General features: G+C 60.2%; 54 protein-coding genes and 2 tRNA genes (2 of these 56 running past the window's edge). 46 read left to right on the forward strand and 10 right to left on the reverse strand.

The window, feature by feature from the left end:
- The 3 genes from DXC79_RS03295 to DXC79_RS03305 form a co-directional block, all read left to right on the forward strand.
- Positions 1 to 215: the end of a dihydrofolate reductase gene (locus tag DXC79_RS03295; protein ID WP_117635132.1), read on the forward strand. 304 nt of this gene lie to the left of the window's left edge; only the last 215 of its 519 coding nucleotides appear in the window; its start codon lies beyond the left edge, outside the window; the stop codon is at positions 213 to 215.
- A gap of 109 nt (positions 216 to 324) precedes the next feature.
- Positions 325 to 1239: an RNA methyltransferase gene (locus DXC79_RS03300; RefSeq protein ID WP_117635133.1), complete on the forward strand. Its 915-nt coding sequence runs from the start codon at positions 325 to 327 to the stop codon at positions 1237 to 1239.
- Between the two features lie 125 nt (positions 1240 to 1364).
- Positions 1365 to 2714: an MATE family efflux transporter gene (locus tag DXC79_RS03305; RefSeq protein ID WP_117635134.1), complete on the forward strand. Its 1350-nt coding sequence runs from the start codon at positions 1365 to 1367 to the stop codon at positions 2712 to 2714.
- Positions 2715 to 2746: 32 nt separating this feature from the next.
- On the opposite strand, the gene DXC79_RS03310 is transcribed toward DXC79_RS03305, so the two are convergent.
- Positions 2747 to 3232, reverse strand: a complete 486-nt coding sequence (locus tag DXC79_RS03310) for a cob(I)yrinic acid a,c-diamide adenosyltransferase (RefSeq protein ID WP_117635135.1) — start codon at positions 3230 to 3232, stop codon at positions 2747 to 2749.
- Between the two features lie 92 nt (positions 3233 to 3324).
- Here DXC79_RS03310 and ftsH point away from each other — a divergent pair, with 92 nt between their 5' ends.
- The 3 genes from ftsH (at position 3325) to DXC79_RS03325 (ending at position 6189) form a co-directional block, all read left to right on the forward strand.
- Positions 3325 to 5217 (forward strand): ATP-dependent zinc metalloprotease FtsH, encoded by a 1893-nt coding sequence (ftsH, locus tag DXC79_RS03315; RefSeq protein ID WP_199408634.1) that lies wholly within the window; start codon positions 3325 to 3327, stop codon positions 5215 to 5217.
- Positions 5218 to 5292: 75 nt separating this feature from the next.
- Positions 5293 to 5784 (forward strand): DUF523 domain-containing protein, encoded by a 492-nt coding sequence (locus tag DXC79_RS03320; RefSeq protein ID WP_117629300.1) that lies wholly within the window; start codon positions 5293 to 5295, stop codon positions 5782 to 5784.
- 177 nt (positions 5785 to 5961) lie between these two features.
- Positions 5962 to 6189, forward strand: a complete 228-nt coding sequence (locus tag DXC79_RS03325; RefSeq protein WP_369831449.1) for an IS3 family transposase — start codon at positions 5962 to 5964, stop codon at positions 6187 to 6189.
- Positions 6190 to 6303: 114 nt separating this feature from the next.
- On the opposite strand, the gene DXC79_RS03330 is transcribed toward DXC79_RS03325, so the two are convergent.
- Together DXC79_RS03330 and DXC79_RS03335 are read right to left on the reverse strand one after the other, a co-directional pair.
- A complete protein-coding gene (locus tag DXC79_RS03330; RefSeq protein ID WP_117635137.1) occupies positions 6304 to 6906 on the reverse strand; it encodes a Type 1 glutamine amidotransferase-like domain-containing protein in 603 nt (200 codons plus the stop codon).
- 514 nt (positions 6907 to 7420) lie between these two features.
- A complete protein-coding gene (locus tag DXC79_RS03335; RefSeq protein ID WP_117635138.1) occupies positions 7421 to 8503 on the reverse strand; it encodes an iron-containing alcohol dehydrogenase family protein in 1083 nt (360 codons plus the stop codon).
- A gap of 509 nt (positions 8504 to 9012) precedes the next feature.
- On the opposite strand from DXC79_RS03335, the gene ileS reads away from it, so the two are divergent.
- From ileS to DXC79_RS03390, 11 genes are all read left to right on the forward strand, one after another.
- Positions 9013 to 11790 carry an isoleucine--tRNA ligase gene (ileS, locus tag DXC79_RS03340; protein ID WP_370445748.1) on the forward strand — a complete coding sequence of 926 codons (2778 nt, stop codon included), beginning with the start codon at positions 9013 to 9015 and terminating at the stop codon, positions 11788 to 11790.
- 238 nt (positions 11791 to 12028) lie between these two features.
- Positions 12029 to 12610, forward strand: a complete 582-nt coding sequence (gene lspA, locus DXC79_RS03345) for a signal peptidase II (RefSeq protein ID WP_117583506.1) — start codon at positions 12029 to 12031, stop codon at positions 12608 to 12610.
- Complete coding sequence (locus DXC79_RS03350) at positions 12610 to 13623, forward strand: RluA family pseudouridine synthase (RefSeq protein ID WP_117635140.1); 1014 nt, start codon at positions 12610 to 12612, stop codon at positions 13621 to 13623. The genes lspA and DXC79_RS03350 overlap by 1 nt, the downstream gene beginning before the upstream one ends.
- Before the next feature lie 82 nt (positions 13624 to 13705).
- Entirely contained in the window at positions 13706 to 15001 is a 1296-nt protein-coding gene (locus tag DXC79_RS03355; protein WP_117635141.1) for a glycosyltransferase family 2 protein, read from the forward strand.
- Positions 15002 to 15081: 80 nt separating this feature from the next.
- Positions 15082 to 15504: a prepilin peptidase gene (locus DXC79_RS03360; protein WP_117635142.1), complete on the forward strand. Its 423-nt coding sequence runs from the start codon at positions 15082 to 15084 to the stop codon at positions 15502 to 15504.
- 31 nt (positions 15505 to 15535) lie between these two features.
- Positions 15536 to 16783 carry a deoxyguanosinetriphosphate triphosphohydrolase family protein gene (locus DXC79_RS03365; protein ID WP_117635143.1) on the forward strand — a complete coding sequence of 416 codons (1248 nt, stop codon included), beginning with the start codon at positions 15536 to 15538 and terminating at the stop codon, positions 16781 to 16783.
- A 60-nt stretch (positions 16784 to 16843) separates the two neighbouring features.
- Positions 16844 to 18193, forward strand: coding sequence for a replication-associated recombination protein A (locus DXC79_RS03370; RefSeq protein ID WP_199408635.1), 1350 nt, complete (start codon positions 16844 to 16846; stop codon positions 18191 to 18193).
- A gap of 95 nt (positions 18194 to 18288) precedes the next feature.
- Complete coding sequence (locus DXC79_RS03375; protein WP_117635145.1) at positions 18289 to 18876, forward strand: hypothetical protein; 588 nt, start codon at positions 18289 to 18291, stop codon at positions 18874 to 18876.
- The gene (locus tag DXC79_RS03380) at positions 18869 to 19246 is read left to right on the forward strand and encodes an ATP-binding protein (protein ID WP_089571730.1); all 378 of its coding nucleotides are present in this window, start codon (positions 18869 to 18871) and stop codon (positions 19244 to 19246) included. The genes DXC79_RS03375 and DXC79_RS03380 overlap by 8 nt, the downstream gene beginning before the upstream one ends.
- 1 nt (position 19247) lies before the next feature.
- Positions 19248 to 20039 (forward strand): RNA polymerase sigma factor SigF, encoded by a 792-nt coding sequence (locus DXC79_RS03385; RefSeq protein ID WP_117635146.1) that lies wholly within the window; start codon positions 19248 to 19250, stop codon positions 20037 to 20039.
- The gene (locus tag DXC79_RS03390) at positions 20036 to 21448 is read left to right on the forward strand and encodes an AI-2E family transporter (protein ID WP_117635147.1); all 1413 of its coding nucleotides are present in this window, start codon (positions 20036 to 20038) and stop codon (positions 21446 to 21448) included. The genes DXC79_RS03385 and DXC79_RS03390 overlap by 4 nt, the downstream gene beginning before the upstream one ends.
- A 6-nt stretch (positions 21449 to 21454) precedes the next feature.
- Here DXC79_RS03390 and DXC79_RS03395 read toward each other — a convergent pair whose 3' ends face one another.
- Complete coding sequence (locus tag DXC79_RS03395; protein ID WP_117635148.1) at positions 21455 to 21694, reverse strand: hypothetical protein; 240 nt, start codon at positions 21692 to 21694, stop codon at positions 21455 to 21457.
- Between the two features lie 197 nt (positions 21695 to 21891).
- On the opposite strand from DXC79_RS03395, the gene alaS reads away from it, so the two are divergent.
- From alaS to DXC79_RS03465, 14 genes are all read left to right on the forward strand, one after another.
- Entirely contained in the window at positions 21892 to 24549 is a 2658-nt protein-coding gene (gene alaS / locus DXC79_RS03400) for an alanine--tRNA ligase (protein ID WP_117635149.1), read from the forward strand.
- 9 nt (positions 24550 to 24558) lie between these two features.
- Entirely contained in the window at positions 24559 to 24987 is a 429-nt protein-coding gene (ruvX, locus tag DXC79_RS03405) for a Holliday junction resolvase RuvX (protein ID WP_117583450.1), read from the forward strand.
- Complete coding sequence (gene mltG, locus DXC79_RS03410; protein ID WP_233502970.1) at positions 24980 to 26371, forward strand: endolytic transglycosylase MltG; 1392 nt, start codon at positions 24980 to 24982, stop codon at positions 26369 to 26371. The genes ruvX and mltG overlap by 8 nt, the downstream gene beginning before the upstream one ends.
- 2 nt (positions 26372 to 26373) lie before the next feature.
- Positions 26374 to 26871, forward strand: coding sequence for a YqeG family HAD IIIA-type phosphatase (locus tag DXC79_RS03415; RefSeq protein ID WP_117635151.1), 498 nt, complete (start codon positions 26374 to 26376; stop codon positions 26869 to 26871).
- A gap of 8 nt (positions 26872 to 26879) precedes the next feature.
- Positions 26880 to 27413 (forward strand): shikimate kinase, encoded by a 534-nt coding sequence (locus tag DXC79_RS03420; protein WP_117635152.1) that lies wholly within the window; start codon positions 26880 to 26882, stop codon positions 27411 to 27413.
- Entirely contained in the window at positions 27410 to 28519 is a 1110-nt protein-coding gene (locus tag DXC79_RS03425) for a hypothetical protein (protein WP_117635153.1), read from the forward strand. The genes DXC79_RS03420 and DXC79_RS03425 overlap by 4 nt, the downstream gene beginning before the upstream one ends.
- A 132-nt stretch (positions 28520 to 28651) precedes the next feature.
- A complete protein-coding gene (locus tag DXC79_RS03430; RefSeq protein ID WP_117635154.1) occupies positions 28652 to 29782 on the forward strand; it encodes a Xaa-Pro peptidase family protein in 1131 nt (376 codons plus the stop codon).
- Positions 29783 to 29941: 159 nt separating this feature from the next.
- Entirely contained in the window at positions 29942 to 30505 is a 564-nt protein-coding gene (efp, locus tag DXC79_RS03435) for an elongation factor P (RefSeq protein ID WP_117635155.1), read from the forward strand.
- Between the two features lie 24 nt (positions 30506 to 30529).
- On the forward strand, positions 30530 to 30892 hold the full coding sequence (locus DXC79_RS03440; protein WP_117629319.1) for an Asp23/Gls24 family envelope stress response protein: 363 nt from the start codon (positions 30530 to 30532) through the stop codon (positions 30890 to 30892).
- A gap of 3 nt (positions 30893 to 30895) precedes the next feature.
- Positions 30896 to 31483: a transcription antitermination factor NusB gene (gene nusB / locus DXC79_RS03445; RefSeq protein WP_117635156.1), complete on the forward strand. Its 588-nt coding sequence runs from the start codon at positions 30896 to 30898 to the stop codon at positions 31481 to 31483.
- A 2-nt stretch (positions 31484 to 31485) separates the two neighbouring features.
- Entirely contained in the window at positions 31486 to 31725 is a 240-nt protein-coding gene (locus DXC79_RS03450) for an exodeoxyribonuclease VII small subunit (protein ID WP_006233978.1), read from the forward strand.
- A gap of 34 nt (positions 31726 to 31759) precedes the next feature.
- Positions 31760 to 32563, forward strand: coding sequence for a TlyA family RNA methyltransferase (locus tag DXC79_RS03455; protein WP_117635215.1), 804 nt, complete (start codon positions 31760 to 31762; stop codon positions 32561 to 32563).
- Positions 32560 to 33420, forward strand: a complete 861-nt coding sequence (locus tag DXC79_RS03460; RefSeq protein WP_117635157.1) for an NAD(+)/NADH kinase — start codon at positions 32560 to 32562, stop codon at positions 33418 to 33420. The genes DXC79_RS03455 and DXC79_RS03460 overlap by 4 nt, the downstream gene beginning before the upstream one ends.
- Complete coding sequence (locus DXC79_RS03465; protein WP_117635158.1) at positions 33410 to 35038, forward strand: DNA repair protein RecN; 1629 nt, start codon at positions 33410 to 33412, stop codon at positions 35036 to 35038. The genes DXC79_RS03460 and DXC79_RS03465 overlap by 11 nt, the downstream gene beginning before the upstream one ends.
- Positions 35039 to 35259: 221 nt before the next feature.
- Here the strand turns inward: DXC79_RS03465 and DXC79_RS03470 are convergent, their stop codons facing one another.
- A complete protein-coding gene (locus tag DXC79_RS03470) occupies positions 35260 to 36117 on the reverse strand; it encodes a MurR/RpiR family transcriptional regulator (protein WP_233502971.1) in 858 nt (285 codons plus the stop codon).
- A gap of 272 nt (positions 36118 to 36389) precedes the next feature.
- Here DXC79_RS03470 and DXC79_RS03475 point away from each other — a divergent pair, with 272 nt between their 5' ends.
- From DXC79_RS03475 to DXC79_RS03520, 10 genes are all read left to right on the forward strand, one after another.
- Positions 36390 to 38393: a fructose-specific PTS transporter subunit EIIC gene (locus DXC79_RS03475; RefSeq protein WP_117635160.1), complete on the forward strand. Its 2004-nt coding sequence runs from the start codon at positions 36390 to 36392 to the stop codon at positions 38391 to 38393.
- Positions 38394 to 38941: 548 nt separating this feature from the next.
- Positions 38942 to 39205 carry an HPr family phosphocarrier protein gene (locus DXC79_RS03480; protein WP_022094575.1) on the forward strand — a complete coding sequence of 88 codons (264 nt, stop codon included), beginning with the start codon at positions 38942 to 38944 and terminating at the stop codon, positions 39203 to 39205.
- 133 nt (positions 39206 to 39338) lie between these two features.
- Complete coding sequence (gene ptsP, locus DXC79_RS03485) at positions 39339 to 41042, forward strand: phosphoenolpyruvate--protein phosphotransferase (protein ID WP_117635161.1); 1704 nt, start codon at positions 39339 to 39341, stop codon at positions 41040 to 41042.
- Positions 41043 to 41116: 74 nt separating this feature from the next.
- Complete coding sequence (locus tag DXC79_RS03490) at positions 41117 to 42049, forward strand: 1-phosphofructokinase family hexose kinase (protein ID WP_006233969.1); 933 nt, start codon at positions 41117 to 41119, stop codon at positions 42047 to 42049.
- A 188-nt stretch (positions 42050 to 42237) separates the two neighbouring features.
- Positions 42238 to 43170, forward strand: coding sequence for a 1-phosphofructokinase family hexose kinase (locus DXC79_RS03495; RefSeq protein ID WP_117635162.1), 933 nt, complete (start codon positions 42238 to 42240; stop codon positions 43168 to 43170).
- A gap of 164 nt (positions 43171 to 43334) precedes the next feature.
- Positions 43335 to 44729, forward strand: a complete 1395-nt coding sequence (locus DXC79_RS03500) for a CCA tRNA nucleotidyltransferase (protein ID WP_117635163.1) — start codon at positions 43335 to 43337, stop codon at positions 44727 to 44729.
- 128 nt (positions 44730 to 44857) lie between these two features.
- Positions 44858 to 44934: transfer RNA gene (locus DXC79_RS03505), tRNA-Glu, on the forward strand.
- Positions 44935 to 44956: 22 nt separating this feature from the next.
- Positions 44957 to 45033: transfer RNA gene (locus DXC79_RS03510), tRNA-Glu, on the forward strand.
- Positions 45034 to 45183: 150 nt separating this feature from the next.
- On the forward strand, positions 45184 to 46491 hold the full coding sequence (locus tag DXC79_RS03515) for a lysylphosphatidylglycerol synthase transmembrane domain-containing protein (RefSeq protein ID WP_117635164.1): 1308 nt from the start codon (positions 45184 to 45186) through the stop codon (positions 46489 to 46491).
- Positions 46492 to 46607: 116 nt separating this feature from the next.
- Positions 46608 to 47219, forward strand: a complete 612-nt coding sequence (locus tag DXC79_RS03520; RefSeq protein WP_158550957.1) for a TetR/AcrR family transcriptional regulator — start codon at positions 46608 to 46610, stop codon at positions 47217 to 47219.
- Between the two features lie 111 nt (positions 47220 to 47330).
- On the opposite strand, the gene DXC79_RS03525 is transcribed toward DXC79_RS03520, so the two are convergent.
- The 5 genes from DXC79_RS03525 to DXC79_RS03545 form a co-directional block, all read right to left on the reverse strand.
- Positions 47331 to 48647: an ABC transporter ATP-binding protein gene (locus tag DXC79_RS03525; protein ID WP_117635166.1), complete on the reverse strand. Its 1317-nt coding sequence runs from the start codon at positions 48645 to 48647 to the stop codon at positions 47331 to 47333.
- Entirely contained in the window at positions 48648 to 49670 is a 1023-nt protein-coding gene (locus DXC79_RS03530; protein ID WP_117635167.1) for an iron ABC transporter permease, read from the reverse strand.
- 22 nt (positions 49671 to 49692) lie between these two features.
- On the reverse strand, positions 49693 to 51264 hold the full coding sequence (locus tag DXC79_RS03535; RefSeq protein WP_147327476.1) for an ABC transporter substrate-binding protein: 1572 nt from the start codon (positions 51262 to 51264) through the stop codon (positions 49693 to 49695).
- A gap of 4 nt (positions 51265 to 51268) precedes the next feature.
- Positions 51269 to 51802 (reverse strand): hypothetical protein, encoded by a 534-nt coding sequence (locus DXC79_RS03540; protein WP_117635169.1) that lies wholly within the window; start codon positions 51800 to 51802, stop codon positions 51269 to 51271.
- A 146-nt stretch (positions 51803 to 51948) separates the two neighbouring features.
- A complete protein-coding gene (locus tag DXC79_RS03545) occupies positions 51949 to 52875 on the reverse strand; it encodes a sirohydrochlorin cobaltochelatase (RefSeq protein ID WP_117583469.1) in 927 nt (308 codons plus the stop codon).
- A 458-nt stretch (positions 52876 to 53333) separates the two neighbouring features.
- Between DXC79_RS03545 and cobM the strand changes: the two genes are divergently transcribed.
- The 5 genes in view from cobM to cobJ are tightly spaced (at most 1 nt apart) and all read left to right on the forward strand, a layout consistent with a single transcriptional unit that may run on beyond the window.
- Positions 53334 to 54125: a precorrin-4 C(11)-methyltransferase gene (gene cobM / locus DXC79_RS03550; protein WP_117635170.1), complete on the forward strand. Its 792-nt coding sequence runs from the start codon at positions 53334 to 53336 to the stop codon at positions 54123 to 54125.
- Between the two features lies 1 nt (position 54126).
- Entirely contained in the window at positions 54127 to 55311 is a 1185-nt protein-coding gene (cbiD, locus tag DXC79_RS03555) for a cobalt-precorrin-5B (C(1))-methyltransferase CbiD (protein ID WP_233502973.1), read from the forward strand.
- On the forward strand, positions 55304 to 55993 hold the full coding sequence (cobI, locus tag DXC79_RS03560) for a precorrin-2 C(20)-methyltransferase (RefSeq protein ID WP_117635171.1): 690 nt from the start codon (positions 55304 to 55306) through the stop codon (positions 55991 to 55993). The genes cbiD and cobI overlap by 8 nt, the downstream gene beginning before the upstream one ends.
- Positions 55994 to 57127, forward strand: coding sequence for a cobalt-precorrin 5A hydrolase (locus tag DXC79_RS03565; RefSeq protein WP_117635172.1), 1134 nt, complete (start codon positions 55994 to 55996; stop codon positions 57125 to 57127).
- Positions 57127 to 57246, forward strand: the beginning of a protein-coding gene (gene cobJ, locus DXC79_RS03570) for a precorrin-3B C(17)-methyltransferase (RefSeq protein WP_042435525.1). 624 nt of this gene lie beyond the right edge of the window; the window shows 120 of its 744 coding nt (coding positions 1-120); its start codon is at positions 57127 to 57129; the stop codon falls past the right edge of the window. Before DXC79_RS03565 ends, cobJ begins: the two co-directional genes overlap by 1 nt.

The raw sequence follows: 57246 nt of genomic DNA on the forward strand, positions 1-57246 counted from the left end.
GCGGCGAGGTATATCGACAGTTTTTGCCGTATTGCGTGGAGGCCGAGGTTACGCATAACCATTGCGTGCATGACGTGGATACGTACTTTCCCGATTTGGATGCCGATCCCGCGTGGGAGATTGCGCGGCGTGACGGTGTTGCCACGATTGCCTCGGGCGAGGGAGACGAGGGTGTCGATTATGAGTTCGTGACGTATCGTCGCGTTGAGGCGTAAATCGTCTGGCGTGAACGGTATCATCGGGTTGTTTGAATGCATGGGGCGGCGCTTAGCGTCGCCTCGTTTGGTATAGATGTGCTGTAAAGAAGGGTGCGGGCTGGCTGCTATGACTGATGCCGTTGAGGTGCTGCGAATCGATTCTCTCGAGGACGAGCGGCTCGATGCCTACGTGCGACTGACCGAGCGTGAGCTTCGCTGCGTGCTGGAGCCGCAGAAGGGCATTTTTATCGCCGAGAGTGCCAAGGTCATCGAGCGTGCGGTTCGCGCCGGATACCAGCCGGTGAGCTTTCTTTTGGGCGAGCGCTGGCTCGACCAGATGATGCCGCTGTTTGAGCGCCTGATTGTGCGCGAGGGCGCGGGTCCGGTTCCTGTGTTCGTTGCCTCCATGGAGCTCATGGAGCAGCTGACGGGTTTTAACGTGACGCGCGGTGCGCTCGCGGCATTCCGTCGTCCGCGCCAGATTCCAGTAGCCGAGTTCCTGGGTGGCGTCGTCGAGGCGGCGGGGGAGCGCCCGGTGCGCGTGTGCGTGCTCGAGGGCATTGTCGACCACACAAACGTCGGCGCGATTTTCCGCTCGGCGGCTGCGCTGAACGTCGATGGCATTTTGGTGAGCCCTACGTGCTGCGATCCGCTGTACCGTCGCTCGGCCCGCGTGAGCATGGGCACGGTGTTCCAGGTGCCCTGGACACGCATTGGCAGCGAAGCGCGCGTATGGCCGCATGATGGGCTGGCGGCGCTACACGATGCCGGCTTTTCGTGTGCCGCTATGGCGTTGACGGATGATTCGGTGTCGCTGGACGATCCCGCGCTCCAGGAGATTGACCGCCTGGCAATCTTTATGGGCACCGAGGGTGCTGGCTTGGGCGCCAAGACCATTGCAGGCTGCGACCGCGCCGTGCGTATTCCGATGGCACATGGGGTCGATTCACTCAACGTGGCCGCGGCAAGCGCTGTTGCCTTTTGGCAGCTGTGCCCGCATGTGAGCAACGAGTACCACTACCAGCCGGGGCTGTATCACTAGGCAGATAGTTAGCACCGGGCTCTGGTTCGGGGCGTTTCGGCCGACGTCGGTCGGTGCTAAGCTGGTATTGGCTTTGGTCTTAAATTGCCGTTTTGTTGTTTGACGTATGCTGGTGGGGAGGGCGTGTGGCTAAGAAATCTACGGCTATCGATGTAACGCAGGGTGTCATTTGGCAACAGCTGCTGTCGCTGTGCGTCCCTATCTTCTTTAGCTCGTTTTTTCAGCAGGCTTACACGCTTATTGGTACGTATATCGTCGGCCAGTTTGGCGGCAAGCTCGCGCTGGGTGGCATTCAAGCCACGATGGTGCTCACCGAGCTCTGCATTGGCTTTTGCGTTGGCGTTGGCGCTGGCTGCGCGGTCATTACGGGCCAGTTTTTTGGCCAGCACGATGACGAGCGCCTGAGCCGATCGGTCCATACGGCTATGACGCTCGCGCTGGTGGGCGGCATTGTCATTTCCATTCTGGGCATGGTGTTTGTCGAGCCGATGCTTGTGTTGATGAATACACCGCATGAGCTGCTGGCCGAGGGTGTGGCCTATGCCCGTTGCTACTTTGCCGCCATGTTTGCGGCGCTGCTGCTCAATATGGGGACGGCGCTGTTGCGCGCCGTGGGCGACACGCGCGGTCCGGCGGTTATTATTGCATCCGGCTGCTTCGTCAATGTGGCATTCGACATTCTCTTTGTCGCCGTGCTGCACATGGAAGCGCTGGGCTGCGGCATCGCGATCGTGCTGACTATCTGCACCAATGCCTCGATGATTCTGGTTCGTATGATGCGCGCTCCGGGTGCGTGGCGGTTGTCGCTATCCAAGCTCGGTATCGATCGCGGCATTTGCAAGAGCATGCTTTCGTGTGGTCTTCCGCTGGGCGTTCAGTCTGCGGCGTATTCGATCTCCAACGTTTTGATTCAGGTGTCGGTCAACTCGTTTGGTGCCGATGTCACGACCGCTTGGGGCCTTTCCGGCCGCCTGGACGGCATTATCTGGATGGTGACCGAGGCGCTCGGCGTGTCGATCACCACGTTCTCGGCGCAGAACTTTGGTGCGCGCAATTACGATCGCATGCGAAAGGGATACCACACGTCGCTCGTGCTGTCGTTTATGCTCATTGGTGGCCTGTCTGCCGTGCTGCTTGTGTTCTCGGGTCCGTTGTCGCGTTTGTTCATCGACGATGCCGCGATTTCGGCCTACACCACGACGATTCTTCATTTCATCGCGCCGTTCTACGCGATCTTCTCGATTATCGAAAATGCGTCGGGCTCCATTCGCGGCGCCGGCGTGAGCTTGCAGCCCATGCTGCTCACGATTTTTGGCACCGTCGTGCTCAGGGTGATCTGGGTGTTTGCGATTATGCCGTTCGATCCGTCGCTTGAGCACCTGCTGCTGGTTTACCCCGTAACCTGGCTCATCACGGCCACGATGTTTACCATCTACCACCACAGCGGCAACTGGCTCGGCCGCGCCACCGCCTAATGATCCGTTTTCCTCCGTCCCCTTCGGATCATTTAGTATTCGATGCCTTGGCGGGCTAGGAGGCCTTCGTCGAAGTAGTGTTTGACGGGGCGCATTTCGGTAACTAGGTCGGCAAGGTCGGCGAGGGGCAGCAGGCCGCGGCCGGTGAGCACGAGCTCCGTGGTGGTTGGTTTCATCGCGATCAACGCTTCGACATCTTCGCGCGTCACAAAGCCCCGTCGCATGGCCTCGCCGAGTTCATCCAAAATCAGAACGTCGACCTGTGATATCTGCTCGCGCGCCAGCTCCATGATCTGTGCAGCGCAGGCTTCGGGTGTGTCGCGGTTGGCTTGTACGATGCGTAGCCCCAATCGAGGAGCTGCGTCATGTTCGGCGCAGTGCAGCTTCTTGGCAAACTGAAGCATGAGTACGTTAAGTCCATAGCCCGTGGCGCGCAGCGCGAGCCCCAGCGCAGCCGTCGTCTTGCCCTTGCCGTCGCCCGTATAGATTTGAACCTTGCCGACTCCCAGTGATGCCATCTCTGTCCTTTCGTGCCCGGCGTCGGTTTATCGCCGTCCGGGTTGGGTATTCTAGAAAACATTATCAACCCCAGTAGATGGAGTTCAAGCAGATGGAGATGGATGACAATAAACGTAGACGGAATATGATCCTCTACGTGCTCATCGCCTTCGTCGTCTACCTCGTGCTCTCGACCGTTCTGTTCCCCAACATCGGTCACACGCAGCAGATTACGAAGACCGATTATTCGACGTTTGTCAAAGCGCTCGATAAGAAGAGCGTCGACAAGGTCGAGTACAACACGGACGATTACACGATTTATTACACCAAGAAGGGCGAGGACGAGAATATCGCCTACAAGACGACCGGCGTGCCGAGTGACACGGGCTTTACCGATCGCGTGCTCGAGGCCGGCGCCTCGCTGGAGTCGGTGGTTCCCGATAAGAACTCGGGCCTGATGACTTACTACTTGCTCACGCTCGTCCTTCCCATGGCGATTTTCTTCCTCATCGGCTGGTGGCTCAACCGCCGTATGAAGAAGGCCATGGGCGATGACGGCCCGTCCATGAATTTTGGTGGCGGCGGCTTTGGCGGCGGCGGTCTGGGTAAGTCCGGTGCGCGCGTTATCGCCTCCAAGGATGTTGGCGTGACCTTTAAGGATGTTGCTGGTCAGGAAGAGGCCAAGGAATCCCTGAAGGAGGTCGTCGACTTTCTGGAGAAGCCGCAGCGCTATGAGGAAATCGGCGCCAAGCTGCCGCGCGGTGCTCTTCTCGTGGGCCCTCCTGGCACTGGTAAGACCCTGCTTGCCAAGGCTGTTGCCGGCGAGGCGGGCGTACCGTTCTTTAGCATTTCGGGCTCTGAGTTCGTCGAGATGTTCGTCGGCCGTGGCGCCGCCAAGGTGCGCGACCTGTTTAAGCAGGCTAAGGAAAAGGCCCCCTGTATCGTATTTATCGATGAGATTGATACCATCGGCAAAAAGCGTGACGGTGGCGGCTTTAGCGGCAACGACGAGCGTGAGCAAACGCTCAACCAGCTGCTGACCGAGATGGATGGCTTCGACAACCACAAGGGTATCGTCGTCCTCGCTGCCACCAACCGTCCTGACAGCCTCGATCCCGCTCTGCTGCGCCCCGGTCGTTTTGACCGCCGTATCCCCGTTGAGCTGCCCGACCTGACCGGCCGCAAGAACATCCTCGAGCTTCACGCCAAGAGTGTGAAGACCGAGCCGCCGATCGATCTGACCGCGATTGCCCGCGCCACGCCCGGAGCCTCGGGCGCCGACCTGGCCAATATCATCAACGAGGGCGCCCTGCGCGCCGTTCGCGAGGGTCGCAAGCGTGCAACCCAGGACGACTTCGAGGAGTCGGTGGAGGTCGTCATCGCCGGCCAGCAGCGTAAGTCCACGGTGCTGTCCGATCACGAGAAACAGGTCGTGTCCTATCACGAGATCGGCCATGCCATCGTTGCCGCCCGCCAGAAGGGTTCTGCGCCGGTTACGAAGATCACCATCGTGCCGCGTACGAGCGGTGCTCTGGGCTACACCATGCAGGTCGAGGAGGACGAGCGCTTCTTGACCACGCGCCAGGAGGTGCTCGACAAGCTCGCTGTCTACTGCGGCGGACGTGCTGCCGAGGAGCTCATCTTTGGTGAGATGACGACTGGCGCGGCCAATGATATCGAGCAGGCCACCAAGCTCGCCCGCAACATGGTGACGCGCTTTGGTATGTCGGAAGAGTTTGGCATGATGGCGCTCGGTACCGTTCAGAATGCCTACCTCAACCAGGACACGTCGCTCACCTGTGCCCCCGGTACGGCCGAGCGCGTCGACGCGATCGTCGCCAAGCTGATCGAGGACGCACATGACCGCGCCCTGCAGATCCTCAAGGAGAACAAGTTTAAGCTCCATGAGCTGGCTCGTTATCTGTACAAGAAGGAGACGATCACGGGCGAGGAGTTCATGAATCTCCTCACGCGCGAGAATCCGCTGATGCCAAAGCAGCAGTAAGGCTGGTTGCACAACGTCGAACGCCCCATTTGAGTTTCTATCTCAAATGGGGCGTTTTGTTTGGGAGGGATATGTATGAAGATCGTGGTGAGTGCCTGCTTGATGGGAGAGAGCTGCAAATATAACGGGCTCGACAATTACCATCGCGCGTTGGTCGAGGCCTGCGAACGCACAGGGACCGAGGTCCTGTTGGTGTGCCCCGAGGTTTTTGGCGGCTTGCCCACACCGCGCAAGCCGTCCGAGATTGTGAATGGCGAGGTTTGTACCTGCGAGGGCATCTCGGTCGATCGCGAGTTTCGCCTGGGTGCAGAGCGCGCGCTCGATATGTGCGAGCAGGCGGGCGGCCCGTCCGAGATCGCTGCGTGCGTCTTACAGGACCGTAGCCCCTCGTGCGGTGCGGGTCGCGTCTACGATGGCACCTTTAGCGGCACGCTCACTGTGGGCAATGGTGTTTTTGTCGATCTGCTGCTGCGTCACGGGTACCGTGTGATTCCGGCTAGCGAGTTCGATCCCAGCATACTGGAACATTGTCCACAGCACTCGAACCCAACACTTCCTCACGGGTGACCGTTTTGGCATCATCCGTGAAGTTGATATTGAGTACGACCCGGTCATCAAAGACGTAGACCGAGTTGACAGGCGCCGTACCCATGCAGCCCCTCCCCACGGCCCTCGCGCAGGAACGCGCACACGGCCTTCCCGTCTCTTGCGCCTCTCCCGGAACTGTCCACATCAGCGTAGCCAATCCAGTCCGCCAAGGGCTGCAGCCCGGACAACGCGGCGATGGAGGGCTTCTTCGGCCTGCTCAAGAAGGAGTTCTGGCACGGCAGGGACTGGTCGGACTGGACCCCCGCCCGCTTCATCGAGGAACTCGGGGGCTGGATCGGCCGATACAATACGGAGAGGCGCAGCGATGCGCTCGGTGGCCGCACCCCGGCCGAGTTCCGCTCCGCGCTGGGAAGGGCCGCGTAACGGTCCAAGAAATCGTCCGCAGTCCCCATTCTTGCCCCTTTGGGACGGCTTCTTGTTGGGGCGTGCCTGCCCCAAACCCTGCTAGGAACGAGTGCAGCAAACTGGAATTTTAAATTACTCTTTGCAAATAACCTTTGAACCTTCACCATCAATTACAATTCCCTGACGATTGTTAATTGGGCATAGATTCAAATCCGAAAACTCAGTTATTATTTTCTCGGTAACTTTCTTAAATGGTGCTGTAAGAAAATGCGGAAGAACATAGAAATCAATCAAATTAAGCCCTGCATCATCTTCTTGTGAGTAGTCCTCCGGCTTTTCATCCATTTGCTCGATATATTGGATGCTTGGAGCGCATACAATCGCACCTGCCGATTCACCAATCATCAGTTTTCCTTTTGCCAATTCTTTCTTCAACAGCTCATCCGTTCCCGTTTTACGGAGCTGGTCTATAAGGAAAAAAGAATTTCCGCCGGTAAAATAGATCACATCCGCATCTTCAAAAAGAGACTGTATCGTTGAATAAGCCTCCGTTGAAATATCAATTTCAGTTACGATTGCTCCCAACTTTTTGAATAATTTTCGAGCCGAGCCGACATAACCGGTGTAGCCTTCACGCAGCGAAGCTGTTGGAATAAATGCGACTTTTTTATTTTCAATTTCTTCCTTTATCAGACTTCCTACACTTGAAAAGTGAGAACATAAAAACAGTTTCATCAATATCCTCCTTTATGTATAAATTCTTATTTGTTGAACTAAGCCGTGTATACCATACTCTCCAATGAAAGAACGCCCTAATATAGCGAAATTTTGCCGTTTTCCTGCGTACGTGCGTACACACTCCACAGGAATTCTAAGGTGCCTGCCCCCTTAGCACACGGACTTTGGAACAAAGTCTAGTGTGTTACGCCTTGCCAGAGGTGTACAGGCTCCCGGTATGCACGTACGAAGCAATTGCCATCAATGCGCTATATAAGTGGCGATCAAGTTCGCATCAAGCGACCTTGATCCCGCAAAACAAAAGGCAGGATACCATCACCACGATGATACCCTGCCTCTGTTCGTTCCTGTTTGCCGTTCCGAGTAGTCCTTCCGCAGAATTTCCGATAAACAAAAAACGTACCCGAACCCTTTCTCGTAAAGAATCGGGTTCGAGTACGAACTGAATGCTGGATCAATAAAAAACCACCAGAAAGGTGCCCGTCCCATTTGTGGTGGTTTTGGGTCAGTCCTAGAGCGTGTGGCCGTAAGCGTCGGTGGCCTTGATGGCGGCGGCGAATTTTTCGTCCGTGAAGGGCTCGGGGTTTCCCTGCTTCCACTCGTTGGTGGCGTGCGCGTACTCGCACAGGGCAGGGATATCAGCCTCGGAAAGCCCGACCTGCTCAAGCGTCACGGGCAGGCCCATCTGATTGTTAAAGGCGGCGTAGCGCTCAAGGTTCTCGGTATCGCCCGTATAGGCGAACAGTACCAGCACACCCAGGCTTACGACCTCGCCGTGCAGGTAGGAGCCCTCGCGCGGAATGCTGCAGGAAGCGTTGTAGAACGCGTGCGCCACGCTCGAGTTGTAGTAGTAATCGTTTTGGTTGGTCAGGTTGGAGACGTAGCCCGTGTTGACCACGATATCGAGCGCGATCTGCTTGACGGCATCGGTCGACTGGTCCTGGCGCACGTTCTCAAGACCCTGGACGCCAAAGGTAAACAGCGGCTCGGAGCAGGTGTGGGCGAGTGCTAGGCCAAGGCCTGCCGTGTGCTCCAGGTTGCCGGCGCTCGTGGCGTACTCGACCTCGGGCTGCTTGGACAGGGCATCACCCACGCCGGCCCAGAAGTACTCCGCCGGAGCCTCGGCGATGATCTTGGGGTTGATGAAGATGTGCGCAGGTCGGTTAGGGTACGAATAGCCCTCGAGCGAGCCGTCGTCGTTGTAGACAACGGCAATGGCGGTCGCGGCGGAGCAGTTGGAACAGATCGTCGGTACCGTAAAGACAATCTTCTTGAGCTCGATAGCTGCGGTCTTCACGGTGTCGAGCGCCTTGCCGCCGCCGCATGCGATAAGCACGTCAGCTTCCTGGAAGGCAGGGGAGTTTACGACCTTGGCGATATTTGCGCGCGTACTGTTGGTGCCGTAGACGCGCGTCTCCAGAATCTCGACGTCGGTACCTGCCAGCGCAGCTTCGATACCGGGAAGTGCTGCGGCCAGTGCTCGTTTACCACCAATGATGGCGACCTTGGTTGCTCCGTACTCGGCCAACGCGCCGTGCAGCTCGTCAAAGCAGTCTTCGCCAACGGTATAGTCGCTCATTCCGATCGTGCGCATAGCAATCTTCTTTCGTTCGATAAAGTGCTTACAGGTATTTTGCTCCAAGAGAAGGTCCACGGCCGCAAGAAATTTCGAACGTATAAAACCAGTGTTGAGGGTTTTTCGCCGGTGCGGAACGTGCTAGCATACTCCGCATAAGCGTTGATGGGGACGAGTAGTCGGCCGTCCGCATGCTACAGAGAGCGGGGAGCGCTGAGAACCCGTGCATGCGACCGATGAAAATCACCCCGGAGCTGCGGTCCCAACGGACGTGCCGCGTAGGTTCGTCTTAGTAGACATCGCCGAGATGGTCGTCGATACAGACCAGCCGAGTAACGGATGCGAGCGCGCGAATACGCGGGCGAGGGCATCTAAGCTGGGTGGTTAAGCGAAGAGCTTTTGCGGGCGTGCAGCCCGTTTGTGGCGCTTCGTCCCAGCTTGTAGGGACGGGCGCTTTTTTGGTGCCCAGAGGGCGTGCGCGCCCACGACATGAAAGGGGTACCGTGGCAAACGAGTACAAGCAGACGATGAATCTGCCCAAGACCGGTTTTCCCATGCGTGCCGGTCTTTCCAAGTCCGAGCCCAAGCGACTCAAGGACTGGCAGGACAACAAGGTCTACGAGCAGGTTCTGAAGAAGAACGAGGGTCACAAGAAGTTCGTGCTGCACGACGGCCCTCCGTACGCCAACGGTCCGATCCACATCGGCCACGCCATGAATAAGATCTCCAAGGACATGATCAACCGCTACTGGATGATGCAGGGCTATGAGGTTCCCTACGTCCCCGGTTGGGACTGCCATGGTCAGCCGATCGAGCACAAGGTCGAGGAGAAGCTCGGCACCGAGAAGTTCAACCAGACCTCCACGGCTAAGATCCGCGAGCTCTGCAACAAGTTCGCTGTCGAGAACATCGAGCTGCAGAAGGCCGGCTTCCGTCGCCTGGGCGTGCTCGGCGACTGGGACAACCCCTATCTGACGCTCTATCACCAGCATGATGCCGCCGACATCGAGGTCTTCAAGGCCATGTTCGATAAGGGCATGATCTATCGCGGCCACAAGCCGGTTCACTGGTGCAAGCATTGCCACACCGCACTCGCCGAGGCCGAGATCGAGTATTCCGACGAGACGAGCCCGTCCATTTTCGTGCGCTTTGAGATGACCTCCAAGCCCGCCGGCCTCGAGAACTTCGACGGCCCGGTCGACTTTATCATCTGGACGACCACGCCGTGGACCATCCCCTCCGACCAGGCCGTTTCCCTTAAGCCCGGCGCCGCCTATGTCGCCGTTGAGCACGAGGGCCGTGCCGAGGTCATGCTCGAGGACCTGGCTCCTAAGTGTTGTGAGGAGTTTGGCTGGGAGTACACCCCGGTCATGGTCGATGGCAAGCCCTACGTGGTTTCCGCCGAGACCTTCCACCACATCCACTACAAGCAGCCGATCTTTGACGGCGTTGAGGGCGTGGCGCTGCTGGCCGATTACGTCGGTGTCGATGACGGTACCGGTATCGTCCACAACTCGCCCGGCCACGGCGTCGACGACTACTTCGCCTGCCTCAAGGAGGGCATCACCGACATCTGCATGCCGGTCGATGACGACGGCAAGTTCTACACCGGCGAGGAGTTTGGCACCGGCGGCCCCTTCAGCGGCATGGATACCGATGAGGCCAACCCGCACATCATCGAGTTCCTGCGCGAGCGCGGCACCCTGGTCCTCGAGAAGAAGATCACGCACAGCTATCCGCACTGCTGGCGCTGCAAGCACCCGGTGCTCTTCCGTGCTACCGACCAGTGGTTCGTCTCGATGGACAAGACCGGTTTGCGCGAGCAGGCTGGCAAGGAGGTCCGTGAGAACGTCAAGTGGTATCCGGCTCACGCCGCCAACCGCATCGGCGCCATGGTCGAGCAGCGTCCCGACTGGTGCATCAGCCGCCAGCGCAACTGGGGCGTGCCTATCCCCAGCTACACTTGCGCCGACTGCGGCGAGAAGGTCATGAACGACGCCACGATCGATGCCGTTATCAAGCTCTTCCACGAGAAGGGCTCCGACGCCTGGTTTACCGATGCTCCTGAGAGCTATCTGGGCGAGGCCTGCGTCTGCCCCAAGTGCGGCGGCCATCACCTCAAGGCTGATAAGGACATCCTTGACGTGTGGTGGGACTCCGGCGTGTCTTGGAAGGCCGTCTGTGAGTACCGTCCCGAGCTGGAGTACCCGGCGGACGTCTACCTCGAGGGCTCTGACCAGCACCGCGGTTGGTTCCAGAGCTCGCTGCTCACCTCGGTGGGCGCCAACGGCCACGCTCCGTACAAGGCGGTCGTCTCGCAGGGCTTCACCCTCGACGGCCAGGGCCGTAAGATGTCTAAGTCACTCGGCAACGTCATCGACCCCAACAAGGTCTGCGACGAGATGGGTGCCGACATCATCCGCCTGTGGGTCGCCTCCGTCGATACCAGCTCCGACGTCTCCATCGACCACGAGATTCTCGCTCGTACGTCCGATGCCTACCGTCGTTTCCGCAACACGCTGCGCTTCCTGCTCTCCGAGCTCGAGGGTCAGTTTGAGCCCGAGACCGACGGCGTTGCCTTTGCCGACCTGCTGCCGCTCGACAAGCTCATGGTCGCCCGCCTGACCCAGGTCCAGGCCGAGGTCGACGATGCCTACGCCAGCTACGAGTTCCCGCGCGCCTACCGTGCGCTTTACGACTTTGTGGTTACCGAGCTCTCTAACGTGTATCTCGACGCCCTGAAGGACCGTCTGTACTGCGAGAAGCCCGGTTCGCTCGAGCGTCGCAGCGCCCAGACCGTGCTGGCCGAGCTCTTCTCGATGCTCATGCGCGACCTGCAGCCGATCTTGTCCTATACGGTCGACGAGGCCATGGCCTATGCGCCTGCCGGCTGCGTCGATCACCAGAAGTACGCCGCGCTGCTCGATTGGTACAAGTCGCCCATCACGGTCGACGAGGCCAACGAGTTTGAGGGCGTGCTCGAGGCTTCGCTCGAGCTCCGTAGCGTCGTGACCAAGGCCCTTGAGGATGCCCGCTCCGCCGGCACCTTCACCAAGAGCCAGCAGGTCCGCGTCAAGGCGGTCGTTCCTGCCGAAATGTATGCGCTGCTGACCGGCGACAAGGCCGTCGACCTGGCCGAGTTCTACATCGTCTCCGATGTTGAGCTTACCCAGGGCGAGGAGCTTTCTGTTGCCATCGATGCAGCCGAGGGCGAGTGCTGCGACCGTTGCTGGAACTACCGCACCACCGTCGGCGAGTACAACGGCCACGCTCACATTTGCAAGCGCTGCGCGAATGCCCTTTAAGGCACGGTAACTCGGCATTTTAGTTATAGGGAGAATTTAGGCGCCTTCGGCCCATTTGCTCCGCTGAAGAAAAGCGACATTCCGTTATCCGGAATGCCGCTTTCTTTTATGCTGGTTATTTATCTGACGTTAGCGAATGTGTCGTGCGCTCTGCGTGTGGCAATATAAGATGGTTATCTGCGTTAAATGGAATTTGATTATCTGAGGGTAGGGGATTTCTTTGGGTCGTGGTGCGGATATGACGCCGCCTTTGCGTTGGCGGTTGGGTGTTGCTGGTGGGGTGGCGCTGGTTGTGCTGCTTGTTGACCAGCTTACTAAGCTCGCGGTTCGTGCCGTGGGCGACGCCTTGCATGTGACCGTCATCCCCGGTGTTATCGACTTTATGTTTGTCCGCAATATCGGTGCTGCCTTTAGCATGGGCGAGGGGCATGGCATCGCGTTTGCCGTGCTGGCGTTGGCGGTCATTATCGCTATTGCCGTGTACCTCGTTCGTGCACCCCAGCTCGCCCATCTTGAGGTTGTGGGCATGGCGATGGTTGCGGGCGGTGCTATCGGCAACGCTATCGATCGTTTGGCCTTTGGCTTCGTGACCGATTTTATTGCCACCACCTTCATCGACTTCCCCGTCTTCAATGTGGCCGATATCGGCATTACGGTCGGTGTGGTGCTGGCGCTCTTCGGTTACATGTTCTTGAGCCCCGCGGCTCGTGAGGTCGATGCGACCGCCGAGCTTAACGCCCGTGACGAGGCCCGCGCCAAGCGCAAGGCTAAACAACGTGGGGAGCGTGCCCGCAAGATTCGCGAAAGGACTGAGCGCTAATGGCCGACATCCATATCCTTGTTGCCGACGATGCCGCTGGTCAGCGTCTTGACGCCTATCTGGGCGCCAATGACGGCTGCCCTACACGCTCTGCCTGCGTACATCTGATTGAGGGTGGGGCCGTAGTGGTCAATGGCGAGACCTGCCTGTCCAAAAAGTACGCCGTACGAGCCGGTGACCGTATTTCGGTTGATTTGCCCGAGCCGCACGATCCCACCGACGTGATTCCCGAGGCCATCCCGCTCGACATTCGCTATGAGGACGACTACCTCATCGTGCTCTCCAAGCAGCGCGGCCTGGTGTGCCATCCTGCTCACGGCCACGAGAGCGGTACGCTTGCGAACGCCCTGGTCTACCACTGCGGCATCGACCATCTGGGCACCGTGCAGGGCGAGGACCGCCCCGGTATCGTACATCGTTTGGATCGCGATACCTCGGGTCTTATGCTTGCGGCAAAGGACGACGACACCCAGCGCGCGCTCCAAAATCTTATCCGTACGCGCACGCTCGACCGCCGCTACATTACGCTCGTTCACGGTCATATCGCCATGGATGAGGGCACCATTAACACCGGCATTGCCCGTTCTACACGTGACCGTGTCAAGATGGCGGTTTCCGATGATCCTTTTGCGCGCCAGGCCATCACGACCTTTAAGGTCCTTGAGCGCTTTGATTCCACGCGCTTTGATGACGGCTACACACTCGTTGAGTGTCACCTGTTTACCGGTCGCACGCATCAGATTCGCGTGCACATGCGCCATATCAACCACGCCTGCGTGGGCGATCCGCTCTACGGTAAGTGCGATGCGCGTGCCGATCAGGGTCTGACCAGGCAATTCCTCCATTCCTGGCGCGTGGCGTTCGATCATCCCGTGACGGGAGAGCGCATTGAGTGCCGCGACGAGCTGCCGTGGGATCTCGCCGCCGTCCTCGACGACTTAGCCCCGCGTTCGCTTGGTCGCACTGCTGCCGGCGACGAAATCGTACCGCAGCTCGGCCTGCTCGAAGCCTAGCCAGTATTAGGTGGTTTCTTGAACTCGGTAAGCCTGCGGTAAGATATACGGTTGTTTACGTAACACGTTCCTGGGAGCCTGCATGCTCGCCTTTTTACAAACCAACACGCCCATCGTGATCTTCAACCAGATTGTCGTCACGCTGCTCACGGTCTGCTTCTTGTACCAGGTGGTCTTCTTTGTCATCGGTGCTCTCCGCGGCGAGGTCGCGCCTCCCAAGGCCAAAAAACTCCACCGGTATGCCTTCTTTATTGCAGCACACAACGAGGAGGCCGTTATCGCCAACCTCGTTCGCTCCATCAAGGACCAGGATTATCCGTCCGAGCTCATCGAGGTCTTCGTGGTCGCCGATGCTTGCACCGACAACACGGCGCAGCTCGCGCGCGAGGCCGGTGCCATTGTTTACGAGCGCAATGACCTGGCCCGCAAGGGCAAGAGCTGGGTCATGGACTTTGGTTTCGATCGCATTCTCAACGAGTATCCCGACACGTTTGAGGGCTACTTTATCTTCGATGCCGACAATGTTATCTCCCGCGATTACGTCTCCAAGATGAATGATGCCTTTGACCAGGGCTTTCATGTGGTCACGAGCTATCGTAACTCCAAGAACTTCGGCAGTTCGTGGATTTCCTCTGCCAACGCCACCTGGTATTTGCGTGAGGCCCGCTTCCTCAACAACGCGCGTAATATCTGCAAGACGTCCTGCGCCGTCTCGGGCTCGGGCTACCTTATCTCCGCCAGTGTTATCGAGGGCATGCACGGCTGGCAGTTCCATACACTGACCGAGGACATCCAGTTCACCACGTTCTGCGCCATTCACGGCATCCGCATCGGTTATGCGCCGGCGGAGTTCTTTGACGAGCAGCCGGTGACGTTTAAGGCGTCCTGGAAACAGCGCATGCGCTGGACCAAGGGCTTCTACCAGGTCTTTTTTACCTACGGCAAGCATCTGGTCAAGTCGACGTTCCGCTATCATCGCTTTGCCGCATATGACATGTTTATGACCATCGCTCCGGGCATGCTGCTGTCCCTGATCTCCATGCTCGCCAATGCGACATTCCTGATCGTGGGTGGCCTTTCGCATGGTTTCTTGGCTACCGAGGTCGAGATGCAGGCTTGTGCCGCCTCGCTTATCATGACGTTCGTGATGATGTACCAGACCTTCTTTATCCTGGCGCTGCTCACGACCATCTTTGAGTACAAGCACATTCATTGCGCTCAAAAGTGGCGCCTGGTGACCAACCTGTTTACCTTCCCGATCTTTATGTTCAGTTATATCCCCATTACGGTGGCTGCGTTGTTCCTGAAGGTCGACTGGGTCCCGACGCAACACGCCGTCAACGTTACCCTCGACGAGGTCATGCAAGGCGCCAAATAACCACCACCAAAACCACCACAAAGGTGCCTGCACCTTTGTGGTGGTTTTTGCTTTTGAGTGACTGCCCAAGGAGGTTTTTAATGGTCTATATCCCGTTTTGGATTTGTATCTTTGCCGGCGCGGTGATTGATGCCCGTGAGCGGCGGTTTCCCAATGAGCTTGCCGGCGTGTGTGCGGTGGCGGCGCTTGCAGGCGTTTGGCTCGACAGAGGTGTTAACACGGCGCTTGACCACGCCGGTCTTGCGGTCATCGTCTACCTTGCCCTTGTGCTCACTGAGTCGCTCTGGCGTCGTGTTCGCCAAGCCCCCGGCATCGGCATGGGAGATGCCAAGGCACTTTTCGCGCTTTGCACGCTCGACCCTCTGGGCGGCATCGTGGCATTTGCCGCCGCGCTCCTGGTCCTTGCCCTCTCCTGCCTCATCACAAAATCGCGCTCCCTGCCATTGCTCCCGTTTTTGGTGCCGATTTTTGCCATAATCGAGGTCGTGGGCTGGACATTGTAACCGATTGCGCATCCTTTTTAAGGAGCATGCCATGGCAACTAATCAAGAAACGGCCGTCATTAAGGCGCGCATGGACCGCATTCCCGCGGCGTTGTCGCCCGAGCTGGTCGAGCGTATCGCCGCCGACCGCGCCTCGGGTGTCGTTAATCCTTATCGATGCTGCGACGACCAGGTCATTCGTCGTATAGATCGCGCTGCCGACAAAGGCACGCTTATGCGTCCGGCGTTTATGCGCGATACCGAAAAGATTCTTCATCTTCCTGCGTACACGCGTTATGCCGGCAAAACGCAGGTCTTTAGCTTTCGCAGTAACGACGACCTGTCGCGGCGCGGCCTTCATGTGCAGCTCGTCTCGCGCATTGCCCGCGATATCGGCCGTGCCCTGGGCCTCAACTGCGATTTGATCGAGGCGATTGGCCTGGGCCACGATTTGGGCCACACGCCCTTTGGCCATGCCGGCGAGCGTTTCCTCAACGATATCTATCACGAGCGTACGGGTCGTTATTTTTTCCATAACGTGCAGTCCGTCCGCGTGCTCGACGCGCTGTACGGCCGCAACGTGTCGCTCCAGACGCTCGACGGCGTGCTGTGCCATAACGGCGAGTACGAGCAGCGTGTCTTTGAACTCTCGGACATAGCGTCGTTTGACCAGTTCGACCGTACCGTCGAGGACAGCATTGCCGCGGGCTATGGCGCGATCGAGCACCTGCGCCCCATGACCCTCGAGGGCTGTGTGGTGCGTATCTCGGATATCCTCGCCTACGTCGGTCGTGATCGTCAGGACGCCATTGCGGCGGGCCTGCTGTCGCCCGACGCTTTTGACGATGGTCGGAGCGGCGCCTATAACAGCTGGATTCTCACGCACGCTTCCATCGATATCGTTGAGCATAGCTATGGCAAACCGCGTATCGAGATGAGCGAGGACCTGTTTGAGGAGATCCGCCGGGCGAAGCGCGAGAACTACGAGAAGATCTATAGCAAGGGCGGTATCGAAGGCGATTCCGAGGCAGAGTTGCGTGAGGCCTTCGAAAAGCTCTACGACCGTTGCCTGCAGGATCTAAATAAAGGGGACGAGTCCTCTTACATCTTTAAGCATCATGTTTCGCGCATTGAGCAGCAGCTTTCCTACTACGATCGCACCTATGCCTGGCAGGACGACAAGGATCAGGCCGTCGTCGATTACATCGCAAGCATGACGGATGGTTATTTCTGCGAGCTGACGAGCAAATTGTTCCCAGGTCTAAAGTTTCCGCACCGCACGTATATTAACGAACGGTAGTTCGTATCCTTTCGGTATACTGTTGGTCAACAACGATTTTGATTAATGCACGGGATGGCTATGGACGACCTTTTTTCTGCTTCGACGCGCGAGCGCTCCTTTAAAAATGCGCCGCTTGCGGTGCGTATGCGCCCCAATTCGGTCGACGAGTATGTGGGCCAGCAAAAGGCCGTCGGTAAGGGCTCGTGGCTGCGCGCCGCGATTGAGCATGACGTGCTGTCGAGCGTGATTCTGTACGGCCCGGCTGGCACGGGCAAGACGACGCTGGCCCACATTATCGCCAACCATACCAAGAGCGAGTTTGTCGAGGTCAGCGCCGTGACGGGCACTGTGAAGGACCTGCGCCGCGTAATCGATGAGGCTAAGACCCGTCTGAACACCTACGACCGCCGCACCATTCTGTTTATCGATGAGATCCATCGCTTTTCGAAGTCGCAGCAAGATGCCCTGCTGCATGCGGTCGAGAACCGCACCGTCATTATGATTGGCGCCACGACGGAAAACCCGTACTTTGAGGTCAACTCGGCATTGCTCTCGCGTGGGCGTGTGGTAGAGCTTGAGCACCTGAAGGACGAGGATATCGCCACGCTCATTGAGCGTGCGCTCGAGGCGCCGCAGGGTTTAAACGGAAAGTTCTCGGCCGATAAGGATACAGTCAAGACCATTTGCACGCTGGCCGCGGGTGATGCGCGCTCGGCGCTCACGACGCTCGAGCTTGCGAGTGAGATTGCCGTTACGCGTCCCGATACTGAGGGAACGCCAGCGCCGGCGGCGGGGGAACGCTATCCCATTACCGTGGACGACGTGAAGATCGCCAATCCGCGTCGTGGGTTTTCGTATGACAAAAACGGTGATATGCACTACGACATTATTAGCGCGTTCATCAAGTCCATGCGAGGCAGCGATCCCGATGCCACCATTTATTGGCTTGCGCGCATGATCGATGCGGGGGAGGATCCCAAGTTTATCGCTCGCCGCATTATGATTCAGGCTTCCGAGGATGTTGGCAACGCCGACCCGCAGGCGCTTTTGGTGGCACATGCCGCATTTAAATCTGCCGAGGTCATTGGCTATCCCGAGTGTCGCATCAACCTGGCTCAGGCTGCGCTCTATGTGTGCCTGGCGCCTAAGTCCAACGCGTGTGAGGCCTCGATCGATGCGGCGCTGGCCGATATCCACAGCAGTGGTCTTCGCGAGGTGCCCAGCTACCTGCGCGATCGTCACCGTCCCGGCAGCGACGAGTACGGTGTATACAAGTACCCGCACGATTATCCCGAAGGCTGGGTCGATCAGCGCTATTTGCCCGAGGGGTTGGAGCGCGGCGCGTTCTGGCAGCCTGCCGGCCGCGGTTGGGAAGAGTGGCGTGTGGAGCAAAGCGAGCGCGACCGTAGCGGCAACGCTCCCAAGTAGGCCATTGGCGCCTCGCGCATTCCCTTTGGGTATCTTTGCCCTTCTTTGGGGTACCATGAAAAACGTCTGTATTTCGATTCCTTCGGGAGGCTTGTATGAGTCCCATTCAAATCGCCCTGCTGGTGCTCGCCATTGCCGGCGTGTGGGCCATCGTTGAGCTTGCACTCACACTGCGCAAGACCCGCACCGTCGTCGACTCGCTCGACAAGACGGTGAGTGACCTCAATAATACGCTCGCCGAGGCACAGCCCGTGGTGGCAAAGCTCGATGGCGCCGTTGACGAGCTTACGCCGGCACTTGCCCAGATGGAGCCGCTCCTCAAGTCGAGCAAGAATGCCGTTGACGCCCTGACGTCTAACCTCGTTGAGGTTGAGGCGGTCGTTCGCGACATCTCCGAGGTCACGGGCAGCGTGGCCGAGGCTAGCAATGCCGTATCGAGCGTGACTGATTCTGCCGCCGGTGCCGTGCAGAAGCTCTTCAATAAGGTGAAGGCTCCTGCAGCCGACGCCGATCGCAAGCTCGCCGCTGCCGCCGCCGAGGCCGAGCAGCCTACTGAGCGCGTTCTGATTGGCGATGACGATGCCGCTGCTGACGACGATGATGTTCAGAAGCCCGCAGCCAAGCCTGCTCAGTATTACACCTATACGCCTGCCGAGACCTCCGAGGAGTCCTGCGATGAGTAGTGAAGCGACCTGCCCCATCACGCTGAGCGTTGCCGGTGATCCTCGTCTCGCGCGCTTGGTGCGCATGACGGCCGCCAACGTCGGCGCCCTGTGCTCTATGTCCGTCGATCGCATCGAGGATATCCGCATGGCTGCCGAGGAAGCCTTCATCTTTGGGTGCACCGCGGTCGACTGCGACGACATCACGATCAATTTCGATGTGGACGAATCTCACGTCGGCATGACCTTTACCTTTGGGGAACAGGCCACCGTCGACGAGGATGACCAGGCTACTGTGTATGCCGAGCTCATTCTTGCAAGCGTGTGCGATTCCTACGAAAAGACTGCGGCGCCCCTAACGCTTTCCCTCGACCTCAAGGCGGATATCTAATATGACCGAACGTTCCCGGAGCGGCAAGACCGCTTGGGACAAGGAGAAAACCCGCGAGCTGTTTCGTCGTTATAAGGAGACCGGTGATCCGGATGCTCGCGAGCAGCTCGTCATGTCCCATATGAACCTGGTAAGGTTTCTTGCCAACAAATTCAAGAACCGCGGCGAGCCGCTCGATGACCTTTTGCAGGTCGGGTACTTGGGCTTGCTCAAGGCTATCGACCGCTTTGACCCTGAACGCGGACTCGAGTTCACGACGTTTGCCACGCCCACCATTTTGGGCGAGATTAAGCGCCACTTCCGCGACAAGGGCTGGAGTGTGCGCGTGCCGCGTCGTCTGCAGGAGCTCTCTGCCAAGGTTAACCAGGCCACCGATAAGCTCACCAACGAGCTTCAGCGTTCGCCCAAGGTTGAGGAAATCGCCGATTACCTTGGCGTGACCGTTGACGAGGTGCTCGAAGCCATGGAATCGTCCTCGGCCTATACCTCGGTGCCCATCGAGGCTCCCGGCGCGTCCGACTCCGACGATGCTCCCTCGATTCTCGATCGCTATGCCGACGACGACAACGAGCTCGACTTTACCGATGACCGTCTGGTAATCGAGGAAGCCATCCGCGATTTCTCGCCTCGCGAGCGCGAGGTTATCGAGCTGCGTTTTGTGAAGGGCATGACCCAGATCGAGATTGCCAAGAAGCTGGGCATCTCGCAGGTGCAGGTTTCGCGTCTGCTGCGCCGCACGCTTAAGAAGATTCAAGATAAGATTGACCCCGACGGAGTGATGGTTCGTTCATGAGTGAGCACCCCCAACAAATCGACCGCACGCTTCGCGATACCCGCATTCTGACGCTGCGTATTTGGGGCGTCGTCGGCTGCATTGTCATCGCTGCCGTCATCTTTAACCTTATGGGCATCCTGGCACCGGTCATCGAGTTTCTCTCTGTCGGTTCCATCATCGCTTTTGTGATGTCTCCGATCACCAACTGGCTCGAGCATCACGGCGTCGGACGTGGCCTCGGTTCGCTCATCGCGCTCATTGTGGTTGTTGCCGTGCTCGTCGGCGTCGTCTGCATCCTATCGCCTATTTTGCTCGGTCAAATCATGGAAGTCCTGAGCCGCCTGCCCGAGCAGCTTCGTGTTGCGGGTGGCGATCTCAACGAGATGCTCTCGCACGCCAAGACGCTCAACAACACGCCGCTCAAGGAGTATCTGGACGACAATCTTTCTTCGCTGGTTACCGTAGCGTCCAAGTACGTCTCGCAAATCGCTGCTGAGCTCGGCCGCGGTGTGTTTCCGCTCATTACCAACACGGCCTCGCAGCTGTTCGTCATCTTCCTGGGTCTGGTGCTTGCCTACTGGCTTGCCTGCGATTATCCCCGCATGCACCACGAGGTCTGCACCATCATCGGGCAGGAAAAAGAGACCTCGTACCGCTTTATGGTGGCCATTCTTTCGCGTTCGGTCGGCGGATACATACGTGGCATGGTCATCACATCGATCTGTGGCGGTTTTCTTGCCTTTATTGGTTTTACGATCATCGGCCATCCGTATGCAGCACTCATGGCTATCTTTACCGGCATTATGCACTTGGTTCCGGTTGTCGGTCCCTGGGTGAGCGCGGCGATCGCCACGGTGCTCGGTTTTATGTTCAGCCCTATGCTGGCGTTATGGACGCTTGTCGTGACCATGGTGGCTCAAAACGTCACCGATAATGTCATTTCGCCCAAGGTCATGCAGAGCTCGGTGCAGGTGCATCCCGTCATGAGCCTTACGGCACTCGTTATCGGTTCGGCACTCATGGGTCCCATCGGCATGGTTATCGCCATTCCGCTGTGCGCGGCCCTCAAGGGCATTTTCGTCTACTACTTTGAGAACGAGACCGGTTGTCAGCTCGTGGCATACGACGGCGCCGTGTTTAAGGGCACTCCGTATCGCGATACCGAGGGCAACCCGGTCGCCGCCTACGACGCGCTTGGAGACGATACGTTCATCTATGAGTCCGAGCTCATCGGCAACGAGACAGCACCCGAGGCCAAGGCCATGCCCAAGCCCGAGCTCGATAATCCCTGGATCAAGCTCTCGGGGCTTCAGCCCGACGCGACAGGCTTTTTCAAGAACCCCTTCGCCAAGGATGACGATTCCAATACGGACGACGACACCAAAACCGGCATCGACGGCTCCATGGACGATTCGGATTCCAAATAGGCCCTGTTAGCGTTTCTTGATGTTGTAAATAACAATAAACGCGATCAAAGCGATTGATAAGGGGCCAGCCACATAGAAAAAGATGGCGTCAATTGCGCTTAGGGTGTAATACGCTTTATCGCCAGATGTTACTGCGTACAATGCGTAGCCAAATCTCGGCTGGTTCACATACCAGCTCGAGTAAGCGAAGATTGCTAAAAGGGCTACCGAGATTAGTGCATTCACGACAAACCGTTTGCTATCCATCGATCGCTCCTTCCGGACGATTCTTATATGAAATTTTACCGAAATCATTTTTTTTCAAAGTATTTGACAGACCTAAATAACGTGCACTTTCGCTGGAGGGTCGCTGTTTGGCGGCCCTCTTTTTTGCACGGGGGCGGTTGGATGGTAATATCGTTACGTTTGAACTGTTTCGATGTGAAACCGAGGAGATTCCCTCTATGAGTGCTGACTACCCGTCAATGACTACGGCCGAGATCCGCTCCAAGTTCCTCAACTTCTTTGAGGAGCGCGGTCTTAAGCTCTATCCTTCTTCGTCCCTCGTCCCCGACGATCCTTCGCTGCTGCTTGCCAACGCCGGCATGAACCAGTTTAAGGAGTACTACCAGGGCAAGAAGACCATGAAGGAGATCGGCGCGATCTCCTGCCAGAAGTGTGTCCGCACCAACGACATCGACTGCATCGGTGAGGACGGCCGTCACCTGTCCTTCTTTGAGATGCTCGGCGACTTCTCCTTTGGCGGCGTCTCCAAGCAGCAGGCCTGCGCTTGGGCCTTTGAGCTCATCACCAAGGAGTTCAAGCTGCCGCTCGACCGCCTGTACTTCACCGTCTTTACCGAAGACGACGAGACCCACGACGTGTGGCGCTCTCTGGGCGTTGCCGAGGATCACATCTCCCGCCTGGGCGAGGACGACAACTTCTGGGCCGCTGGCCCCACCGGCCCCTGCGGTCCGTGCTCCGAGATCTACTTTGACATGGGCGAGGAGGTCGGTTGCGGCAGCCCCGACTGCAAGCCTGGCTGCGACTGCGATCGCTTCCTTGAGTTCTGGAACCTCGTGTTTACCCAGTACGACCGCCAGGAGGACGGCTCCATGCCGGAGCTGCCGCACCGCAACCTCGATACGGGCATGGGTCTGGAGCGCATGGCCGCTATCATGCAGCACAAGACCGCTAACTACGACGGCGATCTGATGCAGCACCTCATCAAGCTCGGTGAGAAGATCAGCGGCAAGACCTATGACGCCGACGATTACTCCGGTGCCAGCCGCTCCCTGCGCATCATCGCCGACCACTCCCGTGCCGTCGACTTTATGATCTCGGACGGCATCCTGCCCGGTAACGAGGGCCGCGAGTACGTCCTGCGCCGCCTGCTCCGTCGTGCCGTGTTCCACGGTCGTCTGCTGGGCATCGAGGGCGCCTTCCTGACCAAGTTTATCGACGAGGTCAACGCTCAGATGGGCGAGGCTTATCCCGAGCTGCTCAAGAACGTCGCGCTCGTTAAGGGCATCGTCGCCTCCGAGGAGGAGCGTTTCTCAACGACGCTCGATAACGGCCGCGTTTACCTGGACGAGGCCCTGGCCGCGCTCGCCGACGGCGCTGTCCTTCCGGGCGATGTTGCCTTTAAGCTTCACGACACCTTTGGTTTCCCCATTGACCTGACTGTCGAGATCGCCGGCACCGCCGGTCACGACGTCGACATGGATGGCTTTACCGCTTGCATGGAGGACCAGAAGGCCCGCGCCCGCGCCAACGCTAAGGGCGATGCCTGGGGTAGCTTTAACGACGTGTGGGTCGAGCTTTCCGACAAGGTTGCCGCGACCGAGTTCGACGGCTATGACAACGACGTCATCGATGGCGCCAAGGTTGTCGCCATCGTGAGCAACGGCGAGTCCGTCGAGTCCGTTGCCGCCGGCGAGGACGTCGAGGTCGTGCTCGACCGCACCCCGTTCTATGCCGAGATGGGTGGCCAGCAGGGCGACGCCGGCGAGCTTTCCGCCGAGGGCGTTGCGCTGACCATTTCCGATACCAAGAACCACAACGGCCTGTATGCCCACGTCGCCCACGTCGCCGAGGGCACGCTGACCGTTGGTGCTACCGTGACCGCCGCGCTCGACGCCGAGCGCCGTGGCTTCCTGCGTCGCAACCACACCGCCACGCACCTGCTCGACGCCGCGCTTAAGCAGGTCCTGGGCGAGCATGTCTCCCAGGCTGGCTCGTTGGTGACGCCCGAGCACCTGCGCTTTGACTTCACGCACTTCGAGGCTCTGTCCTCCGAGCAGCTCAAGGCTGTCGAGGACCTGGTCAACCAGCAGATCTTCGCTTCCAAGCCGGTTGTGACCCGCGTCATGGGCATCGACGAGGCCAAGGCCGCCGGTGCTGTCGCCCTCTTTGGCGAGAAGTACGGCGACGTCGTCCGCGTTGTCTCCGTGGGCGCCGAGGACCAGCCGTTCTCCCGCGAGCTCTGCGGTGGCACGCATGCCGCCAACACCGCCGAGATCGGTCTGTTCAAGATCATCTCCGAGTCTTCCACGGGCTCCAACGTCCGCCGTATCGAGGCCGTGACCTCCAAGGGCGCCCTCGATTACATGGCCGACCGCCTGGCGCTCGTTGACGCCGCTGCCGCTGCGCTCAAGTGCCGCGTTGACGAGGTTCCCGCCCGCGTGGAGAACCTGCAGGCCGAGCTGCGCGAGACTTCCAACAAGCTCAAGAAGGCACTCACCGGTGGCTCTTCCGACGCCATCTCCGGCGCCATCGAGGGTGCCGTCGAGGTCAATGGCTACAAGCTCGTCGTCGCTGAGCTCCAGGGCCTTGAAGCTGCCGACCTGCGCAACGTCTGGGATACCGTGCACCAGAAGGTCGCCGGCCCCGTCGCCTGCGTCGTCGCTAGCGTGACCGAAAAGGGCACCCCGGCCCTGCTCGCTGCCGGCTCCGATGACGCCGTCAAGGCCGGTTTCCACGCCGGTAACGTGATCAAGCAGATCGCGGGCCTGGTCGACGGTCGTGGTGGCGGTCGTCCCAACATGGCCCAGGCTGGCGGCAAGAATGCTGCCGGTATCGCCGATGCCCTCGCGGCTGCCAAGACCGCGCTCGGCGCTTAAGTAGTCGCTGTGGTCGCGCTCGCGCTGGACATAGGGGAGACCCGGATTGGCATTGCCGTCTCTAGCCGTGATGGCAAGATGGCAATGCCCGTCAAGGTGCTCCCGGCTGCCGAGGTCACTGGCATGGCCAAGACGTTCCGTTACCTGGTTGAGGACTATGAGCCCGATATCCTGGTAAGCGGACGTCCCTTGACCATGGCCGGTGAGCCCGGCCCCCAGGCCGAGCGCGTTGCCGCCGTTGCGCAAAAGATTGCCCAAGAGCTCGATCTTCCGCTTGAGTTTGAGGATGAGCGCCTGTCCTCGCAAGAGGCAAAGCGTATCCTGCGCGAGCAGGGACTCAACGAAAAGCAGATGAGGGGCAAGATTGACATGATCGCCGCCAGCCTGTTCTTGCAGACGTGGCTCGATCGCAAAAACGAGGAGGTTTCGCATGCCTAGCGCTTCCGATCCGCGCCAGCCGAATCGCCAGGGGCAGCCTACGCCGCGCCCTGTATCGTCCGGCCAGCGTCCGATGCAACCGACGCAGCGTGCGGCTCAGCCTGCTGCTCGTCCCGCACAGCCCTCCTCTCGTGCAGCACAATCTGCTCAGCGTCCTGCCCAACAGCCCGCTGCCCGCGTAGCCCGGCCCGCAAGCGGTACCCGCTTTAAGCAGCAGGCGCCCACGCAGCGTGCGCAGGCGCCTCAATCGCATGCGCGTACACATCATGCTCACGGCACACATGGCGTAGCTCCGGCCACGCGCTCGAGCTATAACACGCATGCCCGCCGTGGCGTCCAAAAGAAAAGCTCTCCGGTGCCTATGATTATCGGTGGCGTCATCGCCGTGCTTGCACTTGTCGCGATCGTTTTCTTTGTCGTGCCAGCCGTCAAGGGCTTCTTTGCCGGCGAGGATGCGAAAGTTGCTGCTGGCCAGCAAGTTACTATCACGATTCCCGATGGCGCCTCGGGTGATACCATCGCTTCGATTCTCTCCGAGAACCATATCGTCGAAGACCCCAAGGATTATTATGCGGCGGTCAAAAAGCTCAATGCCGATATGTCGCTTAAGCCTGGCGCCTACTCGTTTACCACGCTCATGGACGCGACCAAGGTTGTCCAGCAGCTCATGGAGGGGCCCAATGCCGGCTCCGATGCGCTGACTATCCCTGAGGGCCTAACGGTCGACCAGGTCGCCGATCGCGTGGCCGCGGCATACGACAGCATCTCCAAGGAAGACTTCCTTAACCAGGCCAAGGCGAGCAATTATGTGAATGATTACGCTTTCCTTAAAGATGCCGCGAACGATTCGCTCGAGGGCTTCCTATTCCCCAAGACCTATTCGTTGGGTAAGGACCCGTCTGCCGATGATGTGATTCGCGCCATGCTTGACCAGTTCAACGCCGAGTATAAGTCGCTTGACTTTGCCAGCTGCGAGGCCAAGATCAAGGAGCGCTATGGCGTGGAGATGTCCGATTACGACATCGTTAACCTTGCCTCGATCGTCGAGCGCGAGGGCCTCAACGCCGATCAGCGCGCGCATGTGGCTTCGGTTTTCTATAACCGTCTGGCGGGCAAGCTCGATGGCCTGCGTTACCTCAATAGCGATGCGACCATGATGTATGTCACCGGCGGCGAGGTTACCGCCGACGACCTGCAGAGCGATAGTCCGTATAACACCTATAAGCATGAAGGCCTGCCGCCCACGCCCATCTGCTCTCCGTCGCTCGAGGCGCTCAAGGCTAGCCTTGAGCCGACCGACTCTGATGACCTGTATTTCTACATTACACAGGACGAGGAGTATTTCTCGAAGACCTACGAAGAGCACCAACAGTCTTGGAATTGATCATGAGGATTTTTAGCCCCAAACGATATGTTGCCTCAGTTGACCGCATCGACCTCGATACCCTGTGGGCCGACGGCAAACGCGCCATTCTACTCGACCGCGATAACACTCTGGTGCCGCGCGATACCGAGCAGGTTCCCGCTGCGGTTTCAGCTTGGCTCGAAGCCGCCCATGCCAAGGGCTTTAAGCTGTGTATGGTGTCCAATAACTGGCATCGCGACCAGGTCATGGCATCGGCGCGCGAGCTGGGGCTCGAGGCTATCAGCCACGCCATGAAGCCCGCCCCGTTTGCCCTGAAGGCGGGTCTTAAGCGTCTGGGCGCCACGACAGACGAGGCGGTGCTGATCGGCGATCAGCTGTACACGGACGTGTGGAGCGGTAATTTTGCCGGCGTTGACACTATTCTGGTCAAGCCGCAGGCGACCCAGGACCTGTGGTACACGCAGATCTTCCGTATCTTTGAGCGCCGGGCCCTGCGCGACCTTCCCTGCGAGGAATAGGTTTCGCCATGTCTCAGCACATCAAACACGGCTGCGACCATATCTTCTTTATCGGCTTTTTGGGCGCGGGCAAGTCGACGCTTGCGCGCAACGTGGGCACTATGTTCAAGCGTCGATTCGTCGATACCGATCGTTTGGTTGTGCGTCGATGCGGCAAGTCGGTGACCGAGATATTTGAGACCGAGGGCGAGGATCGTTTTCGTGAACTCGAGACCTCGGCACTCCGTTCGCTTCAAAGCGAGCGCAGCCTGCTGGTATCGTGCGGGGGTGGCATCGTCGAGACGCCGGTGAACATTGAGCTGATGCACGAGATGGGTACCTGTGTGTACCTCGAAGGCGACTTTGAGGACTCGTTGCGCCAGATTCGCCGCTCCGATACCCGGCCCGATTTCCGCTCGCCCGAGCACGCTGCGCGCCTGTTTGAGCATCGCCGTCCGCTGTATCGCCGGGCCGCCGATATTACCCTTGATATTCGCAACAAGTCCTTCGAGGACGTTTCCTACCTTTGTGCCGAGATGCTTTTGGAGCGTGGACTGCTATGATTCGCCGTCAACTTATCAATTTCCAAAACCGCAGCGTCGATGTCCGCGTCGGATTGGGCGCGTTCGAGGAGCTGCCGCGCATGTTTGCCTCGGCTGTGGGCAAGCCCAAGCGCGCGATGGTGGTTTGGAACGACGCCACATCCGAGCGATTTGGCGAGGTTGTCGAGCATGCACTGGTTGACGCCGGTTTTGCCGTGTCGCTGCTCGTCCTCGAGGTTTCCCCTGCTGGTGCTACTCTTGCCGATGCCGATACCGTCTTTGGCGCCCTGTCGGCTAACGGCATTACCTGCGACGATCTCGTTGTCGCTGTCGGCGACACGGCGACCTGCTCGGTCGTTTGCTGGTGTGCCAATCAGTGGTGCGGTCGCACCGAGTGCGCCTTGCTGCCGACGACGTTCGACGCCATGCTCACGGTCGCGACGACCATGAAGCCGCTCGTCGCCTCGTCGGCGCATGCGCTTCCCGCTATCGCGTTCCGTCCCGAGCCGGGCTTGGTCGTGTGTGACCTCGACCTTGTACGCGAGGCGGACCCCGAGGATCTCAAGCTCGGCTATGCGGTGCTCGTTGTCACCATGCTTTCGAGCAGCAAGTCCCGCTGGAATCAGTTTACTGAGACCGTCCCCGAGATTCTCTCGGGCGAGGAGGTTGCGCTCGTCAATGCCGTTCAGTGGTCTCAGACTGCCCGCAAGGACGTACTGATGGCCACGAACCCGAGCGCCCGCCATGCGCTCGATTTTGGCAAGACGGGGGAGCGCACCCTGCGCGCCTGCTTGGGCGATGCCGCTTCGCAGGTCCCTGCCTACCAGCTGTCGTCCGAGGGCATGCGCTTTGAGGCGCGCCTCGCCCATGATGCCTGCGACTTCGATATCGATTACGTTTTTGAGGTCGATGACTGCCTGGAGGACTTTGGTATCGAGGAACTTGCCTTCGATCTGGAGCCTGTCGCATATATCGAGGAGTTCCGCAGGCAGCAGTTTGCCCGCTCAAACCGTAGCATGTTGCCGCTGCCCGCGGCACTCGGCGCCATTCGTCTAACGAGCGTTGAGGACGAGGTTCTTGAGCGCCATGTTCACGCCTACTTGGCTTCTCGCAAAGATCTTCTCTAGGATTTATTGACATCCATCGTCTTTCGTATCATGTTGAGGGGCGGGTTTTCAATCGGTTGCGGATCGCATGCGATTCCGTCGTTCGGTTGAGACCCGTCCCGTCTATATAGAGACAACAAGAAAGGAAACTGCATGTCTGAGTTTGCTGCCGGTCCTGCCGGTCGTATCGAGCGTGTCCGTGCCCTGATGGTCGAGCGTGGCTACGATGCCATCGTGGTGCGCGACGAGGCTAACCTTCGTTGGCTCACGGGCGTGAAGGGCGTCTTCGACTACACCTTCGAGTTCCCGCACGCCGCGTTTATTACGGCTGACCAGTGCCTGTTCCACACCGACTCGCGCTACCTCAACAGCTTTGAGGAGAACACGCCCGCCGGCAGCCCCTGGGTCTACGACATGGACGAGGGCACCATTCCCGGCTGGGTCGCCGGCAAGATCGCGGCCAACAAGTGCCGCGTCTGCGCTGTCGAGGATGACATGCAGATTAACTTCTACCAGGGCATTCAGCGCGGCCTGGAGGACCGCTCTGTCGCCTGTATGCTGCCGTTGATGCACGACGACATCCGCAAGATGCGCGCCATCAAGGATGCCGAGGAGATCGAGCTCATGCGCCATGCGCAGTCGATCACCGATGCCGCCTTCCAGCATATGCTCGGCTTTATTAAACCCGGTATGACCGAGAAGCAGGTTCGCAACGAGCTCGAGAACTTTATGTTCGCCAACGGCGCCGACAGCCTGGCCTTCGGTTCCATTGTGGCGAGCGGTCCCAACACCGCCAACCCGCATGCCGTGCCGAGTGACCGTGTCATCGAGAAGGGCGACTTCGTCCTCATGGATTACGGCGCGGGCTACTGCGATTATCGTTCCGACATGACGCGCACTGTCGTGATGGGCGAGCCTACCCAGGAACAGCTCGACCTGTACGCGCTCGTGCGCCGTACGCACGAGGAGTGCGTCGCCGCCATCCATCCGGGCGTCGAGGGCAACGACATTTTCAAGCTTTCCAAGAAGATCATCGGCGATGCCGGTTATGGCGATTACTACAACCATGGCCTGGGCCACGGCGTTGGTATCGACATCCACGAGCTGCCCAACTTTAACCGCAGCAAGAACATCATCGAGGTCGGCTCGGTTGTCACCATGGAGCCCGGCGTCTACCTGCCCGGTGTGGGCGGCGTGCGCCTGGAGGACTACGGCGTCGTCACCGAGAACGGATATGAGCCCTTCACCAAGACCCCGCACGACCTGCACGTCATCGATTGCTAGCCCATTTCGATAGATTTTTGGGGCGGGGCGTCCGGAGCAATTCGGACGCCCCGCGTTCTCTTTTTATGCGCTCGCTGCAGGCGCCGTCTGCAAGTGTATAATTTCGGTCGTATGTAATTTGGACGCTTGTGCGTTCTGCCCATAACAAGAAAGGTCGCTATGCCTACCATTTCTACCGCCGACTTCAAGAACGGCCTCGGTCTCCGCATTAAGGACAAGGTCTACACCATCGTCGAGTTCCAGCATGTCAAGCCGGGCAAGGGTGGCGCTTTTGTGCGCTACAAGACCCGCGACATCAAGAGCGGCCGCGTCGTCGAGAACACCTGCAACGCCGGCACCAAGTTCGAGAGCGTCATGCTCACCACCCGTGAGTTCCAGTACCTCTACAACGATGGCACCGACTACATCTTCATGGACAACGAGTCCTATGAGCAGGTTCCCGTTCCCGACGACATGGTGGGCGAGAACTCCAAGTGGCTGCGCGAGAACGACATTTGCCAGCTGCTCTTCGCCGACGATGAGCTCATGGGCGTGACCCCGCCGATGTTCATCGAGACCACCATCGTCCAGACCGACCCGGGCTTTAAGGGCGACACCGTCCAGGGTTCCACCAAGCCGGCCACGATTGACACCGGCGCTGTCATCCAGGTCCCCATGTACCTCAACGAGGGCGAGGTCATCAAGGTTGACACCCGCGACGGCAAGTTCGTCTCCCGCGTCTAGCAACCAACTCTTCTAGGAGGACTCATGCCCCAGGAAATCAAGATTGACGGCATCGGCATTTCGCCCGATGTTCTGACCGCCATCGTCTCGCGCGCCGTGTCGGATGTCGAGGGCATCGCCTCCGTTGGCGTCAAGGACCTTGCCACCAACCTTGTCTCCATGATGCTCTCGTCCAAGGCCCCGGCTTCCGAGCCGGCGGTCGAGACCGAGGTCGTCGGCGACAAGCTCGCACTCACCGTGCGCGTTGTGGTGTTCTTTGGCTATCCGTTCAAGAAACTCGCCGAGGCCGTTCGCGCTGCCGTGGTCGCTGCCATCGATGCCCAGGTGGGCGTTGAGGTCGAGCGCGTTGACGTTTGCATCGACGGCCTCGTTTTCCCCAAGGAGTAACCTTTGAGCCTTAAGGTTTATCGCGGGCGTACGCTTGCCCGCAGTCAGGCGCTGCAGCTGCTGTTCCAGGCCGAGGCCACGGACAGCCCGCTCGAGCGCGTCCTCGAGGGCGATTTCCTGATCTCGAAGGGCCCCCTCGACCCCTATGCGCTGGAGCTGTGCCGCGGTGCCTACGAGCATATCGATCGCATCGACTGTGCCCTGCGCGCCGTCGCCAAGAACTGGGATCTTATGCGCATGCCCGGCGCCGACCGCAATCTGCTGCGTATCGCCGTCTACGAGATGCGCTTCCTCACCGACGAAGAGGTCTCGGACGCTATCGTGATCAACGAGGCCGTCGAACTTGCCAAGGCCTATGGCACCGACCAGTCCGCGTCGTTCGTCAACGGCGTGCTGGGCAAGATCGCGCGCAGCGAGGAGTTGCCGGGTGAGGACCTGTACCAGGAACTGCTGGCCGAGGATCGCGCTCGCGAGGAGGCCCAGGCTGCTGAGGCTGCCGCCAAGGTCGCTGCCGCTCAGGCTACCGCCGGTGTACTTGCCGAGGATATGGACGCTGCTGAGGCCGTCGAGGCCGACTCCGTCGAGGAGTAGCCATGCCAGAGGGTTCTGTCCGTAACTTTGACGAGATCTCGGACCGTCTGGACCAGATCATCGCTACCGTTCGCTCCAAGGATACGTCCTTGGAGCGTTCACTCGATCTGTTTGACGAAGCGATTGAGCTGGGCTCCCGCGCGGTCGATATGGTCGACAAGTTTGAGCTGACGCCGCGTGAGGCCGATAAGCTCGAACAGGAATACGATGAGGATGCGGCAAACGAATCCCAGGATAGTTAGCCGCATCTCCGGATACGAATGGTTGATGGCATTCATGAAACGCGTGCGTCTTGATGACGAACTGATTTCACAGGGCATCTGCGCCGATCGCGCGGATGCCCTTCGCACTCTTATGGCCGGCCTGGTCTCGAGTGGCGGCGAGCGCTTGACTTCGCCGGGCCTTAAGGTGACCCCGGGCTTGCCTCTGCACGTGAAGGGGCGCATTCCGTACGTTGGGCGCGGCGGCCTTAAGCTCGAGGGTGCGCTCGATGCGTTTTGTATCGACCCGACGGGCCTTGTCTGCCTGGACGTAGGCTGCTCTACCGGCGGCTTTACCGATTGTCTGCTCAAGCGCGGAGCTGCGACCGTTGTCTCGGTGGACGTGGGTCGCGCCCAGTTTGATTGGTCGTTGCGTCAGGACGATCGCGTGACGCTGCATGAGCGCACAAACGTGACGCAGCTGCCTGAGCTTGGCTATGCCGGTGCCATCGACCTGGCTGTATGTGATGTCTCGTTTACCAGCATCGCGAATATCATCGACGCCGTGCTGGCGTGCCTGAAGCCTTCGGGTTCGTTCTGCGCGCTCGTAAAGCCCCAGTTTGAGGCGCCGGCTGCGCTGGTGGGCGACGGCGGTATCGTGACCGACTCCGCCGTCCGCCGCGATACACTCGTGGCGGCGATTGAGCTTTTTGCCGCCAAGGGCCTGTTCCCGGTCGATGTGTGCGTGTCACCCATTCATGGTGCCAAGGGCAACGTTGAGTTTTTCCTGTACGGCACAAGGTTTGTCCCCGGGGAGCGCGCCGACGATGAGCTTCAATCCCAGGTATCGGCTTTGAGCGAGAAAGCTGCAACGCTATGAAGGTCTTTCTGGTCCCCAATTACTACAAGCAAGAGGCGGTCGAGAGCGGCCTGATGCTCGAGCTTTGGCTTTCGCGCCAGGGCTACGAGGTCGCATGGGCTGCCGACCAGCGATCGAAGATTCAAAGCACGCCTGATATTGATGGCTCCGATCTGGTCATTACGCTCGGCGGCGACGGCACGTTGCTGCGCGCTGCCCGCATCCTCAACCATCGCGAGATTCCTATCCTTGGTCTTTCCTATGGTCACCTGGGCTTTTTAACTGCTGCGAGCCCCGAGGAGCGCGACATTCTGCAGGTTGTGAGCGATGCTCTGTCCGGCGAGCTCCACGTGAGCCGCCGCGCCACCATCGCCGCGGATATTGTGTCCGTGCGCGAAGACGGCGCGAAGGATGTCGTGCGCACGTTTGCCCTCAACGATATGGCACTTACGCGCGGTCCCCTGTCCGATATGGTCGAATTTGACATCACGGTGTCCGGCCATCATATCGACCGCCTTCGCGGCGACGGTGTCGTTGTTTCGACGGCGACCGGCTCCACCGGCTACGCGCTTTCCGCCGGCGGCCCCATTGTCAGCCCCGATTACACGGGTATGGTCTGTGTGCCCATCGCTCCGCATACCATTCAGGCTCGCGCTTTTTTGACCTCGCCGAGTGATGTCGTCGAGATCTTTATGTCCGATGATCGCCCGAGCGTGCCGGCGATTGCCATCGACGGGCAGTTTATTACCTGCGATGGCACGGTCGAGAGCGTGGCCGTGCGTCGTGGTCCCGGCGATGTGCTGCTGCTGGATTACGGCCCCGAGAGCTTCTATAACTCGGTGAGCCGCGTGTTCTACGGAGTGCGTCATGATCGATGAGCTGCAGGTTTCTAACATTGCACTCATTCGCGAGGCGACGTTGGTTCCGAGTGCTGGCCTGACTGTCCTAACCGGCGAGACTGGTGCCGGTAAGACCGCTCTGCTTTCGGCGCTCAAGCTCATATTGGGCGAGCGTGCAGATTCGTCGACGGTGCGCGAGGGAGAGGAGCTTGCCAGCGTCGAGGCGCGCTTGTTCGATGGCCCGCACGACTCGGAGGGTTTCACCGTGCAGCGCAGCCTTTCTGCCGAAGGCCGCAGTCGCGTCAGGATCGATGGCCGCATCGCCAGCGTGCGCGAGCTTTCCGAGCGCGTCGGCGTGATGATGGATCTGTGCGGCCAGCATGAGCACCAGCGCCTTCTCGATCCGGCGCATCATGTTGCCATGGTTGATGCCTGGGCTGGGCGCGCAGCGCTTGAGGCGCTCGAGAAGTATCGCGCCTGTTTTAAGGCTTCGCGTGACGCCGCCAAGGAGCTTCGCCGTGTGGAGGAAGCCTCGCGTGCGCAGGGGAGCCGTGTCGAGGAGGCTCGCTTTGCCCTCGAGCGCATCGGCGAGGTCGACCCCAAGCCGGGCGAGTATGAGGAACTCGAGGAACTGCTGCCGCGCTCCGAACATGCCGAGGTACTGGTTGCCACAGCTAACGATGCCCATGCATCGCTTGCCGCCGAAGGTGGAGCGCTCGATGCCGTGAACAGCGCCGTGGCCGAGCTTTCCCGTATGGCTACCGTCGATCGCAAACTGGGCGACATTGCCGATGCGCTTTCGGATGCCTGCATCTCCCTTGAGGATAGCGCGAACGAGCTTCGTGCCTATCGCGATGGCGTCGCCTTCGACCCGCGCGAGCTCGCTCGCATGCGTGAGCGGTATTCCGACCTCAAGGGCCTGTTGCGTCAGTGGGGTCCCACCATGGACGATGTTTTTGCCATGCGCGATCGCTCGCAAGAGCTGCTGTCCCTGGTCGATGATGGCGATGAGCAGATCAAAAAGGCGCGTGAGGCACTCGGGAGCGCCGAGCGCGAGCTGTTCGCTGCCGCCAAGGCGCTTAAGCGCGCTCGCAATACGGCGGCCCCGCGCTTCTGCCACGAGGTTGGTCGTCAGATGGCACGCTTGGAGATGGGCGGCGCCGAGCTCGTTTGGGAGTCGCGTGATCTTCCGCGCGCCGAGTGGACGCCGGCGGGTCCTTCAAGCTACGAGCTTTTGTATCGCAGCGGTGCCGGCTTGACGCCGCGTCCCCTGCGCCGCATTGCCTCGGGCGGCGAGCTCAGCCGCGTCATGCTGGCGAGCAAGGTGGTCTTGGGTAATGCTGACGGCGTCGACACACTGGTATTTGACGAGGTCGATGCCGGTGTCGGCGGCTCCACGGCTCGTGCTCTTGCTGGTGTGCTGGTCGATCTTGCCGCTACGCATCAAGTGATTGTCGTAACCCACTTGGCGCAAGTCGCCGTCGTGGCCGACAAGCATTATGTTGTCAGCAAGGAGCCGGGCGATGTTCCCCAGACGCATTTGGACGAGGTAACCGGCGAAGCGCGTACCGCCGAGATCGCCCGCATGCTCAGCGGCGATCAGTCCGAGGCAAGCCTGGCGCACGCCAGGCAGATGCTTGCGGAGGCGCGTGCCTAGGCCGAGCCGCCACATGCATGTCCAACCCGGCCGCCACGAAATGGGTCCATCTACTACGTTTGGTAGGGCATCGGCAACCACGCCAAGAATTGCAAAAAGAAAACCGCAGGTAGAACGCCTGCGGTTTTCTCTATTTTGGGTGTATGGTTGGCGGTTGCGGTTAAAACGTAGTAGATGGGCGTGTTTCGTGACGAGAGGCGTCTATCGGCTCCCCAATTTACCTACTCAACGACCTTATCCGGCTGGATGAGCTCCTCGTAGTAGCTGATATGTTCGCGAGCGTCTTCAATCTCGGGCAGCAGGAAGTTGTAGATAACTTCGATGATCATCGTGGCGCTGATCTTGGAGAACGCAAAGTCACCCGTCGTCAGCAGCGCCTCGTGGTTGACGGTATTAAAAGTGTAGTCTGCCAGGCGCGCGAGTGGAGACTTGCTGTCGCTGCTGATGACGACTACGGTGGCACCGCAGTCGCGAGCCGCTTTTGCCATGCGATTCAGTCGGCGCGACTTGCCGGAGTTTGAGATGAGCACGATGACGTCGCCGGGGCGTAGTGTGAGCGCAAAGCCGATTGATGTCTCGCTAATGGTGCTCGCCATGCAGCGCAGGCCCAGCTGCGAAAACTTAAACGTCGCATCGAGCGCGACCGTGTTCGTATTGCCCACAGCCGCAAACTCAATAACCCCTGCATGCTTAAGGGCATGCACAACAGCCGCCAACGTATCGTGGTCGATCCCGTCGATGGTCGCATTAAGCTCGCTCACCTTGGCAGCCAGGATGTTCTTAAGGCTCTGCTCCATATTGTCGAGCGAGACCTCGTCAGTCAGGCCCTCGTTGCGCTGGCTTTCCAAATCCCTCGCCAGAGAAAACTGAAAGCTGCGGAAGCTACCAAAGCCCAGCTTGCGGCAGAAGCGCGAAACGGTCGCTTCGGACGTGGCAGCGGCGCGCGAGAGCTGAGCCGCCGTGAGGCGTGGCGCCTCGGACTGGTGCTCCAATATATAGTCGACAATACGCTGCTCGGACTCGCTGTATCCCTGATGGGTACTAATGAGGGAAAGTGCGCTCTTGCTACTATCGGTCATGGATGGCTCCTGGTTGGCATGAAAATCGGACTCGTTTTGTAATGTCATAGTATAGGGGGATTTTCAATTACAAGATACACCTTGCCGTTTCAAGTGTTGATGGTAAACTTTCACCTACCGTTTACGGTTATGAAAGAACCTTTCACCGGAGAATTGCGCCTTGTCTCTTCTCACGCGGACGGTAGGTTGGTATCTTTCAGTTGTGGAAAAGCGCGCAAGGACGCGCGTGTAGGGGAGCGCCTGCGGGCGCAGTACTCAAGAAGGAGGGACACATGGCTAAGTTTGACATCATCGCCGCCACCGGTTGCCCGACCGGTATCGCGCACACCTTCATGGCGAAGGAGGCGCTAGAGAAGGCAGCTGCCGAGCGCGGTCTGACCATTAAGGTCGAGACCCATGGCCAGGTCGGTGTCGAGAACGAGCTCACCAAGAGCGAGATCGCTGGCGCCAAGGCCGTTGTCGTCGCAGCCGATAAGGATGTCCAGGCTGAGCGTTTCGCCGGCAAGCCCATGGTTTCCGTTGGTGTTTCCAAGGCCCTGTCTGTTGAGGCCGCCGGTAAGCTGATTGACCGCGCGCTCGCCGCCAAGAGCGACGGCACGGTTGCAGCCGCTGCCGATGTCGAGGACGAGGTCGAGGAGAAGGAGTCTATCGGCCACGTCATCTATAAGCACCTTATGAACGGCGTCAGCCATATGCTGGTCTTCGTCGTTGCCGGTGGTGTTCTGACCGCCGTCTCGTTCCTGTGGGGCATTACGTCTTTCGATTCGACTGCGTCTGACTACAACAGCTTTGCTGCGATGCTCAAGATCATCGGCGGCATCGCCATGAACCTCATGGTTCCGGTGCTTTCCGCCTACATCGCCGAATCCATCGGCAAGCGTCCTGCGCTCGTCCCCGGTTTTGTTGCCGGTATGATCGCCATCCAGGGCCTGCCTGTTAACGCCGAGACCGGTATGATCGACGCCGGTGGCGCCGGCGTGGGTTTCGGCTTCCTGGGCGGCATCGTCGGCGGCTTCCTCGCCGGCTATGTCATCCTGCTGCTCGAGAAGGTCTTTGCCGGTCTGCCCAAGAACCTGGACGGCCTCAAGGCCATCTTCCTGTACCCGCTGTTCTCGACGGCTATCGTCGGCCTGGCCATGCTCGGTATTTCCGGCCCCATGGCTGCCATCAACACCGCCATGATGGACTTCCTCAAGGGCCTGTCCGCCTCTGGCGCCGTTGTCCTGGGTCTTGCCATCGGCTGCATGTGCGCCTTTGACATGGGTGGCCCGGTCAACAAGGCTGCTTACGTCACCGGTACCGCTATGCTCACCGAGGCACTGGCTGCTGGCGTTGGCACCGATACCTACAACTTCGGCACCAACTTCATGGCTGCCGTCTCCGCCGCTTGCATCGTTCCGCCGCTGATCACAACCTTCGCCGTCGTTGTCGGCAAGAAGTACTTCAGCCAGGAGGATCACGACGCCGGTATCGTCAACCTCATCCTTGGTTGCACCCACATCACCGAGGGCGCCATTCCGTTCATGACCAAGAACATCTGGCCCGTCATGCCCATCATGATGCTCGGTTCCTCTATCGCTTCGATCCTGACCATTATGTTCAACGTTCACGACCCGGCGCCTCACGGTGGCTTCCTGGTCCTGCCCGTTGTCGAGAACGGTCCGCTGTGGGTCCTCGCGATCCTCATCGGCGCTGTGGTCGGTGGCATCCTGTTCGTGGCCTTCAAGAAGTACGACTTCGAGAAGAACCAGAAGGCCGCTCCTGCAGTCAGGCCGGTTGAGGCTCCCAAGGCCGCTGCCGTCGAGGCCCCCAAGGCCGAGGCTGCCGACTTCGTGAAGGTCGAGAATGTCTTTGTCGCCGAGGACTTCGCTTCTCGTGACGAGGCTCTGAGCTTCGTTTCCAACCAGGCCGTCAAGGCCGGTATCGCCGGCGACGCCGACGCCGTCATGAACGCCTTCCTGGCCCGCGAGGCCGAGGGCACCACGGGCATGATGGAGGGCTTCGCCATCCCGCATGCCAAGTCCGACGCCATTACCGAGGCTGCCGTCATCGTCGTCAAGGACGAGTCCGGCGTGACCGGTTGGGACACCATGGACGGCGCTCCCGTCAACGTGGCTATCGCCCTGCTCATCCCCGGTGCCCAGGCCGGCACTACGCACCTCAAAATCCTGTCCAAGGTCGCCGAGGCGCTCATGGACGAGGACTTCCGTGCCACCGTCAAGGGTTCCACCGACGCCGCCGAGATCGCCAAGACGATCAACGCTCGCCTGATCTAATCCCACAGTTCGCGAATTTCATCGCCCCCTGTAACAAAGGCGAGGACTCCACCAGGAGCCCCCGCCTTTTTCTATGCCCTCCCATAAGTTACGGTGAAATGGGGACTGTTTAAACGATTCAACCCCAAATTCAGTCCCTATTTCACCGCAACTTACAAAAGGGCATAGAGTGGGCTGCCTATCGAGTCTTTGTCGCGAACAAGTCATCAGCCAGAATTCCGTTCGCACGATATTACTTTGGACCGACCGAGTTTCCGCAGCTTGCTCGCCCCGGACCCCGCGCGCGGGGGCCATGAGATTTATCGCGAGTTCCGCACGAGCCGAAGAGCACTTAATGTGCTCTTCGTGCGAGCAGGACTGTAGAGCAGGAAATCTCATGGGTCCGCGCGCGGGGTACGGGGCGAGCAAGCGGACAGAACAGACAACTGTCCAACAATTCGTGCGAAACACAATGAAAAACCGTTTGATGTGAGTTAATATAAACAACGTCGTGAATCTGACTCCTGCCACATGCATGACAGGGGTTAAACACAAAAAAGGAGTCAATTATGGTTTCTGAGAAGGCTACCCTCGTTAATCCTCAGGGTCTGCACATGCGTCCGGCTGGTCTGTTCGCCTCCACCATGGGCAAGTACGCCTGTGACGTGACGGTCGTCACCCCCGAGAAGGAGGTCAACGGCAAGTCCCCGATGGCCCTCATGGCTGCTGGTATCCCCTGCGGTACCGAGGTCGAGGTCAAGTGCGACGGCGCCGACGAGGCCGAGGCTCTGGCTGCTGCCATCGAGCTCATCAAGAGCGGTCTTGGCGAGTAGAACTCAAACGGGTCGCATGTTGAACAACTAAGTTCATATTTGGGGGCGCAGTGACCTGTTGTAAGGTAGCTGCGCTCTTTTGTCATGGATATGGCAAAACGCTTTATCACATGACACGGAGAGAGGAATGGGAATGTATCAGGGAGTCAACGCTTCCGAGGGCATCGGTATCGGCACCGTCATGGTCGCCGTCGATCCCGACTTGACGTTTGAGCCGCACGAGGTTGCTGATTCGGCAGCAGAGAAGGAGCGCTATCAGTCCGCTCTTTCGGTCTTCTGCGAGAAGACCCAGGCTCAGGCCGACCACATGAAGGAGACGGTGGGCGAGGCCGAGGCCGAGATCATGAGCGGACACATTGTCCTGGCTCAGGACCCGGGCATGACCGACGCCATCAACGCCGCCATTGACGGCGGCACCTGCGCCGAGCAGGCGCTCATGGACACCTCGACCATGTTCGAGAACATGTTCCTGTCCATGGACGACGAGATGTTCCGTCTGCGCGCGGCCGACATCGCCGACATCCGCACCGGTATTCTGGCCGAGCTGCTGGGCAAGGAGGTCGTCGACCTCTCCGTCCTGCCCGAGAATACCGTCGTTGTCGTGCACGACCTCACGCCGTCCATGACCGCCACGATCGATAAGGCCCACGTTGCCGGTATCGTCACCGAGACCGGTGGCCGCACGTCGCACTCCGCGATCATTGCGCGCGCCCTCGAGATCCCGGCTGTCCTTTCGGTTTCCAACAGCTGCACCGCGTTGCGCAACGGTATGACCGTTGTCGTCGACGGTGGCAAGGGTATCGTCGAGGCCGATCCCGACGAGGAGACGCTCGCTGCCTACACCGCCAAGGCCGAGGCCTTCGCTGCCGAGAAGGCAGCCCTCGAGGCCTTCCGTGGCAAGCCGTCCGTGACTGCCGATGGCATCAAGAAGATCATCGCCTGCAACATCGGTAGCCCCGATGACGTGCCCAACGCGCTCGATCACGACGCCGAGGCTATCGGTCTGTTCCGCTCCGAGTTCCTGTTCATGGACTCTGCTGAGCTTCCTTCCGAGGAGGAGCAGTTCAACGCCTATCGTAAGGTCGCCAGCGCGCTCAAGGGTGCTCCGGTCATCATCCGCACGCTCGATGTGGGCGGCGACAAGGAGATTCCGTATCTGCACATGGTCAAGGAAGAGAACCCCTTCATGGGCTTCCGCGCCGTGCGTTACTGCCTGGCCAATCCCGACCAGTACAAGGTTCAGCTCCGCGCCCTGCTGCGCGCCAGCGCCTTTGGTGACGTCAAGATCATGATCCCGCTCGTCACCTGCGTCGAGGAGGTCGTGGCCGTCAAGGAGCTCGTCGAGCAGTGCAAGGCCGAGCTGACCGAAGAGGGTCGCAAGTTCAACGAGAACATCGAGGTCGGCATTATGGTCGAGACGCCTGCCGCCTCGCTGCTCGCTGACCGTCTGGCCGAGGTCGCCGACTTCTTTTCTATCGGCACCAACGACCTCATCGGCTACACCATGTGCGCCGACCGTGGCAACGACACCATCTCCAACCTGTACCAGGTGTACTATCCCGCCGTGCTCCGCTCGCTCAAGAACATCATCGAGAGCGGCGTGAAGGCCGGTATCATGGTCGGCATGTGCGGCGAGGCCGCTGCCGATCCGCTGCTTGAGCCGCTGCTGATCAGCTGGGGCCTGGAGGAGTTCTCGATGAGCGCTCCGTCCATCCTGCGCGCCCGCAAGACCATCAGCCAGTGGACCAAGGCCGAGTGTGACGAGCTCGCCGAGAAGGCACTCGCCTGCAACACTGCCGCCGAGGTCAAGGCGCTGCTCGAGTCTGCTGCTCGCTAATTTGGTATCAGAGGTAACCGCGTGGTTGGAATGGGCCAATCACGCGGCCCTCACATATACAGGGGGTACTGTAAATGTTCTACACGCTAACCGCTAACCCGGCTGTCGACATGACGGTTTCGAGCTCTCCGCTCGAGCCCGATGAGAACGTCCGCACCGGCTCGGCCAGCTACACGGCTAACGGCAAGGGCCTCGACGTGTCCTTCGCCTTTAAGAAGATGGGCGTCGACACCGTCGCGCTCGGCTTCTTCGCTGGCTTCACGGGCAAGTTTATCGTCGAGGAGGTCATGAACCTGGGTTGCCTGTGCCGCCCGGTCTGGACCGACGGCATCACGCGTATCAACACCTACGTCAACGATGGCCAGCACGAGTACGGCATCCTCAACCCCGGTGCTCCTATTACGCCGCAGCACCAGGAGGAGCTCTACAACATCCTGGACACCGCGGGCGATCTTGAGTGCCTGATCGTCTCTGGCTCCGTGCCTCCCAAAGCTACGCCCGACTTCCTGGCTCAGGTCATGGAGCACGCTCAGGCCCGTGGCGCCGATGTCGTCCTGGACCTGTCCTCCGACAAGCTCAAGGAGCTCGCTCACAAGAAGCCGCTGCTCATCAAGCCGAACCATCACGAGATGAAGGCTATCTTCGGCGTGCCGGTCGACACCGACGACGAGGTCCGCGTTGCCATGAAGATGGCTCACGACGCGGGCGTTCAGAACGTGCTGCTCACCCGTGGTAGCCGTGGCGACGCCTACTTCTCCAACGGCGAGGACATTTGGTACGCCAAGCGTGAGTTCAACATCAAGCTGGTCTCTTCCGTCTGCGCCGGCGACTGCACCCTCGCTGCGTTCCTGCACAAGTGGTACAGGGATCGCGACAACGTCGAGGAGGCCATGAAGCTCGCTATGGCCACCGGCGCCAACGTCGCTGAGTCCGTCGGCATCGGCGACTTCGGTCACGTTGACGAGTACAGCAAGCGCGTTGCTGTCCGCAAGCTCGATCGTCAGTAATCGAAACGCGACATATTCGTGCGCATGCGGCGCCCCGGTTTCGGCTGGGGCGCCTTTTTGTTCCGCCACGGGGGAGAGGAGTCCTTCCGTACTTCATCGCTTCCACACCGTTCACCGAGTTGTCCTAGCCTTTTACCGATGCGTGGAATATACTTTCATTAACACGTTGCCTTGTGAAAGGAACATTCATGATTTACACGCTCACTGCAAATCCCGCCATTGACTACAACATCACCTGCGACGGTCTTGCTGCCAACACCGTCACGCGTACCCGCAACGCCGTCTACACGCCCAACGGCAAGGGCCTCAACGTCTCGTTTACGCTCGACCACTACGGCGTCGACACCACGATCCTGGGCTTTTTCGCCGGTTTCTCGGGCGAGTTTATCGTTAAGGGCGCCGAGGCCCTGGGCGTGCCCGTCAAGCCCGTGTGGACCGACGGCATCACGCGCGTCAATGTGTTCCTCAACGCCGGCCCCGACACCGAGTACAACATGGTCAACGCCGGTGCCGCCATCAACGAGGCCAACGAGCGGGAGATGTTTGAGCTCATCGATTCGCTCGATGACATGACCTGCCTGGTCATCAGCGGCTCGCTGCCTCCCAACACTTCCGAGGGCTTCCTGGCCGAGGTCCTGCGCCGCGTCAAGGCCAAGGGGGCCGAGTTCGTGCTCGATATCTCGAGCCATCAGCTGGCAGACCTCATTGCCATGGAGCCGCTGCTGATTAAGCCCAATGACGACGAGCTGCTCGATATCTTTGGCATTAAGGTAAGCGGCGGCGACGATGAGTCCGTCAAGGGTGCCATGGCCGAGCTGCACGCCAAGGGCGCTAAGAACGTGCTGCTGACGCTCGGCGGCGCCGGTGCGTACTTCTCCAACGGCGAGCACATCTGGTTTGCCAACCGTACTTTTGAGGTTAAGCTGCTGTCGACGGTGTGCGCCGGCGATTCTTCGCTGGCCGCCTTCCTGTCCGTGTGGCACGACGCCCCGGAGCGCGTCGAGGACGCCCTGCGTCTCTCGATGGCCACCGGCGCTAACGTGGTCGAGTGCCCCGGTCTGGGCGATTTTGCCAAGGTCGATGAGTATCAGAAGGGTATTGCAATCCGTCAGGTTTGCTAGTTCCGGCACCTTGCCTGAATAGTTCAATTATTTCGCATCCGTCTTAGACCAGGACGGATGCGTTTTTGTTTATCGGACTTGCGTGTGCAGTGGAGGCTGTTTCTTGCTAGACTTCTTGCAGACGCAATCGATAGCCAATTTGATAGTCGCAGGAGGCCATAGGCATGTGCAATGTTTCGCTCAACGGTACGCAGCCGACCGATGCCTCTATCCGTGTCCTGCGTGCGCTTGAGGCAGCAGGTCTTGAGGCTTGGTACGTGGGTGGTTGGGTACGTGATGCGCTGATGGGATGCCCCAGCCACGATGTCGACATGTGCTGCAGCGGCCTGTGGCTGGAGTCCAAGGCGGCACTCGAGGCCGCCGGCATTGCGGTAGTTGAGTCGGGCATTAAATTTGGCGGCATTACGGCTATTTGCGATGGCGAGCGCATTGAGGTCACCACCTATCGCCTGGACGGCTTCTATACCGACGGTCGTCATCCTCAGAGTGTGGAGCGCGCCGCTTCGCTTGAGGACGATCTGGCGCGCCGCGACTTTACCGTCAATGCCATGGCGTGGCATCCCGAGCGCGGCCTTGTCGACCGCTACGATGGCCAGGGCGACCTAGACCGCAAGCTGATTCGTGCCGTCGGAGATCCCAAGCGCCGCTTTAACGAGGATGCCCTGCGCATGTTGCGTGCGGTGCGTTTTGCCTGCCGCCTGGACTTTGTGATTGAGCCCGAGACCAAGTGTGCCCTTGCCGAGTGCGCGCCGCTGCTCGATGCCGTGGCGCGCGAGCGCGTGGGTATTGAGCTCGAGGGCATTCTATCGACCGGCCACGGGGGAGACGCGATGCTGCGCTACCCCGAGCTCATCTGCGCCGCCGTGCCCGAGCTTGCGCCGGCTCGTGGGTTTGACCAGCGCAGTGTCTATCATGCGTTTAACGTCTACGAACATATCGCCCGCGTGCTGACGGTGGCAGGGGAGCTGGCGCTGTGCGATGGCGTGGCGCCTTCGCCGAGCTTAATGTGGGCAGCGTTTTTGCATGACGTCTCCAAGCCCGATTGCTTTACGGTCGATCACGCCGGCAGCGGCCACTTCTACGGTCATCCCGAGCTCGGCGCCAAGAAGGCGCGCGTCATTATGGATCGCCTGGCGCTCTCGCACGATTTGGTGCGCGATGTGTGCCTGCTCATCAAATACCATGACAAGCCGCTGCGCCCCGAGCGCTCCTGCCTGCTCAATATGATGCGCGCGCTTTCGGGCGAGGGCGTCGACACGCCGCGTCTGATGGACGAGCTCATGGATCTTAAGCGTGCTGACACACTTGGTAAGGCCCCGTCGTGCTTCTATTACGTCGAGACGATTGAGGAGATGCGCGCGATGGCGCACGAGCTGCTGAAGGCGGGGGAGCCCTATACGCTCAAGATGCTCGCCATTAACGGCGGCGACCTGATCCGCGCCGGTGTGAAGCCGGGGCCCGAGCTAGGCCAGCTACTCAACTCCGCCCTCGACGCCGTGATCGAAGACAACATTTCCAACGAGCGCGAAGCTCTTTTGGTCCATCTCAACTTGAATTAGCTACCCAGTTTACCTGCGCGTTCCATAACCTGCCGACAATTTTTTCGGCAATTTGGAATTTCTTCTTGCGCTGATGTTTTTTGTCCCGTAATATATGTCCTCGCAGCACGGCAGTGCAGATGTCATGTGGCCCGTTCGTCTAGCGGTTTAGGACGCCGCCCTCTCAAGGCGGAGATCACCAGTTCGAATCTGGTACGGGCTACCACTTCTTTTCTGCTGAGGTCTATGGCCCGTTCGTCTAGCGGTTTAGGACGCCGCCCTCTCAAGGCGGAGATCACCAGTTCGAATCTGGTACGGGCTACCACGCATCTGATACCCGGTCTTCCCATGGAAGGCCTGGTTTTTTATTTTCAAACAACCGTCTGCAATTCCCGTTTGAACCAGAGCTTTGCGTTCTGCCTATGGCCCTTACGGGTACAATAACCAAGATATTTTGGCTGTTAGAAGGAGTCTCATGACGGAGTCCTCTCAGCATACGTCTAAGCCCCAGGTCGAGGTTGAGGCCTCGGGCGGAGATGACAATAAGAGCGCACGCCGCGGCGCCATCTTTATCGGCGTCGTGCTGGTGGGTTATATCGTCTATCTGGTGGTAACCGGGCAGATGGGGCAGTTCTGGGCCGCTATGTCGAGCGTCCAGGCGCCATGGCTCGTTATCGCGTGTCTTTGCATGTTCATGTATCTGTTCTTTGGCATTGTGGCCTATGCGATCGCCGTTTGGCTCGACCCTTATTCGCCCGTCGGCATTCGCGACCTGATCTCGGTCGAGGCGAGCGGTATCTTCTTTGGCAACCTGACGCCCATGATGATGGGCTCTACGCCCGCCCAGATTTACCGCCTGACCAAGGCAGGCCAAAATGTCGGCGAGGCCGGTGCCACGCAGTTCACGCGCTTTATCGTGTATCAGTTTGGCCTCGTTGCCTGGGGCGCCATTCTGCTGCTTGCCCGAATGCCGTTTTTCGCCGAGCGCTATGGCGACATGACGCTGCTGTGCGTCTTTAGCTTTGGCGGTCACTGCTGCATTCTGCTTGGCATCTTTGCCGTCGCGCTCATGCCTAAGACCGTCACGCGCGTCGCGCACTGCATTATCAATTGGCTCGAGCGAATGGGCGTCTCGGCCACCAAGATTGAGGGCTGGCGTACGTTTGTCGACGGCGAAATCTACTCTTTCTCCGAGAAGTTCAAGCTTTCAGCCGGCCACTTTTCGTCCATGCTGCTCACGGTGGTCATCACCATGATGCAGCTCGCGTTTTTCTACCTCGTGCCGTATTTCCTGATGCTTGCCTTTGGCCACCACGAGGTCGACTTTTTCTCGGTCATGGCCGCGAGCGCCTTTGTCCAGCTGTTGAGCTCTGCGGTCCCCTTGCCCGGTGGAACTGGTGGCGCTGAGGGCGGCTTTGCATTGTTCTTGGGTCATTTCTTTGGGTCGGCTTCGACCGCCGGCTATCTGCTGTGGCGCCTCATTACGTTTATTGCGCCGACCATTTTGGCTGCGCCCCTGTTGGGCCTTAAGAGCGCCCACAACGAGAGCATCCATGCGCGCTGGGATCGCGTGATGCGCATACTCGGCCGCACGCCTCAGACGCCCTCTGCGCCCACTAAGCCGCACCCCACGAATGCTGTTACCGTTGATCCCAAGAAGCACGCTCAGAAGGCTTCTGGGACCGCTAAGCCGGCTCATAAAGCCTATGTGCGCCAGACAGGCGACGGTATTCGCGTATCTCCGTCGGCACTCAATAAGAAGAAGCACCCTAAGTCGCAGTAGGGCAGTCGTGCGTTCTTCATATTGCCGGGCTTTTTTGTGCCGGATGGGGGATAATCCTCTTACGTAGATTATCTCTCATCTGTTGATGAATGCCCGCATATCGAAGGGACACGCCCATGGCCACCAGCAAACCGCGTATTGATCGCCGCATCGTTCGCAGCCGCAATGCCATCCTTTCCGCTTTCGAGCGCCTGCTCATGGAAAAGCCGCTGGCAGACATTACGGTGAGTGCCATCGCGCGCGAGGCCAATGTCGACCGCAAGACCTTTTACGTTCACTTTGGTACGGTCGACGGCCTGCTCGATGCCATTGCCGTCGATGTGGTGGAGATGATTGTCGACTCGGTCGAGAAAACGCTTGCTTCAATGGACGGTGACACCAACGAGCGCGCCCTGGGAGCGGCGGCGACCTTCTTTAAAACCGTTAACGAGGCGTTATGCAACAACCTGGTGCTCAATCGTCAGCTGATCGAGAACATTCCGCTCGATGATTTTATGGCTCGTCTTCGTGCACCTCTCGAGCACGAGATTGCCGAGCGCAATCTGCTGCCCCATGGCCTTAAGGATGAGATGTTCGACTACTATCTGGCGTTTTTGCTGTCAGGCATTATCGGTATCTATCGCACGTGGGCGCTGTCTGACGGCTCGGTTCCTATTGAGCGCGTCTCTGAGGTCGCCAACGACCTGACTCTCAATGGCCTGTCGAGTCTGGAATCTCGCTTGGATTAGGCCTAATTGGGCTCGTCGGCGTGGAAATTCCTGTTCATGAAGTTCTCCGGCGCCTTGTAGACCTCGCCGCGTAGGAGCTGTAGCCTGAGGATCCTTAAAAGAAAGTCCAGTTTATCCTTCCCACTCCAATTGGGAATCCTCCGATGCGCCTTCGCACGCTTGCATGACCTCGATACCATGCGATCGTGCGAACTCGACGAGCTCTGCGTTGCGGGCGTTTATGGTGCCGAAGGCGACGGGGCACACGATAAGGCGCGCGCAGTGGACGAGGAGCTCTTTGGCGCGGGCTATGGTTTTATCCCCGATCGGCTCGAAGGCGCGCTCGACCACGCATTCCGCCGCCAAGTCGCGCGCGAGCTCGGAGTCGATGTCCCCTTCGTGCAGAACGCCCGCGTAGAACGCCTTGCCCTGCCGGATGAGCTGGCGAAACACAGCCGACCCCGTACCTGCGCCGGCGATGACGAACGTGTGCGCATCGCCGTGCGGGTGTCCAATTTCCACGCTGCCGAAGCGCTCGTTGAAGGTGCCATGCTGAAGGCCGTAGAGCTCGCCAATCGTCTCGCGCGTGAATATGTCCTCGGGTACGCCGGCGCGGAAGACCCGGCCGTCCTTCACGCAAATCACCTTGTCGGCGCTTTTCTGCGCGAGCTCGAGTTCGTGGATGGACATGATGACAGCCACATTCCGCGATTTCGCAAGGTGGCGAAGTATTCGCAGCAGGTCGATCTGGTAGCGGATATCGAGATACGACGTGGGCTCGTCGAGCACGAGCACACGCGGATCCTGCGCGATGGCGCGTGCGAGCATGACGCGCTGGCGTTGCCCGTCGCTTATCTGCATGAAGTCGCGCTCGGCGAGCTCTTCCACATGTGCGGTTTTCATGGCCTCGCCGACCCGACTATGGTCGTCGGGCGAGAGTGTGCCCATTCGTCCGGTGTAGGGATGCCTTCCCGCCTCTACGATATCGCGGCAGGTGAGGAGCTCGGTCCGGGGGCGATTTGTCAGCATAACGGCAAGGTTCCTTGCGAACTCCGCCGTCTTCCATCGGGAAATCTCCCGCCCGTCGAGCTCGACCGCGCCGGCAAGCGGTGCCAGATGGCGTGTGATGGTTTTCAAGATGGTCGACTTGCCCGAGCCGTTCGGCCCGATGAGTGCCACGACGTCGCCCGCGCGAACCTCCAGATCGACGCCTTCTACTACGACCTTCTTGTCGTAGCCCGCCGACAGGTCGCTTATGCGGAAAAGCGGCGCTCCGTCAGCCTGCGTTTCGACCGGAGTTTCGAGGTTCGGCTCCGCTCGGAGGAGGCGTTCCGCGCGCAGTTCCGCACGAGCCGAAAGTGCCTTCTGGCGCTTTCGTGCGAGCTCAGGACTGTCTAAGCATAGAATGTCGCCTCCGAGCGTTTTGGGCCGCGGCACGAATTCCCCCATCTATCTCACCCGCGTCTTCAACATGAGCGCGATAACCACCGGAGCGCCGAAGATGGCGGTGACGGCGCTGATGGAAAGCTCGACGGGAGAGAACAGCGTGCGCGCGATCAAATCGCAGCCTGCGCAGAAGATGGCGCCTCCCAAGAAGCACGCAGGAATCACGCGGATGGGCTTCGACGACTTTAGCGCCGACTTCACGAGATGCGGAACCGCGATGCCTACGAACGACACCGGACCAGCGAACGCGGTCACGCAGGCGGAGAGCATGCTCGCTAGAAGGACGAGCACCACGCGGAAGCGTTCGACGTTCACGCCGGCGCTTTTCGCGTAGGCTTCTCCCAGCTGGAAGGCGGAAAGGGGCTTCGATATCGCGAATACGCATGCGCTCACGGTGATCACCACGACCGCGATGACCGCGATGTCGTCCCAGCTCGAACCCGAGAAGCTACCCAAAGACCAGTTGTGCAGGTTCACGATGGACTGGTCGTCGGCGAAGGCGATGAGGAAGTTCGTCGCCGCCGAGCAGATGTATCCCACCATGACGCCCGCCACGATGAGCATGGCCATGGAACTTATGCGCCGTGCAATGAGGAGCACGAAACCGATGGTGATAAGCGAGCCCAGAAACGCTGCGGCCACCATGGCCGGCGAGGACATGGCCTGGTTTGCGCCCAGAAGTACGATCATCGTAAGCGCGACGACGAACTTTGCGCCCGAGGAGACGCCCAAGATGAACGGGTCGGCGATGGGGTTGTTGAAAAACGTCTGCAGCAGGAACCCGGAGAGCGAAAGTGCCCCGCCGAGAAGCACGGCTGAAAGTACGCGCGGCAGTCGAATCTCCCAGATGACCTGGCTTTCCATGGAATTGGCCGCGCCGCCCGAAAGGATGCCGGGGATGTGGTCTGCGGGCACGAGCACGCTCCCGATGCACAGGTTGGTCCCGATGAGCACGATGAGGGCAACAGCGAGCAGCGCCGTCACGACGCGACACCGCGCGGCGCGCCCCGATTCGTCGTATGCCATGGAAAGTCGGCTTCTCATGGTGCTAGCCGAGCTTCCTCAGATAATGGAAGTCGCTCGTGTCATCGCCGGTGAACGCCCCGTGCAGCTCGTCGATAATGTCGGCGGTAGAAGTCATCTGCTGGTACATGTCGGCGCTTGTGACCCAGACGTTGCCGTTCCTCACGGCTTTGAACTGCGACAATAGCGCGTTTTTGCCTACGAAGTCGTTCAAGGTGGCAACCGATTCGTCGATGGTGCCGTTGTAGACGATGATGTCGGCATCCTTCGCTGTCGCGTAGAAGCGCTCCATTTCGAGCGTTACTGACGAACCTGACGTCGACGCCGTCTGCGCGTCATCGAGCGCGTAGCTGCCGCCTGCAAGCTCGATCATCTGCGCCACGTAGTCGCCCGCCCGCCGCGTGACGGCGGCCCCGTTCGAGTTAATGTAGAAATACGCCACGGTTTTACCTGACGACGCGAGCCCCGACGTTTGCTCGACGCGGGCCTTCTGCTCGTTGAACAGGTGCGTGGCCTCGTCTTCCTTGTCGAACAGGACGCCGAAAAGCTTAATCCACTCGACGCGCCCGAGTGCTTTGGGCTCGCTCGACGACTGTTCGGTGAGCACGACGAGCCCGAGCTTCTGCAGCTTTTCCTTCACATCGGGCGTGTGGTTGATCATGGTGTTCTCGATGGCGAGCGTGCAGCCCGAGGCCGATATTCGCTCGTAGTCGGGCGCGCTGTACTTGCCGCCGTAGGCGATCGCCCCACTTCCGAGCGCGCTTTTGAAGCCCGCGACCGAGCAATCGTCGGCTTTCGTGCCCGACATTAAGATATTGTCGTTCGCATCGAGCGCGTCGACCAGGCACATCGTCGCCGACGACACGAGGTACACCTTGTCGGCGGGGCGCCTTATGACCGCGATGTCGGAGCTTAACCCATCAGGTACCTTCGCATCTTGCGGCACCACGAGGAAGCGCTCCCCGTTCGAAACGCAGATAAGCCGCAGGCCGCCTTCGAACTCGTCGACAGTGAAGTGCTCGGCGTATTCAAGCTGAAGCGCCCCCGTCGGTTCCCAGCCGCAGCCCAAATCGGCGTTGTGGAAGTCGGCCGCGGCGCTTGAAGCCGTTCCCGCAGGGGAGCCGCTGCTTGCATCGTCGCCCGATTTCTCCTTCATGGTGGATGAGTCGAAGTGGAGCGTGTAGTCGATGGTGTGCGGCGTCGACATGGCGACGGTCTCGGCCGACACGGCGATGTCCTCGTCGAGCGTGACGGGTATCTCGAACGTGGAGTTGCCGCCGTCGTTTACGGGCGCGTAGTCCACGCCGTCGATGGTCATCTTGTCGTAGTTCGAACTCGACCAGGTGATGGTCGCGGTGTAGGTGTCGCCATCCTTCACAATTGTGGTGGGTGAGGCGATGCTTGCGCGCCCTGACCCGCCGGAAAGCGAGACACTCACCGTGTATTCCTGAGAGCCCGCCGTGCCACCGGTCGCGTTCGGGCTCGCACTGCACCCCGCGAAGGGAAGCGCGAGCAGGGCGACGAGAACGCAGGCGATCGCGCGCGCCGCGATGCTGTGGCGCTTCCTGTTTTCCCCTTTGGGAAGAATCGACCGCATGGCGTTACTTCAGTGCGTCGGCGCGCAGATCGACGCCGGCGGATTCGAACACAAGCGTGCGGTCGTACCACTGCTCTTTTCTAATACTCCACGCGGCGCAGGCGGTGTCCTCGTCGAGCGCTTCAACGGGCACGTCGTAGGTGTACTTGCCTTCCGCGTTTTCCACATAGGGGATGAAGTCGGCCTCGCTCGCGGCGGCAGCCTCGTCGCCCGTGCCCATGAAGAGCTTGCCGTAGCCCGTGCCGGAAAGCGTCATCACGCAGTGCATGGAGCCGTTTTCCACGATGAGCTGGGCGTCCACGATCCTGAACATGTTCGAGCTGGAATCTACGGTGATTGGATAGGTGCCGTCGGCCACCTTGTCGGCGGTGATGGGGGCAGCGCTTGCGCCCGCGGGCGCATCGGCCGCCTGTTCGGTCTTTTCCTGGGAATCGGCATCGCTTGCCTTTGCGCTGTCGATTGAATTTCCGGCGCAGCCGGCGAGCGAGAACGCGCAAAGCGCCGCCGACAGGGCGAAGACGAGGGTTTTCTTCAACATGGAGGGGGTTCCTTTCAATCGCTTCTACCGCCCGCGCCGTGCGGTGAGCGGTCGGGATGCGAATGCAACGGGCATGCGTCGTCAGTCGGGGAAAGGCGCATGCCCGTTGCACGGGGACGCGACCGGCGCCCCCGTGCGCGGCGAGTTTACAGCTTGGCGATGGCGTCGTCCACGTGCGAGACGTAGATGTCGTCGACCGCGACGTTCTGTCCCAGACCCTGGAGCAGGCACGTCACTTCGAAGCCGGCGGCCACGAACTTCGCAGCCCAGCTGTCGGGGTCGGTCTCGTCTGCCATGTCGTTGTTCGCGTGGTCGCCCGCGACCACCATGAACGGCGCGAGCACGGCCTTCTTGTAGCCTGCGGCGCTCGCGGCGGCGATAACATCCTCGCAGGTCGGTTCAGCCTCGACGGTGCCGACGAAGAACTGCGTCAAACCCTCGTTCTTGAACACTTCCTGCATCTTGGCATAGTCGGCGTTGGAATCGGCTTCGGTGCCGTGGCCCATGAGGCACAGCGCCGTCTCGCCGTCGTCGAAGGACGCCATGTTCTCCTTAATGGCTGCGGCCACCTTTTTGTAATCGTCGTCGGAGGTGAGCAGCGGGTCGCCGAGCGAGATCTTGTCGAACTTGTCGGCGTACTTGTCGAGCTCGTCTTTCACGTCGGCGTATTCCAGGCCAGCCATGAGATGCGTCGGCTGCACGACGATTTCCTTCACGCCGTCTTCCACGCAGCGGTCAAGCGCCTCGGTCATGTTGTCGATCGTGATGCCGTCGCGCTTCTTCAGCTTGTCGATGATGATCTGCGCGGTGAAGGCGCGGCGGATGTCGTAGTCCTGCCAGTACTTCTCGCGGATAGCGTCTTCGATGGCGCCGATGGTGATGTGGCGCGAGTCGTTGTAGCTCGTGCCGAAGCTCGTGACGAGGATGACCGGCTTCGCGGCCTTCTCCTTTTCACTAGATTTCTCGGAACTCGCGGAGGTGTTGGAGCAGCCCGCGAGCGCGACTCCGGCGAGCGCGACGGCTCCGGTTGCTGCGGCGCCCATGAAGCCGCGGCGTGACATCTGGTCGGACATGGTTTTTCCTTTCCTCGGTTTGCCGGTCCCCCGGCGACAGTTGCTTGTCGGCACAAGCGAAAGAAAAGCGCACCCCTCGGGGTTCACAAGGAGCTAACGCCACGGCGATGCCGTGAGGAAAAGGCGAAGCAGTCTGGCTTGGGGCGCGAGGCGGTTCGCCCGCGCGTCCTATACAGTAATGTCCCTTGCCCAGGATTCCCACCTGGTTCCCTCCGCAAGCCAGCGCGGGCTGTGCAGGCGCCGCGCCGGTCATTTCCTTTTATCCGATTGTCATATGCTCGTTGCCGAAACTTTTACTATGATAGTGGGCACTTGTGAACGTGTCAAAGCCAGCGCGGGCGGCATTGCGCCTCCTGCCTGCGTATTTGCGCCGATTGCCGCCGCAGGCGCCGTGTTTTGCCCGCTGCGCGAATGGCGGCGTAAACGGTTGCGATGAGAAACGGGAAGGGAAGGCTCGGATGATTCATATCGTTGGCGCAGGCTCGGGCGCCGCCGACCTTATCACGCTGCGCGGGGCGCGCCTTCTGCGCGCGGCCGACGTAGTCGTTTGGGCGGGAAGCCTTGTGAATCCCGAGCTGCTCACCGAGTGCAAGGAATCCTGCGTCGTCTACGACAGCGCGCACATGACCTTGGAGGAAGTGCTCGACGTGATGTGCGCGGCAGATGCGCGGGGCGAGGAAGTGGTGCGCCTGCACACGGGCGACCCGTGCCTGTACGGCGCCATCCAGGAGCAGATGGACGCGCTCGACGCGCGCGGCGTGGACTACGAGGTGGTGCCCGGCGTGTCGAGCTTTTGCGGTGCCGCGGCGGCGCTTCGCCAGGAATACACGCTGCCGGGAATCAGCCAGTCGGTCGTGATCACGCGGCTTTCCGGACGTACCCCCATGCCCGCGGGCGAGGGCATGCGCACCATGGCGGAAAGCGGCTCGACTATGGTCATCTTCCTGAGCTCGGGTATGCTCGCCGAGCTTTCCGCCGAGCTTTTGGCCGCGGGCCGCAGCTCCGACGAGCCGGCGGCGCTCGTGTACAAGGCGACCTGGCCTGAGGAGCGCGTGGTGCGCTGCACAGTGGGCACGCTCGCCGATGCGGGCGCGCGAGAGGGCATCGACCGCACGGCGCTCGTGGTGGTGGGCCGCGTGCTCGGAGCTCGTGGCGGGCTTGCGCACAACGGCGCGCAAGCGGAGTCGTACGAGCGCAGCAAGCTTTACGACCCTTCGTTTGCCACGGGGTATCGAAAGGCGAGCAGCTAGCGTGGCCTTCGAGCACTACATATATACCGGGACGACCCGCCTGCGCTGCGGCTACACCACGGGGAGCTGCGCCGCGCTCGCGGCGAAGGCGGCCTGCGAGATGCTCTTGTCACGAAAGCCCGTCGGCCGCGTGTCGATCGTCACCCCCGGCGGGCTGCCTGTCGAGACGGACGTGGTTGACGCATGTATCGGCGAGGGGTGCGCCCAGTGCGCCGTGCGAAAGGACGCAGGCGACGATGCCGATGTGACCGACGGCGTGCTCGTGTACGCGCGCGTGGAACATGCGGGGTCGGGCACGGGCGCTGCGGGCAGCAAGGGCGTGCCCGCGCGCGAATCGGAAGTTTCCGTCGATGGCGGCGTGGGCGTGGGGCGCGTGACGTTGCCCGGGCTCGAGCAGCCGGTGGGGTCGGCCGCTATCAACGCGACGCCGCGCGCGATGATCACTTCGGCGGTGCGCGAGGTGTGCGCCGCGCACGGCTTTTCTGGAAATATTGCTGTGACGATTTCGGTACCCGAGGGTGTTGCCCTTGCCGAAAAGACCTTCAACCCACACCTGGGGATAGAGGACGGCATTTCCATCCTGGGCACGACGGGCATCGTCGAGCCGCGCAGCCTCGCTGCCTTGCGCGACAGTATCGAGCTCGAGATCCGGCAGCATGCGGCTATGGGGCGGCGCGGAGTTGTGCTCACGCCCGGCAACTACGGCGCGCAGTTCATCTCGGGGCATTTTCACCTAAACGGTGCGCCGGTGGTCTTCATCTCCAACTTTGTGGGCGATGCGATTGATTGCTGCGTTCGCGAGGGATTTACCAATGTCCTTCTTGTGGGACACATCGGCAAGCTGGTGAAGGTCGCGGGCGGCATCATGGACACCCATTCGCGTACCGCCGACTGCCGCGCGGAGATTCTGGCCGCCCACGCGGCCTTGGCCGGCGCGGGCGCGAAGACCGTGTGCGAGATCATGTCGTCGGTCACGACCACGGCGGCGCTCGAGGTAATCGAGGCCGCCGGCGTGGGGGACGCTGCGCGCGCCTCGCTCGCTGCGGCAATCGAGGACAGGTTGCGCCGCCGCGCGGCGGGCGCATGCGACATCGCCGCGGTCGTGTTCGACGCCGAGCGCTGCGAGCTTTTCCGCACGTCGGGCGCCGATGCAGTTATCGGGGAATTGGGGGCGACGTATGAGTAAAGGCGTGCTGTACGGGGTGGGCACGGGGCCTGGCGACCCCGAGCTGCTCACGATCAAGGCCGTCCGCACAATCGAATCGTGTCCGGTCATCGCCGCACCGCAGACGGCGGACGGGGTCATGGTCGCGCTCGACATCGTGCGCGGCGCCGTCGACCTTACAGGCAAGACGGTGATCCCCGTGAGATTCTCGATGACGCGCGACGTCGAGCGCCGCGCGGCCGAGCATGCCTCGCTTGTTCGCGAGCTTGTCGCGCACCTGGATGCGGTCCGCGACGTCGCGCTGTTGAACCTGGGGGACCCGAGCATCTACGCCACCTTCCAGCGCATAGCGCCCGACGTGCGCGCCCGCGGGTTCGAGGCGCGCGCTATTCCCGGCGTGCCGAGCTTTTGCGCGGTCGCCGCGGCGCTCGAGCGCGACCTCACGCCCGAGATGTCGTCGCCTCTGCACATCGTGCCCGGCGGCTACGACGACGTGCGCCGCGCAATCGGCTGGCCGGGGACGAAGGTGGTCATGAAGGCGCGCCGCTCGTTTGCGGACACGAAGTGCATCCTTCGCGAGGAGGGCGCCTTCGATGGTGCCGAGCTCGTAGAGGACTGTGGGCTTCCGGGCGAGCGCGTGTACCGCTCGCTCGACGATGTGCCCGATCGGGGCAGCTACTTCTCGACGATGGTGGTGCGCTAGATGAGGGTTTCCTGCATAGCGTTCACTGAGAGGGGATATGCGCTGGCGGAGCGCACCGCACGCGCGCTTTCCGATTGCGCGCAGACAGGTGAAGATGACCCTGACTGGGACGTTTCCGTTTCGCGTGGGTTCGGCGAGGGGAAGGCCGACCTGCGCGCATGGACGGCGCTCGCGTGGGAAGCGTCGGACGCGCTTCTGTTCGTGGGCGCGGCGGGCATCGCCGTGCGGGCGATCGCGCCGCATGTCGCCTCGAAGGCAAACGATTCCGCGGTTGTGGTGATCGACGAGGCGGGGCGCTTTGCCATCCCGCTTTTGTCGGGGCATTTGGGCGGTGCGAACGAGCTTGCGCAAACCGTGGCACGCGCGGCAGGGGCCATCCCCGTCATCACCACGGCGACCGACGTCCGCGGCGTGTGGGCGGTGGATACGTGGGCGCGCTGTGCGGGGCTCGCAGTTTCGAATCCCGAGGCTATCAAGCGAGTGTCGGCGCGGCTGCTTTCGGGCGGGCGCGTGACGCTCTTTTCCGATATGCCGATTTCGGGACAGCCGCCTGAGGGGGTTGACATTGCGTCCGACCGCGCTCGGGCCGATATCGTCGTGTCGCCGTTCGCTGGCGCGAATGCGGGTGCGTTCGTTCGTGCGGCGGAGACAACGGGCGAGGTCTTACCCGCCGGTGAGACGGGGAAGCCCGCGGGCGTGCGGGCGCAGGCGCCTGCGCCCGAGCCGCTTCGCCTTGTCGTGCCCTGCATCGTTGCGGGCATAGGGTGCCGTCGCGGTGCGTGCGCCGAAGCGATCGGGGAGGCGTTTCTTCTCGCGTGCGGGCAGGCGGGTATCTCGCCTTCTGCCGTGCGTGAGGTGGCGACGATCGACGTGAAGGCGCACGAGGAGGGTCTGCTCGCCTTCTGCCGCGCGCGCAATATCCCGCTTGTGACGTATTCCGCAGAGGAGTTGTCGCAGGTCGAAGGCAGCGTTTCGTCATCTGATTTCGTGCGCGCGACGGTGGGGGTCGACAACGTGTGCGAGCGCGCGGCGCTCGCGGACGGGGGCAAACTTATCTTCCCGAAGCTCGCTCACGGCGGCGTGACCGTCGCGTTTTCCAAGGTAACTATCGAACTTTCGTTTAAGGAGCGGTGATGGGAAAGCTCTTCGTGGTGGGGATCGGCCCGGGCGGCCCCGACGGCATGACGATTGCGGCTCGGCGTGCGCTCGAGGCGGCCGACATCGTTGTTGGGTACACGAAATACGTGGAGCTC

Source organism: Collinsella sp. TF08-11AT (genome assembly GCF_003437035.1).
Classification (GTDB): domain Bacteria; phylum Actinomycetota; class Coriobacteriia; order Coriobacteriales; family Coriobacteriaceae; genus Collinsella.

Coding starts and splice junctions, on each gene's coding strand:
- DXC79_RS03300 (WP_117635133.1), top strand. CDS start 325: ATGACTGATGCCGTTGAGGTGCTGCGAATCGATTCTCTCGAGGACGAG.
- DXC79_RS03310 (WP_117635135.1), bottom strand. CDS start 3,232: ATGGCATCACTGGGAGTCGGCAAGGTTCAAATCTATACGGGCGACGGC.
- ftsH (WP_199408634.1), top strand. CDS start 3,325: ATGGAGATGGATGACAATAAACGTAGACGGAATATGATCCTCTACGTG.
- DXC79_RS03320 (WP_117629300.1), top strand. CDS start 5,293: ATGAAGATCGTGGTGAGTGCCTGCTTGATGGGAGAGAGCTGCAAATAT.
- DXC79_RS03330 (WP_117635137.1), bottom strand. CDS start 6,906: ATGAAACTGTTTTTATGTTCTCACTTTTCAAGTGTAGGAAGTCTGATA.
- DXC79_RS03335 (WP_117635138.1), bottom strand. CDS start 8,503: ATGCGCACGATCGGAATGAGCGACTATACCGTTGGCGAAGACTGCTTT.
- ileS (WP_370445748.1), top strand. CDS start 9,013: ATGAATCTGCCCAAGACCGGTTTTCCCATGCGTGCCGGTCTTTCCAAG.
- lspA (WP_117583506.1), top strand. CDS start 12,029: ATGACGCCGCCTTTGCGTTGGCGGTTGGGTGTTGCTGGTGGGGTGGCG.
- DXC79_RS03350 (WP_117635140.1), top strand. CDS start 12,610: ATGGCCGACATCCATATCCTTGTTGCCGACGATGCCGCTGGTCAGCGT.
- DXC79_RS03355 (WP_117635141.1), top strand. CDS start 13,706: ATGCTCGCCTTTTTACAAACCAACACGCCCATCGTGATCTTCAACCAG.
- DXC79_RS03360 (WP_117635142.1), top strand. CDS start 15,082: ATGGTCTATATCCCGTTTTGGATTTGTATCTTTGCCGGCGCGGTGATT.
- DXC79_RS03365 (WP_117635143.1), top strand. CDS start 15,536: ATGGCAACTAATCAAGAAACGGCCGTCATTAAGGCGCGCATGGACCGC.
- DXC79_RS03370 (WP_199408635.1), top strand. CDS start 16,844: ATGGACGACCTTTTTTCTGCTTCGACGCGCGAGCGCTCCTTTAAAAAT.
- DXC79_RS03375 (WP_117635145.1), top strand. CDS start 18,289: ATGAGTCCCATTCAAATCGCCCTGCTGGTGCTCGCCATTGCCGGCGTG.
- DXC79_RS03380 (WP_089571730.1), top strand. CDS start 18,869: ATGAGTAGTGAAGCGACCTGCCCCATCACGCTGAGCGTTGCCGGTGAT.
- DXC79_RS03385 (WP_117635146.1), top strand. CDS start 19,248: ATGACCGAACGTTCCCGGAGCGGCAAGACCGCTTGGGACAAGGAGAAA.
- DXC79_RS03390 (WP_117635147.1), top strand. CDS start 20,036: ATGAGTGAGCACCCCCAACAAATCGACCGCACGCTTCGCGATACCCGC.
- DXC79_RS03395 (WP_117635148.1), bottom strand. CDS start 21,694: ATGGATAGCAAACGGTTTGTCGTGAATGCACTAATCTCGGTAGCCCTT.
- alaS (WP_117635149.1), top strand. CDS start 21,892: ATGAGTGCTGACTACCCGTCAATGACTACGGCCGAGATCCGCTCCAAG.
- mltG (WP_233502970.1), top strand. CDS start 24,980: ATGCCTAGCGCTTCCGATCCGCGCCAGCCGAATCGCCAGGGGCAGCCT.
- DXC79_RS03415 (WP_117635151.1), top strand. CDS start 26,374: ATGAGGATTTTTAGCCCCAAACGATATGTTGCCTCAGTTGACCGCATC.
- DXC79_RS03420 (WP_117635152.1), top strand. CDS start 26,880: ATGTCTCAGCACATCAAACACGGCTGCGACCATATCTTCTTTATCGGC.
- DXC79_RS03425 (WP_117635153.1), top strand. CDS start 27,410: ATGATTCGCCGTCAACTTATCAATTTCCAAAACCGCAGCGTCGATGTC.
- DXC79_RS03430 (WP_117635154.1), top strand. CDS start 28,652: ATGTCTGAGTTTGCTGCCGGTCCTGCCGGTCGTATCGAGCGTGTCCGT.
- efp (WP_117635155.1), top strand. CDS start 29,942: ATGCCTACCATTTCTACCGCCGACTTCAAGAACGGCCTCGGTCTCCGC.
- DXC79_RS03440 (WP_117629319.1), top strand. CDS start 30,530: ATGCCCCAGGAAATCAAGATTGACGGCATCGGCATTTCGCCCGATGTT.
- DXC79_RS03450 (WP_006233978.1), top strand. CDS start 31,486: ATGCCAGAGGGTTCTGTCCGTAACTTTGACGAGATCTCGGACCGTCTG.
- DXC79_RS03455 (WP_117635215.1), top strand. CDS start 31,760: ATGAAACGCGTGCGTCTTGATGACGAACTGATTTCACAGGGCATCTGC.
- DXC79_RS03460 (WP_117635157.1), top strand. CDS start 32,560: ATGAAGGTCTTTCTGGTCCCCAATTACTACAAGCAAGAGGCGGTCGAG.
- DXC79_RS03465 (WP_117635158.1), top strand. CDS start 33,410: ATGATCGATGAGCTGCAGGTTTCTAACATTGCACTCATTCGCGAGGCG.
- DXC79_RS03470 (WP_233502971.1), bottom strand. CDS start 36,117: ATGACCGATAGTAGCAAGAGCGCACTTTCCCTCATTAGTACCCATCAG.
- DXC79_RS03475 (WP_117635160.1), top strand. CDS start 36,390: ATGGCTAAGTTTGACATCATCGCCGCCACCGGTTGCCCGACCGGTATC.
- DXC79_RS03480 (WP_022094575.1), top strand. CDS start 38,942: ATGGTTTCTGAGAAGGCTACCCTCGTTAATCCTCAGGGTCTGCACATG.
- ptsP (WP_117635161.1), top strand. CDS start 39,339: ATGTATCAGGGAGTCAACGCTTCCGAGGGCATCGGTATCGGCACCGTC.
- DXC79_RS03490 (WP_006233969.1), top strand. CDS start 41,117: ATGTTCTACACGCTAACCGCTAACCCGGCTGTCGACATGACGGTTTCG.
- DXC79_RS03495 (WP_117635162.1), top strand. CDS start 42,238: ATGATTTACACGCTCACTGCAAATCCCGCCATTGACTACAACATCACC.
- DXC79_RS03500 (WP_117635163.1), top strand. CDS start 43,335: ATGTGCAATGTTTCGCTCAACGGTACGCAGCCGACCGATGCCTCTATC.
- DXC79_RS03515 (WP_117635164.1), top strand. CDS start 45,184: ATGACGGAGTCCTCTCAGCATACGTCTAAGCCCCAGGTCGAGGTTGAG.
- DXC79_RS03520 (WP_158550957.1), top strand. CDS start 46,608: ATGGCCACCAGCAAACCGCGTATTGATCGCCGCATCGTTCGCAGCCGC.
- DXC79_RS03525 (WP_117635166.1), bottom strand. CDS start 48,647: ATGGGGGAATTCGTGCCGCGGCCCAAAACGCTCGGAGGCGACATTCTA.
- DXC79_RS03530 (WP_117635167.1), bottom strand. CDS start 49,670: ATGGCATACGACGAATCGGGGCGCGCCGCGCGGTGTCGCGTCGTGACG.
- DXC79_RS03535 (WP_147327476.1), bottom strand. CDS start 51,264: ATGCGGTCGATTCTTCCCAAAGGGGAAAACAGGAAGCGCCACAGCATC.
- DXC79_RS03540 (WP_117635169.1), bottom strand. CDS start 51,802: ATGTTGAAGAAAACCCTCGTCTTCGCCCTGTCGGCGGCGCTTTGCGCG.
- DXC79_RS03545 (WP_117583469.1), bottom strand. CDS start 52,875: ATGTCCGACCAGATGTCACGCCGCGGCTTCATGGGCGCCGCAGCAACC.
- cobM (WP_117635170.1), top strand. CDS start 53,334: ATGATTCATATCGTTGGCGCAGGCTCGGGCGCCGCCGACCTTATCACG.
- cobI (WP_117635171.1), top strand. CDS start 55,304: ATGAGTAAAGGCGTGCTGTACGGGGTGGGCACGGGGCCTGGCGACCCC.
- DXC79_RS03565 (WP_117635172.1), top strand. CDS start 55,994: ATGAGGGTTTCCTGCATAGCGTTCACTGAGAGGGGATATGCGCTGGCG.